The sequence below is a fragment of the Neptuniibacter sp. 2_MG-2023 genome, from assembly GCF_030547495.1.
In the GTDB taxonomy this organism is placed as follows: Bacteria; Pseudomonadota; Gammaproteobacteria; order Pseudomonadales; family Balneatricaceae; genus Neptuniibacter.
On the sequence record NZ_JAUOQC010000004.1, the window covers coordinates 115344 to 173014 of the forward strand.

Genomic DNA, 57671 nt, shown 5'->3' on the forward strand with positions numbered 1-57671 from the left:
TCAAAGCGGCAGGAAAACACCTTTGGTTTATAAGGTATTAATCATATTGAGCATAATGAGTGTTATAGCGGGTTCATTAACAGGGGTTATGACCTATATGAATGTCGGTTACTCCAATACTTTTTTAACTGATTGGCTCAGCTCATTTCTATCTGCTTTCATCCTAATTCCTATAGGCTTACTGCTTATGGGCTTGATTACCAAGTTTGTTGAACAACAGATGCCTAATACAAATGAGCACAAACGTAACCTTATTGTAGGCGGGATTATGGCTTGCGTGATGGAGTCCATAATGGCTTTCAGTACAACCACAACGAATATTGGATATTCAACCTCGACCGAGTTTTTATCTGCTTGGCTAACGAGCACTCTAGCAGCTCTGCCTTTAGGACTAACTTTCATGGTCATTATGTCGATGATAATTAAACCTAAGCTTGAGCTTTTTCTGAAAAGTTAATAACTCCCCTAACATACACGCTAATTGATTGAGATAATGACTATGAAGAAACAGCATTTGTACAAAGTAAACATTGAGCATCTAAAAAATGCTGATGGTTCAGTGCCTGAAGACAGCAGTCTAGCCTTCGAATTTTCCAGCCATGATGAACTTTTTACTATTATAGAAAAGCTCAAAGCTAGGACAGATATAGGCCCAGCAAAAGCAGCCCCCTTAGCGCTAGGGATCAAACTATTCGGTGGCCTACTGTTAGCTAATAAAAATGATGATCTATTTGTAAGCCTGTTTCCGCACTTTTCAGCATTTATGAAAAAAATTAAACAGAAGACTCACTAGACTCTTCGTCATATTTACCCCCCATTTTTCTAGGCGGTTAGCAAGCTATGATCAACCGCTGGGTGTAATCACTACAATTAGCGTTTAAGAGCCATTAAGTAATTTGGCTCTTAAACCCTATAAAAAATAAGTCACCGTGACTGGCTTATTTTATAACGTGCAGTCTGTTTACCTTGCCAAAGAATAAACAGCCCCGAAACAACGATAAAGCTACAGCCAATCAACATTGGAAAACTTATCTCTTCATTAAACAGCAACACGCCTAAACCTATACCAAACAACAACCGCGAGTATCTAAACGGTGTCACTGCAGAGACCTCTCCTGTTCGCATCGCCTTCATCAAACAGGAATAAGCTGTAACACCGGCTAATACCGCACCTACTAGGTAGATTGATGTTTTAAAATCGGGGACTAAAAAAGGTATCGCTTCCCACACCGAGAAGAGCATGCCTGCCACAACAACCGCAAGAAACCCATACAAACCTAAAATGGATGTACTGATCGATGCCGGAGCCGCCCGACTGGCTAAATCACGACAGGCAAAACCGAGCATCCCTAAAATGGCAAAAATTGACAAGAAAGAGAAATTATCCGTTCCTGGACGAATGATAATAATAACGCCAAGTAAACCAACAAAAATGGCTACCCATCGTTTTAACCCTACCTTTTCACGAAAGATAAGTGCCGCCCCTGCCACTACAACAATGGGACTCGCCTGAAGAATCACTGTAGCTGATGATAAGGGGGTTAAAGTAATAGCCAGTACGTAAAACAACCGCCCTATAATCTCGAACAGTACCCGAAACCTCATCGGGCGGGAGATCACATCTAAATGAAACAAACCCTCCCCTCTAACTAGGGTTACACCGGCAAATAGAAAAGCACCACTTAACCCAAAAATCACCAGAATTTGTGCAATCGGTAGAGTCTCTGCAACTATTTTTATAAAAGCATCTTCAGCAGCAAAGATTGCCATCGCAGTTACCATCCAGAAACTACCAATCAAGTTGGTACGGCGGTCAGTTCCGAAGTCTATAGTCACACAAGTTCCTCTACTATTTTTGCTTTAACGATTATAGGTAGTGGCAACATAAGCACGCCTTTATAGCACATATCCATAACCCAAACGGAGCCCTATCATAAAATATCCAGGTGTCAGTTAAGCGAGCTAAAATCAAAAAAAAAGAAATGTCCGGTCAGCGCCTGCAGCGTTTCAAAGCATGACCACTTAAAATATTCAAAACGACACCAAAATATAACGTCTTTAAACTACACTTTATTTACTCTTAATCCCTTATTAAGCTACAAAAACTTACCCTAAGCACCATAACTAATAACAAGGCATAAAAAATGGAATTTCTCAACAGTATCGATATAAATCAACACCTGCCAGCGGCGATCGCTTGGGCAACCAATATCTTATTAGCAATAGTCATTCTGATTATTGGTTTTTGGATAGCAGGCAGTGTAAACAAACTGATTATTAACATAGGTAAAGGCAAACATTTAGATGATACGCTTTTCCGTTTTTTAGGTAGCTTTGCTCGCTACTTAATACTCGCTTTTGTTTTTATTGCTGTTCTAAACCGTTTCGGTGTGCAAACCGCTTCTATCGTTGCCTTATTAGGTGCGGCGGGTTTAGCTGTTGGTTTAGCCTTACAGGGCGCTATGTCAAACTTAGCGGCCGGTGTCATGCTCCTCATCTTTAGACCTTATAAAGTAGGTGATTTTATCGATGCGGCCGGTTGTTTTGGTAATGTAACTGAGATCGATATGTTTACTACGATTCTACAAACATTTGATCAACAGCAGGTCATTATCCCTAATAGCCAGATCTGGGGCGAGAAGATCATTAACCACTCTCACTATGATGTGCGCGGTGTTGATATGCACTTTGGCGTAGCTTATGGCGAAAGCACCGATGCTGCTCGCGCAGTGATTGACAGTGTATTAGCTAATCATCCTCATATTTTGAAAGATCCAGCACCTTTTGTTGAAGTAGAAACATTAAATGACAGTTCTGTCGACTTTCTTGTTCGTCCGTTCTGTAAAGGTGAGCATTACTTTGATGTTCTTTATTCTGTACCTGAACTGATCAAAAAAGCGCTCGATGAGAACGGAATCGAGATTCCATTCCCACACCGTAAAATCATTATGGTTAACGAAAACGCATAACCAATTAACGACAGAGCTTCATCCTCATGGGTGGGGCTCTGCCGTTAAATCCACTCTATCTCAAATAAGCTCTACCACTTTATCTTTGATGCTTTGAAAACGAACCTGTTCACAGCAACCAAATCCATCCAACTGCCTAACTTTATTACGACTAAATAGCGGAATACTGATCCCGGCCAGAAAACGGCAGTACGTTCCAACACTCGGTGATCGTTTCGTCTTTGTTTCAATATGTTGTTTAAATCCATTCAAGACGCTTTGCAAACGTCGATCTTCTGGCAGTTGAGGCTGATGTGAATAAGCTAATTTTGCAACTTGGCCTCGACAAACTGAGCAGTGACCACACTGTTCAGGTGCGTTCTGATCATCAAAATATCGAGCTAAATTAGCGGTAAGGCATCGATCTAATTCAAAAAACCTGACTAAAGCAGCAATCCGCTGTATCTCTTTTTGCTCTTTATCTAAAAAGTAATCACTTAAAACATGCACAAGTTCCGGTTGAGACAGGGCCTCTTCATCAACAGCGAACACTTCAGTGATCTTTTTGCTCTCCAGTACAATATGTCCCTGCTCTTGCAGATAATCCAACGCTGCGACAACACGGCTGCGCTCACAACCATAATGTTGATAGAGACTCTCTATATCTAAGCTACCCCAGATTTTTTTAAACTGAGTATGATCAAAAATAGCCTTTAAAAACTCCAACCTTTCACCATTAAATTGTTTTAACAGCTCCCTTTGGTCGGTCATAAATTTATAACGATATTCAGCAAAATAAGCATACAGCGGCTTAATAACTTTATTGAGCTCTAACTGAACGAGTAAGGTTTTTAAGGGAAGCTGTCTAATATTGGCATCATTAGATAAACTTAGAATTTGCAGTTCCCACTGCCCGTTTGAGACCTCTTTACGGATATTATCCACCACTACCGCAATCCCTTCAGGTTCTGGGGTATCACCATGTACAAAGTTTTCTACAGTATTGATCCCATCCAAATTCGCTAAGGTAATGCAGTTAGACGCGAGCCCATCACGCCCGGCTCGACCGATCTCTTGACTGTAGTTTTCAATGGACTTAGGTAGATCATAATGGATAACAAAACGTACATCCGCTTTGTCTATACCCATACCAAAAGCGATCGTTGCAACTACAACTTGGCATTGACCCGCCATAAAGTCAGATTGAATCTGATGCCGAAGATCGTTATCTAAACCCGCATGATAGGCTGTAGCCGAGATCTGTTGGGTCGCTAAATACTTAGCAACCTGCTCAGCACTCTGCTGCAAAGTAACATACACAATGCCGGGGCCTTTCTGCTGCTTAATTAGATCAACCAATTGCTTATCTTTATCTTGGCTTGCCACCGGCAACACCGTTAAATCAAGATTATTCCGATAAAAACCAGTTTGGACTATATGCTCAGGTGCAATAGCAAAACGTTGCGCCATATCTTTTTTGACTTTTCTCGTTGCCGTTGCTGTCAGCAAAAGTACTAAGGGGATATTTAGCTCCTGTCGATATTGTGGAAGCTTCAAATAATCGGGGCGAAAGTTATGACCCCATTCAGAGATACAGTGCGCCTCATCAACCACCAGCATTGAGATGTCGATAGAAGCGATAAACTCGCGAAAACGCTCATTTTTAAAACGCTCAACAGATACCATCAAAATTTTAATCTTACCTTGACGAATATCGCGCATAACCGTTTGGTTTTCTTGCGGTGTTAAGGTTGAATCAATACTCGCAGCAGCAATTCCTTTCGATTTAAGAAACGCCAATTGGTCTTTCATTAAAGCAAGTAGGGGTGAGACCACCAGTGTCAGATGGGGAAGATGGATCGCACTAAACTGGTAGCACAGGGATTTCCCTGCCCCAGTCGGAAAAATAGAGAGCGTAGAATGACCTGAGAGAAGCTGCTTAATCGTTTGCTCTTGTCCCTCTCGAAAAGAATCAAAGGCAAAATATTGCTGTAAGGCTGGTTGTAAATCCATATCAGTCGTCCTTTACGTTAAATCCGTTTAACGGTTGGTATGAGGTGAAATAATCTGAACAGAAATATAACAGATAATCCTTTCACTAGAGCCCTTTACAATAGATCCTCGAAAAGAGAAAGCTCCCTTAGAAAGAGTCTAGATAAGGTAACAACCACCCCAAACAGAACAAAATTCGTACAATTCATCCCGCCATTTAGGCAATCACCTCCATCAAATCTTAATTGGTGGTTTAATAACGCGGCGCTTATCTGTAAAATTTTGTTCTTTTTATCAGTGTATGGAATATCGCAATGGGTCGTGCTTATCAAAACCGTAAAGAGTCAATGGCGAAAACATCGGATGCCAAGGCTAAGGTTTACAGTAAATTCAGCCGTGAGATTTATGTATGTGCTAAATCTGGCGGTGTCGAGTTAGAAGGTAACTTGGCGTTATTGGGTCTAATTGAACGAGCCAAAAAAGCCCAAGTACCCGCTCATGTAATTGATAAAGCACTTGATAAAGCAAAAGGCGGCGGTGGTGAAGATTTCTCCCCTGCGCGCTACGAAGGATTTGGCCCGGGTGGCTGCATGGTAATCGTAGAATGCTTAACGGATAATCCTAACCGTACTTTTGGCGATGTACGTAACTGCTTTAACAAAACCAAATGTAAAATTGGTAGCCAAGGCAGCGTTAGCCACATGTTCGATCACAGTGCTATTTTTGTGTTTGCCGGTGATGACGAAGATGCAGTACTTGAAGCACTGATGATGGAAGATGTTGATGTAACTGACATTGAATGCGAAGAGGGAAAAATTACTGTCTTTGCACCACATACTGACTACTTCAAAGCAAAAAAATCGCTACAAGATAATATCGAAGGACTTGATCTAGAAGTCGATGAGATTCAGTTTGTGCCACAAAATATGTCACCCGTTTCTGAAGATGATATGCCAATGTTCGAAAAGTTCATTGATATGTTAGAAGATCTGGATGATGTACAGAACATCTACCATAACGCAGAAGTTTAAGTAGAGATCTACGGATAGCCCTAATCTCGTCTATCTAGGGCCCATTATTCGGACCTAAAAAAAGCCCGCACATCACTGATAGTTGATCTGCGGGCTTTTTATAAACCAATACTTTTCAATAAATAAACAACTAAACCAGCTCTGCCCCATCATATTACGTCATATCAAAGGATTTGATTTATGACAGGCAAAAAAAAGCACCACTTTCTAATTAGAGAGTAGTGCTCAAACAGACCTTTCAACCAACAGAACCCAATTTCCACTAACTTAATTGTAAGGTCTACCGTCTTTCAGGAGGAACAATAGACTGCCACTCTGAATATTAGTTCCCTGAAAGAGAGTGATTTTTCTATTTACATCATGCCGTTCATTGCTTTGAACTTAGCCATCAATTCAACAGGCTGTTCACTCTTATTGCTTTTATTTAAAACATAAACGACAGTTTGACCTTGTGGGCCAGCAGCGATTTGCGTAAAGCGGTATGGCGCTTCGCCGACAAGACGAACATCTTCCATATCTTGTAATGTGCTAAACACATACAAACGACCATCTTCACCACGCATTTCGCCATAGAAATCATCTGCAGCTTCAAGCTTGCCATTAAACATATCGATGCTAGCAATGCCTGATGACTTTTTCTTATCTTCGCTAGTTAAGCCATAAACAAGGGTTGCGCCTTTAGGCCCATCACCAATGAACACTTTACGGAAAGAGGTCTCACCTACAGATAAAAACTGTTGATACGTTTTGAAATCATCAAAAACATAATAACGACCTTCATGCATTACTTCATACAAGTCATCATTATTTAGCTGAGTAGCCGCGGCAGACTGAGTTTCTTCCTGTTGAACTTGGTGCGTATGACAACCAGTTAGGGAGAACATTGCAGTTGCAAACACTGCGCTAGCAATCAGTTTTTTCATGGAGAGCCTCATTAATTGATCAATAAAAATTAAGAGGCACTTTACTTAGGAAATATTACAAAATAATGTCATTTTTATTCAGCTAAAAAACTAAATAAAAGGAATCGAACTAATAACATTGAGCCGCCAAGCAGAGGAGGTAAACCGCTCACTAATAATCAGCAACTCTATACAGTACTGAGTCGTGATAACCTGTATTCACCGGAATAACACCTGCCAGTAATTTATTAACCTCAGGATCACCACTATCCACAATTAATGGACGCCCCTCTAAGGCTTTAAGTTTTGTTTTAGTCGCAATTACATTAATATTTTGTTTGCCTAAACGCTTTAACAGCGCAGGACTTAATTGTTGATTGCCGCGGCCAATAATATGTCCTTGGCCACCAATTAACGTAATCACTAATTGACAGGGATGACCTTGAGTCAATTCTAATAACTGATTTGCAGTACAGTCAGCAGCGATAAGTTGATTATCTTTAATAAGATCCACACCTAAAAGCGTATTAGGCAACCCTAACTGCTCCATAACCCCAGCAACAGTAGAACCAGACCCCATCACATAAAAGGTATCCGGCTCCATTCGTTCAATAATATCAGCTGCTATATCATCAAGGACTAACTCTTCAGATTCCTTACCGCCATTTTTGACCTGTTGCAGATAACGATGCTCTTGAGGGACCAACAGATCACCATAATATTTGGCGCGAACACGCCCTTCACGGAACGCCACTTCATCTATATCGCGCACCTCTTGGTCACCTAATGTGACTAACTCACCTTTAACTAACATGGCAATAATTTCGCCCGCTGCTTTCGGCGTTACCGCATAAACCCCTGAATGGATCTTAACGCCAGCGGGAATACCTAACACAGGCACGTCCTCTGCAATCGCTGCACAAATATTACGTGCGGTGCCATCTCCACCGGCAAATAGAACAATATCCACACCCTGATTAACAAGATCTTGTGCGGCCTGGATAGTGTCCTCTGCAGACGTATTACCCGTTTGAATCTCACCGATAACTTGAGGAATAAAGCCCGCCTGACGGGCAACGGTTTCGCCCATTTCAGCGGGATAGGTCACTAGCTCTATATCTAAACCTTTGAGTACCTCAAGGGCTTGCAGTGTTCTTAAACCCGCTTTAGGTTCCGCACCTAAAGCTAAGGCTTCACGCGCGGTTTCTTCACCGTCACTACCTTTTAACGCGACACTACCGCCGACACCGGCCAAAGGGTTAATGATCAGGCCAAGCTTAAACACTTAAGATCTCCAAATTACCCGTTTCAATTAAAAACTGTTGGTATACAAAACCCGCTAAAATTAGATGGGTATCATCATCCAAATCTAAAAACTCTAGTCCATGACTTACTACTGTACTGACACTTCCCTCTTGGGGTTGCACACTACGTATGAGCGCCGTTGTTAAAATAACCTGATCTACACCCGCCACAGAAAAACGGGTTGTCATAAACAGCTTATCGCCCTGCTTACCTAAAGCTACAGGTGCATCAACACAAGCACCACTCAAGCTAATATCAGTGCAATAAGCATTAATAGGCCAGTCATGCCTTAGCCCTTTACCTTGCTCAAATTCATCAATTGAAACCAACAAATTAACAGGAACCCGTGTGTGACTACGGATACGTCTAACTTCTGTCGTTTTTGGATATTCTAAATGCCAATAAGCAAAAGGCGAGGTTTGAATTTTCAGGATCCGAGCACTGAATGCACAGATAAAATTGCCGGTCATCAAGCGAACGGTCACTTGTGCTCCGGCATTAACGACTGAGCTTTTCGGCGCTGAGACCATTAAACTACCGTTTTCACGGTAGCCTAATAACTGAACAGAATAGCGGGCACGCGGCGCACGGGTTTCAATCTGAACTTTCTCGCCTATACGTGGATTAAGTTCAGCTAGCGAGCGCGATGTATCAAGTGATTCTAATGCTTTTGTCATTAAAGTGTTTCTTAGTCTCTCTAATAGATGACGAGGACGTTAAGTAAATAACTTAAGTGAGTTAACCTTTAGCGGCTAACTTGAAACCTATAGCCTCAATTTGATCTGGGTCCTTTGCACCCGCAACATTAAGCGCAGAAAACTCTCGTCTTGCACGGTACTGTTTTCGCAATTGATCAAAGGCCTGTTTTTGCTCCGCTTCGGGTAACGTCAGAGTATGTCGCAGCATATAATCATCAATGCGCGGGTCATACACTTTTTCCATCAACTCCAATATGCTCAGATCCCCCTGCTCGACACAGGCTAACTCAGACTGAGGTAAAAACGCTTCGAGTGATTCTTCGCAAGGCTGATCCAAATACTCACACAAGGCTTGATAAAGCATAAATGTGCCACGAATTTTACCATCAAAGCTATAACCGGCAATATGTGGTGACACAATAGCGCAACGCTCAGCTAACGCGGCATTAACTGCCGGCTCATGTTCCCATACATCAAGGATAAATGTGAGCCCTGGGCGCTTTTTCCCTATATCTAGCAAGGCTCGATTATCAATTACGGGGCCACGCCCTGCATTCAAAACGATAGCATGATCTTGAATCATCCCTAGCTCAAGATCAGAAATCAAATGCTCTGTTGGGTGCTCGCCCTCTTGCGTAAGCGGCGTATGCAAACAGATAACATCCGCTTGTTTTAACAAACTATGCAAAGGAATAAAGCCCTCTTCTGAACTCGCTCTAGGAGGATCATTAACAAGCACTTTATAACCCAGTGCTTGTAAACGTCGCTGTAAACGTCCTCCGACATTTCCTACGCCAACAATGCCATAAGTTCTGTCTTTAGGATCAAAGCCTTGCCATTCAGCAGTAAGAAACAAACAACTCAGCACATATTCCACGACAGCATCAGCATTACAGCCCGGCGCATTACTAAAAGCTATACCTTTACTCTCCAGATACTGCTGATCAATATGATCAGTACCTATAGTTGCCGTGCCGACAAACTTAACCGGACTTGAGGCTAAAAGCGCTTCGTTAACTTGTGTAATTGAACGGACAAGCAGTACATCAATATCATGTAAATCCTTAGGCGATAAATCTCGGCCGGGCTTCAGAATAACCTTACCAAAACGAGAAAAAATGGCCTCAGCTTGAGGCATATTTTCATCCGCTAAAATATTTAGTTTTCTGTTACGCAATTTATCAATCTCCAGACTTTACAAACAGGCTCAGTTCAGGCTCAATTCGCGGTTTTAAATTACATACATGAACAAAAATAGTGGCTCAAGCCACTTATATTGATTGGATCTCACGCACTTGATCATTCGTTGGAAAAAACATCAGGAATATTACATTGTAAGAATGTACCAAGACCTGATCGGCGATTGGGTTGTCAGCCAAAGCTGGGGCAACAACGCCGAGAATACAAGTGCCTGCAACCAGACAGTTAGTACATCATATCAAGATGCACGACTGATCGTCAGGGAAATTCGAAAACAACTCAAGAGCCAAGGATTTCGCCATGTTGCTCGTCAAGAAACCCAATTAGGGTTTGAATTCGATCACTAAGCGAGTATCTCTAAAAAAGTCGATCTAAAACAAGCGCCTGACATTTCCTCTATCTAATACTCCTGATCCAAACAGCCAATACCAAAGTAGAGCATTTACAGATAATGCCTAATGCTATATTCCATATACGTCATTGTTTTATTAGCAATAAATAATATCTATCCACTAAGCTACTAAGGAAAGTACATGAACGGTTCCTTGTTTGGTTTTTACACTAAAAGTTTTTTATCCGCTCTAGTTATTACTGGATTAGCTGCTGGTGCTGCTTTTGCCACAGGAGCGGATAACCGATCGTTAATAGCTTTAACTTGTAGCGCGCTTTTAGCCTCCCTAACGTCCATATTAGTTATACACAAAATTTTATTAGGGCCTATAGCAAATGAAATAACGCACGCAAAAGAGGCTAAATTTGATCAATTAACACTTCTACCTTATTTTTTTGGTGACTTTTTTACAAAGCTAGCAAATACCGAAAATATCAGCGGTAAACTATCCAGCAGCGCAAATGCTAATGCAATTTCGGCCGCGGAGGTATCCTTCTCGGCGGATACTCTTAAAGCTCAGCTCGACAACCAAGTGCAAGAGGTAGCACAAATAGCCAGTAACGCTGAAGAGATGACAGTGACTGTACAGCAATCGGAACAACAAGCTGAACTGGCAGCTCAGATGGCTATCCAAGCGAAAGAGACAGGAGCAGAAGGACAACAAGCATTAACCGCAGCGATGGTAGATATTCGAGAATTAAACGCCCAAGCCACAGAAACCTTAGTATTAATTGAGCAACTCAACGAAAAATCACAAAAAATACAAGATGTGACCCGAGTGATCGAAGAGATTGCCGAACAAACCAACCTGCTTGCCCTTAACGCAGCAATAGAAGCCGCTCGAGCAGGTGATCATGGCCGCGGCTTTGCCGTAGTCGCTGATGAAGTAAGGCAGTTAGCCTCACGTACAGGCAGTGCAACAGGCGAGGTAGAACTGATCGTTGATGAAATACGTTCAGAAACCCAGCAGGTGGTTAATCGTATTCAAACCCTTTCGAGTAATGTCGAAAGCGGCACCATCGCCATGGAAAAAATTAGCGATCAGTTAGGCGGCATTTCAGAACAATCATCAAATGTTGAGCAGCAAATTTCCACCATCGCCGAAGGCGCAAGAAACAACCGGCAGAATCTTGAGGTCATCTTTAACTCACTGCAAAATGTTCGCCATGAGTTAGAAGGAAGCGATACTGAAGTCTCTCAACTAGCAACACAGGCAGCCTCTTTAATGGAAGCGGCTGAAAAATCTAATTCCATTTTAGCCACCGCCTCAGAACAGAATTATCACCAACCCTTTTTCCATATTGCACGAGACACTGCAAACCGAGTTTCGGCGGCCTTTGAGCAAGCTATATCTCAAGACCAAATATCTGAGTCAGCACTATTTGATCACACCTACACCCCTGTGGAAGGTTCAAACCCTCAAAAACACACTACTCCATTTGATCAATTAACCGACAAGATCCTACCTAACATCCAAGAGCCTGCGCTGAACAGCCATGAGAAACTGATCTACGCAATTGCTACGGATATTAATGGCTACATTCCCACCCATAATAATCAGTTTGCTCACCCTTTATCGGGCGATTATGAAACCGATCTGGTAAAAAGCCGTAGCAAACGCATCTTTAATGATAGAACCGGCGCCCGCTGTGGGGCCCATACCGATACGATGCTGCTACAAACTTACAAACGCGACACTGGTGAAATTATGCATGATCTATCCGTGCCAATCTTTGTTAACGGCAAGCATTGGGGCGGAGTACGTATAGGCTATAAACCGGATCAACATTAAATCAAGGCATAGATCAACGAAACCGCTGTTGGCCTTAGGTCACAGCGGTTTTTTAAATTCTCTAGTGGTTTAATTGAGCATTCAGCCCCTTATAATAAAGTTAATATATTAAACACTAATAAAAAATACGCTACGCAGCGGAACAGGATGGAAGATGAGTAAATTTACCTACGCAGAGATGCCCAATAAAGAAGGCTTTTTTGGTGAGTTTGGTGGCCAAGAGATACCACCTGAACTTAAGCAGATTATGGATGAGATTAACGATGCTTATGAAGAGATTCGGCAGATGCCTGAATTTCAAGCAGAACTTGATCTGCTATTCGCTGACTATGTAGGTCGTCCAAGCCCTATCTACCATGCAAAACGCTTAAGCGAAAAGCTAGGTGGCGCACAAATCTATTTAAAACGTGAAGACCTAAATCATACTGGCGCTCATAAAATTAATCACTGCCTAGGTGAAGCCCTACTCGCTAAATTTATGGGTAAAACTAAAGTGATCGCTGAAACCGGTGCAGGTCAACACGGCGTCGCACTCGCAACAGCCTGCGCCCTTGTCGGTATTCCCTGTGAAATACATATGGGCCAAGTGGATATAGAGAAAGAACACCCTAACGTCACCAAAATGAAGATTTTAGGCTGTACATTAATCCCCGTTACCCGTGGCACCGCCACTTTGAAAGATGCCGTCGACAGCGCATTTGAAGAGTACCTAAAAGATCCGGTAAACTTTATCTATGCCATAGGCTCAGTGGTTGGCCCTCATCCTTTCCCTAAAATGGTCAGGGATTTTCAGAGTATTATTGGTACAGAAGCCCGCGAACAGTTCCAAGCAAAAACCAATCACCTACCCGACTATGTCACCGCCTGTGTCGGTGGTGGCTCTAATGCCATCGGTATGTTTAGCGCCTTTCTTAACGATGAAAGCGTCAATCTTGTGGGGATCGAGCCTGCCGGTAAAGGGCTTGATACCCAAGAACACTCAGCCACACTTACACTCGGTAAACCTAGCACCCTACACGGCATGAAATGCTACGTACTAGAAACCGAAGATGGCGAACCTATGCCAGTCCATTCCATCGCATCTGGACTCGACTATCCTGGTGTAGGCCCACAGCACAGCTACTTAAAAGACTTAGGCCGCGTACAGTATGAAACCGCTTCGGACCAAGAATGCTTAGATGCCTTTATGGAACTCTCTCGTATAGAGGGCATCATCCCCGCCTTAGAAAGCTCCCATGCGGTCGCGTGGGCTATGCGTAAAGCACCGACCCTTTCAAAAGATCAAACAATTTTAGTCAACCTATCGGGCCGTGGCGATAAAGATGCTGATTACGTAGCCGAGAAATTAGGGCTGTAAGCTCTGAAATAAAAAGAAAGGATTAGATCCTATGTATCAACCAGTTACTGATTGACGATAGATCTAGTTCTTTCTACCTTCCTGCCAAACCTTTCTACACATTTGCGCGTTGCCTATAAGCATTAACACTTCACCTAATTACGCCTTTAAATTAATTGATAGGTTATTGCTATTGCCCTATTAAAAACAATCAATTTAATCTATTTCATCCAGTCATGCATCATAGATCTCGTTCCCAAGCAGATAGCTTGCCCACATATTTAACGACTGGAGTTACCACAATGATTAATACAACTATCAAGCCTTTCTCAGCAACTGCCTTTAAACAAGGTGAATTCGTCGAGATCACTGAAGCGGATGTTATCGGTAAATGGGCTGTTTTCTTTTTCTACCCAGCAGATTTCACATTTGTATGTCCAACTGAGCTAGAAGATCTTGCTAGCAAATATGAAGAGCTTCAGAAAATGGGTGTTGAAGTGTTTTCTGTCTCTACTGATACACACTTCTGCCACAAAGCATGGCACGACACGTCTGATGCTATCGGCACTATTAACTACTACATGGTAGGCGATCAAACAGCCACTATTACTAGCAACTTCGGTGTACTACGTGAAGGCCAAGGCCTAGCTGACCGTGCAACTTTCTTAATCGATCCAGAAGGTGTAATTCAGGCGATGGAGATTACTGCGGAAGGTATTGGTCGTGATGCAGATGATCTGATGCGCAAAATTAAAGCGGCTCAGTATGTTGCAGCTCACCCTGGTGAAGTATGCCCAGCTAAATGGAAAGAAGGTGAAGCAACATTGGCTCCTTCTCTTGATCTAGTCGGCAAAATCTAATCCGACACCGGTAATGGGCGCCTTTACCTAAGGCCTGCCATAACCAAAGAGAGAGAGACACCCACCATCGACGTGAACAAGCCTGTTGATGGTGGGAACGCCACACTCACATATTTTTAACTCAATTCAATCCGGACGGTGATTTATGTTAGATAGCAACATGAAACAACAACTGGGCACCTACCTTCAGAAGATCGATAATCCGATTGAGTTGACGGTGTCTACCAACGAAACACCAAAATCTAAAGAGCTGGAAACACTCGCACGAGAAATTGCTGAGATTTCAGACAAGATAACCTTGACCATTAAAACCGATGATACAGGCCGTGTGCCGCGTATGGCGGTGGGTCCGCAAGGTGAAACAGCACGCGTAACCTTTGCTGGTGTACCTATGGGTCATGAGTTCACCTCATTGGTCTTAGCTTTACTACAAGCGGGTGGTTACCCAAGTAAGGAAGAGGCTGGGCTACAGGCACAGGCGAAAAGTCTATCTAAGACGTTAAATTTTGAGGTATATATCTCGCTGTCATGCCATAACTGTCCCGATGTGGTTCAGGCGATTAACCTGATGGCGGTTCTCAATCCGAATATCACCGCCACCATGATTGATGGCGGTGTCTTCCCTAAAGAAGTGGAAGAACAAGGCATTATGGCAGTACCGACTCTTCTACTAAACGGCGAACCTTTCGGTAATGGCCGCATGACCTTAGAAGAAATTCTTAATAAGGTTGATGATAGTGCCGAGGAAAAACAAGCCGCAGAACTAAACGCCAAAGCACCTTTTGATGTATTAGTCGTCGGGGGTGGCCCTGCGGGGGCATCAGCCGCTATTTATACTGCGCGTAAAGGTATTCGCACCGGTATTGTTGCTGACCGCTTTGGTGGTCAGGTGATGGATACCATGGCTATCGAAAACTTCATATCGGTTAAAGCCACCGACGGCCCTCGACTCGTAGCCGGATTAGAAGAACACGTTAAAGAATACGATATAGACGTAATGACCAACCAACGGGCGGTGAAGGTTCTCGATATTGCCGGTGAAGATGGCAAACAGATCAAACAAGTGACGCTAGAAAACGGTGCTGTTCTCACCGCTAAATCGGTCATTTTAGCGACCGGCGCACGCTGGCGCGAAATGAATGTACCGGGTGAAGAGCAGTACAAAACTAAAGGGGTCGCTTTCTGCCCTCACTGTGATGGTCCGCTCTTCAAAGGCAAACCTGTCGCTGTGATTGGTGGGGGTAACTCCGGCATCGAAGCAGCTATAGATCTTGCTGGTATTGTTGAGCATGTAACCGTTCTGGAGTTCGCCGATACCTTGCGTGCCGATGCGGTATTAGTTCAAAAAGCGCAATCGTTGCCAAACATTACTATCATTAAAGATGCGATGACCACTGAGGTGCTTGGTGATGGTAACAAAGTAATAGGGCTGAGCTATAAAGACCGCAAAACCGATCAAAGTCATGTAGTTGATGTTGCCGGTATTTTCGTCCAAATTGGTTTAGTACCTAACAGCGACTTTTTGAAGAACACCCTTGAATTAAGTGATCGAGGTGAGATCGTGATTGATAGCCGCGGTCAAACAAGCTTACCCGGTGTTTTTGCTGCAGGCGATGTTACAACAGTGCCGTTTAAGCAGATCATTATCTCCATGGGCGCGGGTGCAACCGCAGCTCTCGGCGCGTTTGATTACCTGATCCGCAACTAATTAACGCCCTTAGCTAAATCCATAAAAAAACCACCGTATCGCTACGGTGGTTTTTATCTGTGTAACGCGACTTAACGTAAATATTTATCACCTAATTTAAGCTTGATTAGTATTTATAATATTACGTAGCACTAAGCGTTTAACCATATTATTAATGAGGAACCAAGCCAGCGCATAGCCCCAAACCGTTAGCGCCATCGACCAACCAATAGGCTCAACGAACCATCCGTAAACAGCAGCGAATGTTCCAACCACTTGAGTCAGCTCTGTTGTGATAAAGAGTTTAAGGCTCGGAAATGGACGATCCCAAAAATGACCATTATTACGGGTCAAGTAAATGGTCAGATGCCCTGCAACCAGTAATTTAAGAAAAATCAATGTTTGAATGGTCGGACGTGGTAACTCCCAAATTGATTCAGCAATCCAGAACAGACCAAAACTAGAGATAACCCCCAATATACCGAGAACACTCGAAAGAACCAGAACTCTATGCATATCCCAGCGCACAGGATGCGGCGCAGGCTTAGCGTTATCATAAGCGATCATCATGATCGGGAAATCATTGAGTAGCGCCAGCAATACAATCATCGCTGCCGTCACTGGATAAAAATCGAAAACAAGAATGGAGAGCGTCATAAACAGCAAAACGCGAACCGTTTCACTGATACGGAAAATAGCGTAGGCGGTCATGCGCTCAAAAATGCGTCTCGCCTCCTCCACTGCACTGCGAATCACGCCTAAACCCGGCTCAGTTAATACTAAGTCAGCTGCGGCCCGTGCTGCATCCGTTGCACCGCTGACCGCAATCCCTACATCCGCTTGACGTAGTGCTGGGGCGTCATTTACACCGTCGCCGGTCATGCCCACTAAGTGATCGCTGGACTGTAAAGTTTGCACTATCTCGAATTTATGTTCAGGAAAAACCTGAGCATAACCATCACGCTCAAGGATCTCGCTTGCCGTCATTTTATGCTCTTTAGAAAATGCCTTGTCAGCGGTGATGAAATTACTACCTATACCTAACTTTCCAGCAATCTGTCGAGCGATAGCAATATGATCACCTGTGACCATTTTAACCGCTACACCTAACCTCCTAAGTGCAGAAATTGTAGTCGCACTATCCTCACGGGGTGGATCATAAAGGGGTAACAAACCTAGCACTTGCGCTGGCTGATCGCCTATACGTTCAGCTACCGCCAGAGCGCGATAACCATCCGCTGCCAATGTGTCAATCTGCTTTTCTACCGCGGCTTGCGCCTCGGCCGAGGCCAGCGCCCAAGCTAAGATAGATTGTGGTGCCCCTTTAGCTATATAACGTTTTTCACCCTCCAGCGTTACCTCTACCTCAGCAATTTTGCTCACGGGATTGAACGGCGTGAAGAGATCAACCTTAGCCTTATCTAAATTTTCGGCATGATCTAGGGCGCTAAGAATAGAGCTATCGATCGGATCATTACTCTCTGGCTCACAGGCTAGCGCGGCGGCGAATAACACCTGCTCCGTCTCTTTTGCTTCGACCAACGCCGGCGTTCCCACCACCAATCGGTTTTGGGTCAAAGTTCCCGTTTTATCTGAGCAGAGCACATCAATCCCCGCCAACTCTTCAATCGCAGCTAAATGGGAGACAATGGAGCCTAAGCGACTTAATGTCATTGCACCAACGGCTAAAGTAACCGACAACACAGCGGGCAGTGCCACGGGAATCGCAGCGATCGTTAAGATAAGCGAAAATTGTAGGGTTTCAAGCAGTGGATCACCCCGGAACCAACCGTAGGTAAGAATCACGGCAACCAATACCAATGTCGCTACGATTAAGGCGTTACCAATTTTTAACACCGCCTGCTGAAAGTGTGACGGTGCGCCTGCCTGCTCGACCAATGCAGCCGTTTTACCAAAATAGGTTCGCATTCCTGTCGCTGTTACGACAGCGGTCATCTCACCAAGGCGTACGATGGAACCAGAATAAGCCACATCCTTAGCATTTTTTTCGACGGGTAATGATTCACCCGTCAAAGCGGACTGATCAATGGAAAGGCCTGCGCCTTTTAATAACTCAACATCAGCGGGCACCACATCACCCAGCTTTAGGTGGATAAGATCACCCGGAACAAGCTCACGCGCAGGAAGATCATGCCAACTGCCATCACGCAGTACCCGCGCTGAAGTAGCGAGTTTTTTCTTTAAGAGTTCAACTGCATTATCCGCTTTACGCTCCTGCCAAAAGGCGACCCCGGCGTTCACAGCTAACATAGTTAGAATAATCAAAAAGTCAGGCCAGTCCTGAGCCAGTGCAGAGAGTACGGCCGCCGCTTCAATCATCCAAGGGATAGGCCCCCAGAAATAAGAGAGGATTTTCCGTAACGCGCTCTCTTTCTGTTCGATAATTTCGTTAGCACCCTGCTCAGTTAACCGCAGCTCGGCTTCCTTAGATGTGAGCCCACTATTAACTTGATCGGATTCAGAAGCAGTATGCAGATCATTAAGCATGATTCATCCCCTTAGTCTTGCAAAACATAAGTACCCGGTGCATCACAAATCGGCTTTATTTCCGCATTAAAGGAGGGCTCAATTAAATCACCAGAGCGTTCCTTCAACCAATCGGCTAATTCAGGCCACCAAGATCCATCTTGTGTTTCATGCTCAGCAAACCATGTATCAGGATCTTGATAACGATCGGCATGTTTACGTGTCGCTATGCGATAACGGCGACGGGGGTGACCCGGCTCAGAAACAATACCGGCATTGTGCCCTCCACTGGTCAATAGGAAAGTCACATCGGTATCAGCAAGAAGGTGAAGTTTATAAACCGAACGCCAAGGAGCCACATGATCTCGTTCAGTGCCGACTGCAAAAATAGGGACTCTAATATCAGAAACTGCAATTGGCCGGCTATCGACAATATATCGGCCTTCAGCCAGTGCATTATTTAAGAAAAGTTGACGAAGATACTGGGAATGCATCTGGTAAGGCATACGAGTAGCATCACTGTTCCACGCCATTAGGTCATTCATCTTAGCCCGTTTACCCATCAGGTAATCATGCACCATACGTGACCAGATCAGATCGTTGGAACGCAGTAGTTGGAAAGCTCCAGCCATCTGCTTAGTATCTAAGTAGCCTTGCTCCCACATCATATCTTCTAAAAAGGTAACTTGGCTCTCATTGATAAACAGCATCAATTCACCCGCTTCGGTAAAATCCGTTTGGGCAGCAAATAAAGAAAGACTTTTAAACCGTTCATCACCATCACGTGCCATCGCTGCAGCGGCAATAGAAAGTAATGTTCCCCCGAGACAGTAACCTACCCCATGAACAGGTTGGCCTCCTGTAATCTTATCTATATGCGCTAATGCATTCATAATACCGAGGGTACGATAATCATCCATACCGAGATCACGATCATCATGGTCTGGATTTTTCCAAGACACCATAAATACAGTGAAGCCCTGTTCTGTCAGATACTTAACGAGGGAATTCCCTGGTGAAAGATCAAGAATGTAATACTTCATGATCCATGCTGGGACGATAAGAATAGGCTCAGGATGAACTTTTTCAGTCACTGCATCATACTGAATCAATTCTATTAAGCGATTACGATAAACCACCTTGCCCGGCGTAATCCCGAGATTTTTGCCGACTTGAAACCCTTCTGTGCCCGCTGGTTTTTGATCATTAAGCATGCGCTGTAGGTCATCTAGGAAGTTTTGCATTCCCCGCTGTAAGTTCTGCCCGCCCTCTTTTTGTGTTTGTTCCAGCAATTCAGGATTGGTCAACAGATAGTTGGAGGGAGAGAAAAGATCTAAGATTTGTCGCGTTGCGAACTCAACCACATTTTCATGCTGCGGAGTAACCCCCCGTACACCCGTTGTTGCGTTGTACCACCATTGCTGGTTTAACAAAAAAGATTGGTAAAAGAGATTGTAGGGCCATTTCTGCCACGCCTCTCCACTAAACCTTTTGTCTTGAGGTAATGGATCGATACAGGGACAAGGAGATGCCGCTTCAGGATTAACGCCCGGCGCACAAAAACCTGCATAATTTGCCAGACGTATGGCTTTTTTAAGCGCTTTTTCAAACAGTTGAATCTGCTTGCCCGGTGCTGTAACAAGATGAGCCGCCCAGTCAGTATAAGCCGCGGATAAGCCGCTCGGAGAAAGCCCCCCCGTAAAACGCGCTATAGATGCGTTAACACTCTTATCTAGCGTCTCTTGAAAAGAAAGTGGATAGTATGAATCTTTACCCAACAGTTGAGTAAAATAATCTGTAGGGCCTTTATGAGCAAAGCTAGCATGACAAGCAGTACTTGCCTCCCCTTGCTCTTTTGCCTTAACTTCACCTGCCTGATCGGTCTGATTACTACCAGACTGCTCTAACCCGTGCGATTCCATCTTAAATCCCTCTTATATCTTATGGAACATTCTGCTCTCTATATGCTAAGAGTATAGTCAAAATGCTGCAGCGCGACATTGAGCGAGATTAATTTTATAGCTGTTTCTTATCCAATTTTAGAGAAGTTTATTGTGCATCGCATCATTCAATCTATTGCAGATTAACGACTAACAGCGATGGAACGTCTAAATAACCCAAGACTAGCACTAAAAAAGATACTACCTAGACCTATCATAATCAGCAGTTGGGGCCAAATAATTGTGATATCAGCGCCACGGAAGATCACTGCCTGAGCAAATGACATATAGTGACGGGAAGGTAAGAACCAAGTCACCGGCTGGATAATTTCAGGCTGACTCTCAATTGGCGTTAGACCACCGGAAAGCATAGTTATAGGTATGATCACCATAATCATCAACAACGCAAACTGCGCCATAGTACGCGCTATAGTGCCTAAGAAAATGCCTATAGCGGCAGCAGCAAATAGATAAATAGTTGTCCCTCCCACCAGCAGAAAACGGGATCCACTAATCGGTACATCCAGAATGGTTTCTACAACGATGAGCATAGACAGAGAAAAGGCAACAAGAATAATGAGTCCATTAGCTAAAACCTTAGACATCACGATCTGAAACGAGCTTAGCGGCATTACCAATAGGTGCTCGATAGTGCCATGTTCACGCTCACGCAACAGTGCGGCCCCAGTGAGTATAATGGTAATCATAGATATCTGATTAATCAGTGCATTAATCGCGCCAAACCACATACCTGTACCATTGGGATTAAAAGCGCGGCGCTGGACTAACGTCACGGGATAAGCTGTTGTTTCATCAGAACGGTTGATAAAGTGATTAACCTCATCAACAACAATGTTTTGAATATAACTGTTACCTAAACTGGCTTGAGTCACCGCCGTGGCATCAATATCGATCTGAACACTAGGCTGGCGGCCTCGGCGTACATCTTCCTCAAATTGTGGAGGGATTTGGACAACAAACATAAACCGATCCAGATCCATAGACGCATCAATCTCAGCAGGCGAGATAAGTTCGGGCGTTTTAAAATAAGGCGGATAAAGGGCGTTTGCAATAGCACGCGAAAGTGTCGAATGATCTTCATCAACGATCGCAATAGAGGCATTATTAACTGATTCACTGGTCGCTGTAGCTTGCGAATAGATTGCTAAACTAAACGAATAGATGATCAGTATGACCATCACTAGATCACTAAAAACGCTACGCAGCTCTTTAATACCAAGCCAGAAGATATTGATCCAAGTTTTCATCTTCAGGCCTCCTGCTTTTTCAAAAATGTAGCCGCAATAATGACTAAAATCGGCCCAAACACAGCAAGTAGAAGAATATCCCCCATCAATTCAGAGAAACTTAACCCTTTAGTAAACGCGGCTACACTCAGGTGCATGTAATAGGTTGCGGGCCACAATAGACCGATTAGATGTCCGCCCCCCTCCATAGTAGAGGTCGGTTGAACTAAACCAGAGAAATTAATTGTCGGCATAATGGAGAGAATAGCCGTAGCAAAAACCGCCGCCACTTGAGATTTTGTAACAGTTGAGATCAATAAACCAAAGCTAGTCGCAGCAAAAATATAGAACAATGCTCCTAATGATAAACCTAATAGGCTCCCCTTCAGAGGCACATCCAGCAGAAACACCACCAGCAAGGTCAAAATAATAAAGTTGACCATACCAATAGCAATATAGGGCAATTGCTTACCGAGCAAGAATTCAAATCGGCTTGTTGGTGTGACATAAAAGTTGGTGATAGTACCGATCTCCTTCTCCCTTGCCATACTTACCGCCATCAAAATCGCTGGGAACAGTAATAACAACATAGCTGGAGTCTTCGGCCCCATAGAGTAGATGGTCTCGAAAGAAGGGTTATAACGATAGCGTGGCTCAAGCGTGACTTTTGAGACCGCACTTGCATCAACACCTGCATTCGTCGCTAATTGCGTCAGATAATGAATATGTGCACCGCTGACATAACCGGCAATAGTGCCTGCTCGAGTGGTATTAGCGCCATCGATCCACGCTGAAACACTCGGTGCTTCTCCTTTTTTAAGGTCGCGACCGAAGCCCGGTGGGATCTCTATAGCTAAGGTAATATCATTGGACTTCAACCGCCGTTCAAGCTCATCTTTACTGGTTAACGCCGGTTGTTCACTAAAATAACGCGAGCCTTCAAAGTTACTCAGATATTCACGACTTTCCGGGGTTTTATCATTATCGAGTGCAGCATAAGTTAAATCTTCAACATCCAATGAGATGCCATACGCGATAACAATCAACAACAGAGAGCTACCAAGAAAGGCAAACGCCATACGCACTGGATCTCGCATCACCTCCATAATTTCGCGATAGCTATATGCAAGCAGCCTGTTTAGACTAAACCCTTGTTTTTTTGTCTCTGACGACTGAGGGAGCTGAACATCGCTCAACCCTACAGCGGTTTCAGCTAGTGAGGTGGCTGGAATAGCACTATCATTATTCGCTTCATCACTCTTATCACCGATCGCGTCTTCAAGGTAACCAATAAAAGCCTCCTCTAACGAAGCAGCTCCTTTTGCCTCAACCAAGTGCTTGGGCTCATCATAAACCAGTACCCGCCCTGCATGCATAAGTGATATACGATCACAGCGCAGCGCTTCGTTCATAAAATGGGTGGAGATAAAGATTGTTACTTTGTCTTTCCGTGAGAGCTCAACCAACAACTCCCAAAACCCATCTCGCGCAATAGGATCTACACCCGATGTAGGCTCATCGAGAATCAGCATCTCCGGCTCATGGATAACTGCAACCGCTAAAGAAAGGCGCTGACGAATACCTAAAGGTAAGGATGATGCCAATACACCCAGATGTTCACGCAAACTAAAACGTTCAACAAGGGTATTAATACGCTCAGCGGTTTTCTCCGGCGTTAAATGGAATAAGCGGGCATGTAATTTTAGGTTTTGCTCGACACTCAATTCACCGTAAAGGGAGAATGCCTGAGTCATAAAACCAACACGTTTGCGGGTTTCCAGATCATCCGCATTAACAGAATGACCAAACAGATAGGCCTCGCCTTCTGAAACTGGCAACAATCCTGTTAACATTTTCATCGTCGTTGTTTTACCGCAACCGTTTGAGCCAAGAAAGCCAAAAATCTCACCCGCTTGTATCTCAAAGCTAACATTATCAACCGCAGTAAAATTCCCAAAACGGCGGGTCAAATTTTTAGCGACAATCGCGGGCTCCCCACCCTTTTCTTCTAAAGGTGGAATAACCAATTCACTCATGTCACCACGTTTACTTTCAGGCAACAACCGCACAAACGCCGCTTCCAAATCCTCAGCGCCGGTTTTCTCTTTTAAACTCTCTGGCGTACCTGTATCAAGTACTTGACCGGCATCCATAGCCACCAGCCAATCAAAACCCTCTGCCTCATCCATATAGGCGGTGGAAACCAGTACACTCATTTTAGGACGTTCTTTACGAATGGTTGCGATCAATGCCCAAAACTGACGCCGAGATAGGGGGTCTACGCCCGTGGTAGGCTCATCTAATATTAGCAGATCAGGATCATGAATCAGCGAGCAGCAAAGACCCAATTTCTGTTTCATCCCCCCTGACAGCTTACCTGCAGGTCGGGAAAGGAAGGGATGTAGCCCCGTTGCTTTAGTTAATCGCTCAATGCGTGTTTTACGCTCACTTGTGCTTTGGCCAAAAAGCTTACCGAAGAAGTCGAGATTCTCTTCAACACTTAATTCTGCATACAGGTTTTTACCTAGCCCTTGGGGCATATAGGCAATCCCAGGGCCAACAGTTTTTCGATGATCGACCGAAGTCATATCACCGCCCAGCACCTCAAGATGCCCCTTTTGCAATTTACGCGCGCCAGAGATCAGCCCCATCAAAGTCGACTTACCAACACCGTCGGGACCCAATAAACCGACCATTAAACCAGAAGGAATATCCAGCGTTATATTATCAACGGCATGAACCTTTTTGTAGCTATGTGTAACACCCTGAATACGAGCGATCGGACGATCCTGTTCAGCCATAGTTGGCACCCGCTAGTGGTTACTAATGTTATCTGGATTAATTTTTGCTGGAAGCTTCTGGAGGAATGCTGGCCACTCAGGTAGCGCTTCGCCCGGTAGTGGAGCAAGCTGAATATAAGCTACACCTCGCACCCCTGTTTTTACACGGTCTATATACGCCTGTACTAGAGTTTCAGGCACGCGCACTTTGACACGAAACATGAGCTTTTCTCGCTCACTCGCTGTCTCCACCTCTTTTGGTGTAAATTGGGATTCGGGGGAAACAAAGCTAACCCTTGCTGGAATCGCTACATCAAGAATATCTAGCTTCACCCGCGCCTCAGCACCGATAGAAACACGATGAGCCTGAGATGAGGGCAGAAAGGTCTCCATATAAACATCAGCAAGATTCACTAGTGTTAACACTTTACCACCACTGCCTAATACTTCACCGGGTTCCGCAAGGCGATACAATACTCGTCCTAAACTTGGCGCGACTAAGACGGCATCATCAATCTGTGTCTGGATTCCCTGTGCATCTGCCCGTGCCGCATCAACATTACGTTCCTGCGATACCAATGTGGCATTAGCTGCATTCAGATTTGCCTTAGCAACAGCGACCTCACTTACACGGGTGTCATAAGACTCTTTACTGGTATGACCTTTTTTCACCAGTTCCCGCGCGCGACTCAGTTCCTGTTCGGCAAGAATAAGCTTAGCCTTAGCTTGTGCAATAGATGCCTCTGCCGCTGCTACTTGGCTTTCGGCACTCGCAATGACCGCCTCTGCACGTAACAATTGAGCATGCAGTTGAGCAGTATCAATCGTTGCAACGACTTGCCCTTTCTCAACAAGGTCGCCCTCTTTCGCAGAGATCGTTTCTACACGCCCAGCGATTTTTGTTGATATATCAATCTGTACCGCTTCAATACGTCCATTCCCCGAAGCGAGACCTTCCGGCAGTTCAGGTGCTTGAAGGTTCTGCCATAGGAGCCAGCCGCCTACAGTGGCAAGTATTAAAACCACAACAATTATTACTCGCTTCACGTCTTTCTCCATTATCCAAAATTCGTCAACAAATCATTATTAAATCGTTGTACCTAGTTATTACAAACAGCACTAGTCCTGTTATTAACAACACTATGTTCCATCTCGGCATATTTGATCATCAGGGAGAGGCACGTAGATCAGCCAACAATCAGACCTATACGTACGGTGACTTCACATGTCGTTTAAACAAAAAGTTAACTTAATCCTAAAGTAGTATCGAACAAACCGGCTGAAATTTCCTTGATGTCAATCACCTAGGTATAGAACAGGAACGACATCACTAAAATTCAGAGGGGGCTATTCGGGCAAGTAACGCAACGAGGTCGCATAAATCTAGTCACATAAACCTATGTAATTACCCCACCGATCCAAAGCGGATAGTTAACATTAAATTAGCATACTGAAATATAAGACTCAAACCTTCATAAGGTATAAACACAGCATTGGTAACAGTGATATGCAGATAATTTTCTATTGCGGGGGACTCAAAATAAATCATTATGTTATATTATAATTATTTATTTCATTAGGACAGGTGATCGCAGTGGGTGCCACAGAGTCAGTAGACAGTAATACTTATTTAGAGCATTACCAGCATGAAAATAACTATGTAACAGGAGACTCTCCTGCAGCGATGACATCAATCTACGAAGAACAGGTCAATCTAGTTATTGTACAACGCTCACTACCTGATGAGATCGCGCTCTATTGCCAAGAACTAGTTCATAACAAACCACATTTTAATCTCCGCTCTGTGATCAACCATAAAACGGCGCTAGCGTCGCTAAAATCCTCACTACCTGATTTGGCAGGACAATCCGTATTTTTAGACGATCTCGTTTTGTTAGTAGAGATGTATAGCTGCTTGTTCGAGCTTGATGAGATAGGCCTACGATTACAAGTGTTAGATCGCGCTATGTGCCCCCGCTTCCATATAGATAAGTTAGGTTGTCGACTGGTGAGCACTTATCAAGGGCTAGGAACCGAATGGCTCAGCAATGACGATGTAGATCGTAGTAAACTTGGGGCTGGTAATATGGGCTTAAGCGATGATGTCTCGGGCCTATACTCCCAAGCAGCTGACATTCAGCAAGTAAACAAAGGTGATATTGTTCTACTAAAAGGCGAAGGCTGGTATAGCAATGAGGGTTTAGGAGCCGTTCATCGATCTCCTGCTGTAGCACCCGGTGAAAAACGCGTAGTGCTGACACTGGATTTTGCCTGAATAAAACGGCCTATCTGTTTCTAGATGACAGCAGTGGCATGATTCTGGGCGGAAAAGATAACCGCCCATTCGCTTTAAAAATATTTAACATCAAACCCTTACAAAAAATTCAGTGGGATTTTCAAATACTGTAAACCATTACTTTCCGCTTTTGGAAACTCCCCTGCTCGGATATTTACTTGTACAGAGGGGAACAAAAGCTGGGGCGAGTCTAAAGTTTTATCACGGCTATTACGTGCGCTGATAAATGCGGTTTCATCCACCTTATCGTTTATATGAATATTATGCTTACGCTGCTCTGCAACGGTTGTTACCGATTGATGTGTACGTGTAGCAGGCGGGTAGTCATGGCACATCATCAATTGGGTATCCTCAGGATAAGCAAGAATTCTACGAATTGAAGCATATAAGGTTTCTGCAGACCCTCCTGGGAAATCACATCGAGCAGTACCAACATCTGGCATAAATAAGGTATCACCCACAAAAATCATCTTTTCAGCTACGACATACGCAATATCAGCCGGTGTATGGCCGGGGGAATAAAGCGCCTTGCACTGAATAGATCCAATAGTAAATTCCTCATCCTGATCAAACAGGTAATCGAAATTAGCGACTAATTCATCATCAGATTCAGACACATTAAACAGTTTTGAGAAGCTATGGATCACTTGAGTGACCTGCTGACTAACCGCTATCCGTCCACCGACTTTACTTCTTATATAAGTTGCAGCAGAGAGGTGATCCGCATGGATATGGGTTTCAAGAATCCAGTCAACGTTAAGCTTCATCTGCTCAATAAATACGAGAATCTTATCCACAACGTCAGTATTCGTTTTACCTGAGTTAGCTTTGTACCCAAGTACTGAATCAATAACCGCACACTGACTACCTATACCTGAATGAATCACATAACTGAAGGTTGATGTAGTGCTATCAAAAAAGGGTTCTACTACAGGTGCCATTAATTAGCTCCAGAGGCTTGGTAAGAGATATGTATGAGGAAATTTTGCAAGTAGAATAAAGCGTTGTGTTATTAACTGGCCGGCAAGGAAAAAAGCCGGTACCCAACAAGTGGGTACCGACTATAAAACGCTAGTAGGTTTTGTACGGAAGGAATTTACCTGAAAGAACGACATTTACACGATCGCCTTTAGGATCTTCTTCGCGCTCAATATCCATAGAGAAGTCGATCGCGCTCATAATACCGTCACCAAACTCTTCATGGATCAACTCTTTAATCGTACTGCCGTACACGCTCACAATCTCATACCAGCGGTATAACAATGGGTCCGTTGGTACAGCGGTAGGTAACGAGCCTTTGTAGGGTGTAACTTGCAACCAAGCGATCGCTTCATCTGATAATTCAAATAGTTCACCTACTTTTTCAGCCTGCTCTTTGTCGAAGGTCATCTGGCCTAAACATGCAGCAGTAGTCCACTCTTTTGAAAGACCAATAGCTTCAGCCACAGAACTCCACTTAATACCTTTGCGCACTTTAGCGGACAAAATCAGTTGTGTTACTTCTTCGCGATTACTAATCATGTTGTCTTCCTTCAATAAAGATCGATGTCATTGTTTGCACAGCTGTATGTCATTACAACCCTGCTATAAAAGTTATGCAGCTTGAGTCTGTGAACCTGACCCCACTTTTAAATGGGCCACTAGCTGGTTCTCTATTGTTTGTTCCATAATCAAGGTTTCTGCATCTTCATAAATCAACGTCCAAGCTACATCAGCTACTGGTAGTCCATTTATCACCACTGGCAATGAGCGGGTTTTCAACCGCACTACCGGTGTACTGTGCTCATAGCCACGGCTATCGTGCTCAAGAATGGCATGGGCAATTGATTTAGCTTGGTGCTTGATCGGTTCAATAAAGCGACAGGGCGTACCTTGGATACTGATGCAGTCACCCAACGCATAGATATCGGGTTCACTCGTTTGCAACGTGTTCGTATCCACCTTAATACCTCGCTCAAAATCCAACCCCGCATGACGGGCAATACGGTTATCGGTCATAAGACCTGTTGCCGCTAAGACTTGATCAACGTCAAGTGTGCTACCTCGCTTAAAATGGATCTGCTTCTGTCCATTAGGTAACTCAGTAATCTCTGTAATTTCATCATTCCCCCTATAATCCACGCCTAAACGGGAAAGGCTTTCTGCCAAACGCTTAGAGGCTAAGGTGGGCAGTAAACCGGCTAACGGGAGGTCATTGCGATCCAATAATGCAACCTGATGTCCAGCGCGAATAAAATCTTCCGCGATTTCACAACCAATCATTCCTGCACCGACAATAGCGATCTTCTGGGGACCTTTTGCCAATGCTTGTTGCATACCAGACCAACTATTCAAATCATTCACTCGCCAACACAGACTAGGGGGTAGCTGCTTAGGCAGAGCCGGTTTAGCGCCCTGAGCTAATATTAATTTTGTATAGGTTAATGAGCCCCGAGTAGTACGTAACTGATTTAATTCAGGCGTAATACCCACAACAAAGGTGGATGATATGAGCTGCACACCTAAACGACGTGCGGCATCAATACCGGTTTCTTTGATCAGTGCTGCTTTATCTAAACCCCGACTAATAGCAACCGATAACTCAGGCTTGTGATAAATATCACCCTGACAAGCACTAACGAGCGTGATCGGCACCTGTTGATCAAGTTGACGAATCGCGTCAACAGCGGCCCAACCTGCCAGCCCTGCACCCACAACGACAATGCCTAGTTCACTGCTGAAATTTTCAGCTTGCTCGATAACTGCGGCTACTGGTTTTTCAAATAATTCAAAATCTGTTTTGGTAACACCGCAAAGAGGGCACTCCCAATCATCGGGTATATCTTCGAAACGGGTACCCGGTGCTAAACCACTATCTGGATCGCCCTTCTCTTCATCATAAATAAGGCCGCAGGCACGACAGAGATACTGTCTCCATTCTGGAAATTGGTTACTCATGCTGGTACCTCCTCTCGCATTTGCTTAGCCATTTCCCAGCGAAGGTGTTTAATGGCTGGTGTGACTATAGCGACGAAATGCGCTTCACGAATACGGCGTTGGGGAGCCGCGCTCATTAAATAACCTTTGGCACCTTGATGTAGCAGTGACGACTGGGAGGCTTTAAGGCATAACTCGGCCCCTTGAGAACGCACATCTAACACATCAAGGAAAAATTCTTTACTACCCTCATAAGGGGTTTTCGCTAATACCATCGTGCGGGCAACCAGGTCATCAAACTCAGCTTGCAGTTCATCTGGACGGTTGTGGAGGTATTGATTTACATGACCTAAGGTAGGTTCGACTGCCCTCATAGAGTCAATAGATCCCTGAATAATACCGGCTGCGATGCCTACCTGTAGTAGAACAAAAGCACCGCGAATACGTTGTATAAAAGGTCGTGCAGGATCAGCAATCATCTGATCTTCACTGACAAAATAATCGACGAGCGTAATAGCCCATGTACTTGTACCTTCCATGCCGGAAAACTCCGGACAGGCACGTAAACTTACCCGCTCATCTAAATCCAGTAGGAACATAATCTCGTGGGAACGACTGCCGTCACTATGGTCGACCGCAGCAACCGCGCCACAATATTGGCCTTTAGCTATATGACTCACCCAAGGCAAGGTGCCACTGACACTGTAACCACCGGGTACTTTTTTAGCTTTAAAGGCCATATTTTCAATACCGGCGAGGGCTTTCATCGGATTAGATAACCCTGTACCACCAAACGTTAGCCCCGCAGTATGATCACCAAGCCGTGCGAGCAAAGCGGGGTTACCTGATTGCTCCATATATAAGCCACATACATCATGGGCCCAGGTCAAGAAACCTGTAGCACCACAATGACGACTAATTTCACTCATCGCTGAAATCGATAAATCAAACCGGCAACCATGCTGATCTAAATGACCAGCATAAGCACCGGCCTGACCGAGGCTTGCCATGATATCGAGCGGGTAGTACCCCTCATCAATACGCTTAGCTGCTGGCGCAAGTTGTTGCTGCGCAGCCAAACCGACATCGGCAAGCACCTTGGCATCATCGGCCCAACGAGCTGTAGTAGCTGTAGGAGCTGTAATTGAAGAAACTGCAACGCTATTCATGGCATACCTCTCAAAGTCAGTTAGTGATCCAATTAATCCATCAAGCTAATGCTGAACGGGATTGGATTACGCATGGTGTTGGCAACTGGAGAGAAATAGTTAGCGCGGGTTACAATCTCATCCAACTCTTCACGTGACGCATCGCCTTCAATTAGAACCTTCACACGAATCTCCTGAAAACCCATCTGTTCAGGCTCCATCTCAGCACCACCGGCACCCCATGCAGCAGGATTACCTATATCACCCTCTAGAAAAACTTCTAGTTTGCTCAGTTTTACTTGTTTCCAAGTCGCTACAGCAGTAATACCTACACACAAACAACCACCTAGGCCTGACAATACGATTTCACCCGGCGCTGGCGCTGTGTCTTCACCAAACAGGTGCAATGGCTCATCAACGACCACTTCATGCTGATTGATATGACTCACCGTACGGTACTGACCATCAGTGATGGTATGAACTTTGTTTGTGCCACGATTACCTGGGTTGTTAAGTCCCTTTTCTGCAAATGCCATCAAACCATCACGATCAATCGAACGTAGGTGGCTAGAAACAGTTTTTGGTGTCATTGCTGTATTCATGTTTTTCTCCAAAAGATTTAGCAGAACTGTATATTTTGTTATAAACATTTCAGATGTTTCTTGGATAATTGCACTAACAATGCCAACATTAATTAATTATTTAAAATCAATAACTTAAATTATTTTTTTGCATTTCCCTGTCTGTTTTATTTAGCATTGTCATAAATTGTAATATGGACATTGTTAAGCATTGTCACTTATCTAGCAGACATCTCCTTTTACCTAAACGACATCAACAACCTTAGAACTACAGACCGGACATAAAAAAACCCCAAACAGACGTTCAGGGTTTTTAATCAGCAACACATATTCTTTAACAAGCGTAAGGTAGACCCGTTTCTATAGGCAGGGCCTCATCCTCTGCCCACTCATTCCATGATCCGAAGTAGAGTTTTACATTATCAATACCTGCCGCTTTCAATGCCACCAACGTATTTGATGCTCTAGCTCCCTTAAAACAATAGATATAGACGTTACTGTCTTTATTAATACCGACACTTGCGCAATCCGCCAACACCTCTTCTGAGGATTTAAACACCGGCACAGCACCCGGCTTCATTAAGCGATACCATTCAAGCCAACGCGCACCAGGCAGGCGTCCCTTTCGTGAGGAGAAATCTTTTCCATAAGGGGAGGAGCTAGTGCCGACCCATTCATCAACATCACGCACATCAAGCAACACAATATCGTCATTGTCGATCGCTTTTAACACATCATGTTTATCTACCATCAAATCGTCTGCGCCATGATCCAACGGAAACTCTGCGGCAGTAGGTGTCATAACTTCCGTTGTCTCTTCTAAGCCTGCAGCTTGCCAAGCCTGAAAACCACCATGCAAAATAGATACTTTTGGATAGCCTAAATAAGACAACAAAAAGTACCCACGGCAAGATTGACCAAAGCCTGAGTTCATTGAGTCTTCATAAACAACCGCGGTCTCTTCACCAGAAAGCCCCGCATCACCAAACACACGGGCAAACTTACCTTTCAACTCCGCAATACCTTCAGGCGTCGAGGCCGCAAGAAAGGTAAAAATATCATGAATATTCACAGCACCTGGGATATGGCCTGCGGCAAACTGCTCTGGATTACGGGTATCAATAAGTACCACTTTCTCGCTATCAATCTTGTCCTGTAATTCTTGAGGCTCCAATAGAACTGTTGTCATTTTAAAACTCCAGAAAAGTATAATTTATAGGTATAAGTCCAAAATTGTTTGTCTTCCTGTAAATACCTATCAACAACTGTTCCAGCAACAATAATTCATATATAAAACAAATAGATAGAAATCATTCAAATGTTTTACAAGTCTATCAACCGCACCAACGTCCACCATTGTCAGTCAATGCCATTTGCGAATTATCATCCTCAACAAGAAAGCTGCGAGCACTAAGGCCTCCTTACTGAAAGCAATCCTTATAAAAAGAGGTTGGAATATACATTTGAAAAGAAAGAAGAAAGGCCCTGTTATATAAGCTATAAAGCTAGACAGCTATAGCTGTAATGAAGGGGTTGCAGCGCGGCGCTGGCACTCTAGATAGAAGCTGACAAGTACTATAAAGGGGGAATAACATCCCTATATTCCCCCTCTCCCTCACACATAATAAATTTATACTTTATTCGCGGCTAAGATTAAGCGGTAACCCAAGCTTTTCTATACGATACCTAAATTGTCGCGGCGACATCCCCAAAATAGCAGCCGCACGGGTTTTATTCCCTCCCGTATGCTTAAGTGCCTCTTCTATTGCGCCTGCTTCATCTTTACGCACCCAACTATAGGGCCTATTTTGGGTAGAAGCGTAAACCGATGACTGCGGCGATGAAGGCAAAGGTTGCGCCGGCAAAGCAGCTTCTGTCCGGTCAGTGGAGAAAGAAGCCCCTGCTGGAACCCTATCCGACGGCTGACCTGCCTCCAGATGTTCATTAATGGCGGACTCCTGCCGTAGAATCATCTCTATATCATTGATCGTAATCGTTCCCTCAAGACTAATTAATACCGAGCGCTTAATGACATTTTCAAGCTGACGAATATTACCGGGCCAATTATAGGTTTCTAAACGATCCATCACCCCTTTATCAAACACGGTATGGCGGCTATATTCGGTGTTTGCGCTAAGTAGAAAGTGACTTGCCAGTATTCTCACATCCCCAGCCCGATCTCTTAACGGCGGTAGATGGATAGGAAAAACATTAAGACGGTAAAAAAGGTCAAGGCGGAACGTTCCTTTATTAACCGCCTCTTGTAAGTTCTTATGGGTTGCCGTAATGATCCGTACATCAACAGGGATATCCTTAACCCCACCCACTCGCTGAATAACCTGATTTTCCAGAATACGCAGCAGCTTGGATTGTAGCTCCATATTCAGATCACCAATCTCATCAAGAAAGAGAGTGCCCCCGCTGGCGAGTTCAATCTTACCTTTTTTACTCGCAGACGCGCCGGTAAACGCACCCCGCTCATGACCGAACAGCTCCGATTCTAATAACTGCTCGGGTATAGCTGCACAATTGATCGCTACAAAGGGCTGATCCCTACGCGAGCTATTCAGATGCAATACCTGAGAAAAGCGCTCTTTACCTGTACCCGACTCCCCAGTTAGCAGCACAGTAACCACTGTATCTGCTACTCGGCTGATCTGCTTCAAAGCATCACGAACCGCTTGGCTTTCCCCTAAAATACCGTGGTTATTTTCGCCACTCTGATTTTGTAGCGCATCTTTTAGCTCCCTATTCTCCTCCTGTAGATAGCTAGTGCGCTCCTTAATCAAATTATTGATACTAATAATCTGTGCAATAAAAGTGGATAGAATACGTAAAATCATAAGATCACTATCGATCGCACGGGGTCGCATTCTTAAACGATGAGCAGCAAGCACCCCAATAGTGGAATTTCCATCCATAATCGGCACCGCCATATAGGCAACAACACCATCAGGCAAGGTCTCTCGATCAACCGCTCGGAATAGATAGTTTTGTTCTTCATCTATATTCTGAATGACCGCAGGCTGGCCACTTTTCATTACACTACCAGTAATCCCCTCGCCAATCTTGTAAACACCTAAGCGACGCTCCTCATCACGTAAACCATAGCTGTAACGAATCTGTAGATTTTCATTGGTCGCTGAAGGGAGTAATACGCGTCCTCGGTTTAACCCCAGCATCTGCGACATTAATCGTAACGTGCCTGAAATAGCGATTTCAGGCGTAGCAGACTGACCAATAAGTTTCGCCGATTCATGCAATACAGTCAGATCTGATGCCCCAGCATCACTCTCTGCATTTTTATTCACATCTGTTGAGTAATCCATAAGCCCTAACCTCTGCAACCCGAAAAACCGACTACAGTTAATCGGTATATTGCGATGACTATGCGAAAAGCCGTTATAAAAACGGCTCTGTCGTTTGGGTTATCCAGCAACCAACACTGGATAACCTGTACGCTGCCATTACTCCACATGCCAGTTAAAACGTTTTATTAAAACGCTACAGATCGTATCTAAACAATAACCGATCACCCCAATTACAAGCACTACTGCCGCTAGATAGTCATAAGCTAATGTGTCCCTAGCATCGTTAATTGCGTAGCCTAAACCACTAGTAACCCCTAGGTATTCAGCAGGTACAAGGACAACCCAAGCAACCCCAACAGCTAAACGAATACCTGCCATGACATCCGTCATAATTGCAGGAAGTATGATCCGGTGTAACATTTGAAAGCCTGAAGCGCCGAGGTTACGCGCCACCTTGAACCAGTTAGGGTCAATGCGACGTACACCATGCGCCGTTGAGAAAATAATCGGCCATACGGTTGCCATCACGATCAGGAAGATAATAGCCGAATCCCAGCTATCAAACCCCAGCACCGCAATGGGCATCCATGCCAAAGGACTAATCATGCGCAAAAACTGAAAAGGGACATTAGTGACTTTTAGAGCAGTGGCAAAATAACCCACCACAACACCCACAGGCACACCAATAACAATACCCCAAACCAATCCAGCCAAAATGCGATACAGGCTTGAACCTATAGGCTCCCAGACTTCGCCACTGCGCACTAAATCTATCAAGGCACTAAAGGTCGGTGCCGGAGCAAACGCTGAAAATGCACTTAGATCTGGGTCGGTCTCTATCATATAACCACCAACCCACCAAAGCGCGAGCAAGCAGGCAATACCCAGTGCGGGATATTGCAATGATTTAAGCCAGCCAAATAACTGAGGCATATTAGGTAGCACATTCGTTATAGCGATTGATTGAGTGTTGCTAGTGCTCATATCTTAACCACCTCTTCACGCTCAAATGGATTTTCTGCATCAAAGCCAGGCGCATTTTCCCAACCTGGGTGTTTTTCCATTGCGGCTTTAACAAAGCGGTAATCAACCAAGTCTTTAGCTACAAAATCTGCATCCAACTCTTTCAGGAAGGTGGTGTCGCCACTCACTAAGGTATGTTTAAGTTCATTGACTATAAGCTTCGTCGCCGATGGGAATGGCCATGGCTGGAAATCGATACGACCGCTGCCCCATTCAGGATTCTGAATCGCATCAGGAGTGGCATAATCCTCTTCGCCATACAATGTCATCGCACGCTCAACCACATTCGCTTTCATGGGGAGATAACGCTTGCCATCCCTAGACATCATATGGGCGACTTCTTTCTTGTTTTGCTGAGCATAGATCTGAGCTTTAACAATGGCGTTCATCACTTTTTGCGTCCATTCAGGATTAGCGTTCACCTGAACTTCATTCATACACACAACACAGCAAGGATGGTTACGCCACATATCACCCGTAAAGCGCAACATTTTACCGCCCGCTAACAACTCACCCGCAGCATTAAAAGGTTCAGCAACGATGAAAGCATCGATTTTTTTAGCGGCCAATGCTGGCGGCATATCAGGTGGTGGCATTATCTGAAGATTGACTTCATCTGCGGCAACGGTCTCCCCCTGCCCCTTAATAACAGGCTTAAGGCCTACATGACGTAACGCCATTTGCAACACAATATTATGCATTGAATACCAATAAGGTACGGCAACCTGCTTTCCACCTAGATCAGCAAAACCATCCGCTTTAACATGTTTCCCCACTACCACACCGGACCCATTCAAATGTGCCCAAGACATGATTTTGACGGGAAACCCATTGTTGTATCGCATCCAAATAGGAATAGGTTTAAGGAAGTGCACAAGGTTAAATTTACCTGCGGCAAAGCCTTCAACTAGAGGAGACCAACCGCGAATAAGGGTAGGCTTCTCTGATTTAAGCCCCTCTTCAGCAAAAAAACCTTTCTCATGGGCTACTAATAGCACCGTTGCATCGGTAATCGGTAGATAACCAATACGCACCACTTCGTCAGCAGGCGGTTGAATATCAGCCCAAGCAGGCATACTCGCTGAAAGCCCAAACATTGTGGCTAGTCCACCCATAGCAAGACTATCCATCATAAAGTCACGACGGCTCATCTCATATTTCTGTAGATAATCCTGATCTATGTCGGAAATTTCATTCTGTATAGATTTATGCTTTTTCATTGTGAAATCCTCTTAAAATTGGGTCGCTATCACGCGGCAGATTCGGCAACATCAGATTCATCTGAATCGACAGCTTTACGCCCTGCCAACCCGGTATCTGTGCCTTTAAACTGCTGCATTAATTCATCACGCATAGTTTGAAAGCCTGTATCCATGTGACGTCGCGGCCAAGGCAGATCAACCTTCTGCTCACCGACAATACGACCAGGATTTTGAGACATAATTAATACGCGATCAGCCATCGCAACCGCTTCATCAATATCATGGGTCACAATCACCATAGTTATCCCCCGTTCACGGCAGATATTAGGCACCTCTTCCTGAAGCTGAGTCCGGGTAAACGCATCAAGCGCAGAAAAAGGCTCATCCAAAAGCAGAACTTCCGGCTCGGTCGCTAGTGAACGCGCTAATGCAACCCTCTGCTGCTGGCCACCTGATAGGCTTTGCACATTGGCATTTTTCTTATCACTCAGGCCAACCATATCCAGTAAAGTGTCGACCCGTTCCTCCGCCTCAGCTTTTGGGACACCATCAAAAAGCAATCCCAATGCAGCATTCTCTTTCACACTCATCCAAGGATAGAGAGATGCTTTCTGAAACATCATGTTCCACTTTGCACTAGGCTTAGCCACCTGATGACTGTTGATACGTACACAGCCTTCGGAGGGTATTAATAAACCCGCCATCATGTGTAACAGCGTGGATTTACCACAACCACTTCGCCCAATCAGGGCAACCAGTTCGCTTGGTTCAATTCGATTTTCAATATCTTTCAGCGTAGGTTCCGCTGAAGAACTGAACCTATGTGTGATGAAATCAAGTGAGATAGATGCACCCATACTACGGCTCCGGTAAATTCATATTGATTTAGATCAAAGCATTTTTCGGGCCAAAAAAATTAAACCAATAAAAACAAGGGGTTAGTTATTTTCACAACCTAATAGCTATATATGACAAAGATAGACAATGTTGCGCAATGACTGCCTTTGTTGGTATGAGACAACTTTTTGGTGCGCTTTCTTATGCCAATCAAAAGCAATAATTGACACAAATAACGAAGAAATAGAATGAGGGGTAATGAAGTTTTTTAACCAAGAACGGGGTTATGCATACAGGGCGAGTAAGAGAGAACTCAGCCTTCTCGAATCAACTTATTTATCAGTAAAATTTAAGATTTAAAAAGACCCATTTTCTCATCATCACATCAGCTTACCGCTGATCAGATAATTTTATCGAGCTATTGAAAGCCCTATAAGAAAAACCCTAATCAACAAATTCCACTTTTAGATTTTATAGCCTATATTGGAGGGTAACCGTTTATTTAGGAACAAAATAATAATGAAAAAAAACATATTCCATAGTATCAGGTTCAAGTTATCAGCAGCGATGGTGATGCTGACTTTAGCTATATTATTAATCTCATTTTCTGCCAAATTACTAACCGATGAACTCAAAGATGGAGTTAATCGATTTGGCACAAATTACTTACCCGCCATTTCAGCTGTACTTAATGCAGACAGGGATCTGTATCAGGCCAAAGAAGCTGAATTAAATTACCTACTAGGTAAAAGAGACAGCTCAGTAAAAAAAGACTTCAATGAAAACGCTGACCAAGCCTTTGAACGCATGAATCAATACAGAGCGCTGATGAAGGAATATCCTGACATTATGCAGCAACTGGATACCTTTGACTCAGCCTTCAATAACTGGAAGACAAAAGCAGAACGAACTTTTACCTTAGTTGATAATGGACGTATAGATGAAGCTGAAACTTGGAGCGACCAGCAGGCGGGTCCGGCTTTTGCTAGTCTAAGAGGACTGTATGATTTAGCAGGTGAAGCTCTTGACACAAAATCGCGTAATAAACGTGAGCACCTCGCCCAAAGAATCGAAGAGGTCAGTCTCAGCTTAGGTATTTTTATACTTATTGTACTCACTATTGCTGGGGCACTCACCTATTTCACTCCTAAGCTATTAGTAAACAGCATTACACAATTAACCCACAGCATTAAAGAAATCAGCCAAGGCAATGGAGACTTAACGCTTAGAATAAACTCACAGAGAAAAGATGAGTTAGGCGAATTAGCTAGCGTATTTGATGATTTTGTCGCCAATTTAGAAACATTAATAACGGATATTCGCCAACGGGCATCATTAATGAATGCCGATGCTCAAACACTGCACGATTCCGCTAATAACAGCATGGCGATTGTTAATAAACAAAGCCAAGGTGTGGAGATGATTGCCTCAGCCGTATTTGAGTTTAATACAGCTATACGTGAAGTGGCTGAACATGCACAACAAACCTCATCCGAATCAGCTAAAACAGTAGATATCAGTAGTAATGGGCTCAACATTATTAATGACTCTGTAGTTCAAATTCAAAACCTTTCACACTCTGTATCAAACGCAGAACAAGTGATCTCTAAACTTGCCTTGGAATCAGAAAGCATTGCCTCAGTACTTGATGTTATCAGGGGTATCGCTGATCAAACTAATCTTCTTGCATTAAACGCCGCAATTGAAGCAGCCCGCGCAGGCGATCACGGACGTGGATTTGCCGTTGTATCAGATGAAGTCAGATCTCTAGCCAGCAAAACCCAAGCATCAACTGAAGAGATTCAATCAATGATTGAGAAGCTTCAATCGGGAGTAAGCAAAGCGGTTTCATCGATCAGAGACGGCTCATCGCAAGTATCGGCATCCGTTGAATTGGTAGAGAGCACACAAGAAATCTTAAATGCCATTGGCACATCCGCTAATCAGGTCAATGATATGGCGATCCAGATTGCCACAGCAACGGAGCAGCAAAGCCAAGTAACGGATGAGATAAACCAAAACTTAACGCACTTAAATGATCAAAATATGACAGCGAAAGAGCTCTCACAAAGCTCTTTAGGAATAGCCACCAGCTTTAAAAATATGGCTGAAGACCTATTTAACAAAATGAAACGGTTTAACGTAAGTTAAAGACAATGATGTAAAACGCTGGGGGAGCCAAACTCCCCCGACCTTATCCCTATTAGCTTTTCCCTCCAATCTAGTAGTCACCCTCCCCCTAACGCTGAAGTCATCCCTCCACAGCACTCGGCAAGTAAATACACTCTCCATAGAAAGGGAATTCATTTATCCCTTTGCAGAAGGAGACTAGTTTTTTAAATTTGAAGCTTAAACTTTTTGAATAAAAAAAACCGGAGCCCTTAGGGATCCGGTTAAGCAATTTGCTTTAATGACAAGAGCCTGTGCTTGGAGTATCCAAATCGATTTCTCCGATCCCTATAGGCGCTGAGGCCTGAACTCAGCACCTATAGGACTACACACACGAAATGCGATATTTCTAAAGCATGACGGCACAACTTGTGAGGGGAGCCTGCCGTCTGACGTGTTGATATAGATAATATACGAATGAGAATGATTTGCAACACTATTTACATAAATTCTGATAATAATTTAATCTTTTTTGTAAGCAGGCATAAATATAAAAAAAGCCGGACCAAAAGGTCCGGCTTATCTGGTTTAAACTGAATAGGTGAGCATTCAGCTTAAGACATTGATAATCGAGGGGGAGTATCAATGTTCGCTGAATCAACATGTGAGCATATGTTAATTCAGCAAGTTTCGGCAGTGTTGTGAGGTGAGGTCGTCCACTGCCTATCACTTATGAGCGAGTACGATATTATTGTAATTGAGAATGATTTGCAACACTATTTACAAAATAAAGTTCTCGTCTTTAACTGTGTAATTAGGAATAATCCTGCATAATCTGCATACCTACTATGCACAACACTAAGCAAACTATTTTAAGTATTTAAAGACTCATATAACCTTGGGCTTTAATAGAGCGCCACTAGATTAATGCAAACAAAAAAAATACAAGCCGATTTGCTTTTACTACTTGTCGCCATAATTTGGGGATTAGCGTTTGTTGCACAACGCTTAGGCCTTGAACTACTCGGCCCCTTTAGCTTCAATGCGCTACGCTTTCTACTAGGAGCCCTCTCCCTCCTTCCTTTATTGATGTTTTTCAAAGCACCATCCGATCACAGTAATAGACGATTATTAATAAGCGGTCTAGCAGCGGGCGGCGTACTTTTTCTCGGTGCGTCGTTTCAACAAGCGGGCCTAGCCTATACCACCGCAGGCAATGCTGGCTTTATAACCGGCTTATATATTATTTTTGTGCCTTTATTGGGATTGTGGATTGGACAAAGCACAACCATTAACACATGGCTAGGCGGCGGCATTGCCGTAATTGGACTTTACCTCTTAAGCTTTCACCAATTAACAGCGATAAATAGGGGTGATATTTTAGAAATATGTGGCGCAGTTTGCTGGGCAATCCATGTCCTATTAATTGCCAAGCTGGCACCTAAAGTGGACAATTTACGCCTCGCCATTCTACAGTTTTTAGTCTGTGCAGCCCTAAGCGGATTCACCGCACTGATATTAGAAAGTGAGCAATTTACCCTTAACAATGCAATTAACTCTTGGCTGCCTATCGCTTATGCAGGCTTTATATCCGTTGGCATCGCCTATACCTTACAGATCGTGGCGCAGAAAAACGCACCGCCTGCCCATGCCGCTGTCATTATGAGTTTAGAAGCTGTCGTTGCTGCATTGGGTGGATGGTTTCTCCTCGACGAAAGCTTCTCTCTCCTCGGTATCCTTGGCTGCAGCTTAATGCTCATCGGTATGCTGTTTTCACAACTGCCCTTAATATATAAAAGAGACAAATCTTATGCCTAAGTTAGAAAATATACCTACGAACATAATTACGGGCTTCCTTGGGGTAGGAAAAACCACCGCCATCAATGCACTTTTATCGCAAAAGCCTGAGAATGAAACGTGGGCAATATTAGTTAATGAGTTTGGGCAGATCGGTATTGATCAAGCGGTAATGGAAAAACCATCTGATGGTGTCGCAATTAAAGAACTTGCCGGTGGGTGTATCTGCTGTGCATTAGGGCCTGCATTAACCTCAACACTCGCTATACTGCTTCGTCGCTCTAAGCCGGACCGCTTGATCATCGAACCTACAGGTATAGGTCATCCTGCGGGAATTATAGATACCCTACAAAATGAAAATTTTCGCGATATTTTGGATCTTCGTTCAGTCATTTGTTTATTAGATCCACGTAGCTTAGATAATCCAGAGACGGTGAGTAATCCTACGTTCCAAGATCAAATTAATTTAGCTGATGTTATTGTCTTAAAAAAAACTGATTTAGCCACTGAGGCACAAACCTCCTTTGCTGAGCAGCAATCCAGCATGCTCTTCCCACCAAAACAAGCAGTGATAAAAAGCGTTAATGGTGAGGTGTCTCTTAATCTGCTTGATCTTATCGGTAAAGGAGGACGTCAGGCTCTCTTCCCTGATGCTCATTCGGACGCTGAAAGATCAACTTCCAATTTAGCTACACCGAATACGTCCAGTAAAGTCTCTTTACCTGCAGTTCAGCTGCAGCTGATACCTAAACCCGCTATGCCCTTCGTTAAAGAGGGACAAAGTAATGGGCTCTATAGTTGTGGATGGGTTTTTAATAGCGAGGATATTTTTAAGCTAGATTCCCTTAAAAGCGTCTTCAAGAGTTTACTGAAAATACAGCGTATAAAGGGTGTTTTCCATACTGACGAAGGCTGGGTGCTTTATAATCAGGTGATCGATGAGGCAACATTTTCACCTATTGCTTACCGTCGAGACTCCCGACTTGAGATAATCACTACCCAAGCATTAGCAAAGGAGGCTATCCAAAAATATCTGTTAGATTGTCTCTATACTTCTTAGCAGTATGTTTGAACCCTTTATGCGACAATTTGTCACTTCTCTTACCCACTATTTAACCAGTAAAATACAACAGCACTCGGGATAGCTATAGAATGAAGCAAACCAAAGGTAAAAGCCCCCATCTCCTTCAAGTGATGATCATCGTTGCAGCCATCTTTGGTTTAGGTTCTGTTATATATCTACCACAGCTGATGCATAATACCCCCCCACAAACGCGTATTTTGCAATCAACTCCCGGGTGCGAACTAACCCAATCATTCTGTAAAGCCAGTGATAGTACTGGGGCAATTAGCCTAAAAATTAACACCCCGACCATTAGCTCAGCTAAACCTCTGGAGTTTGAAGTAAAGCTTCAAGATATTGCCGCCGATCAAGTGATGCTAGATTTAAAAGGTCGAGATATGTTTATGGGCCTCAACCAAGTTATGCTCAACAAAGTCACTGGAGAACAAGACCTTTGGCGCGGAGAAGTCACTCTTGGGGTTTGTACTACAGGCACAATGACATGGGTGACCTCTGTTGTTACAGAGCATAAGGGAGAGCTAACCCAGGCCGATTTTTTCTTCGATGCTAAATAACACACAAGCCCAAATAATATTCAGTACAGGTAATTTATTGTGAAAACACTGCGTAATCTTCTTCTTTTAACCGCCGTTATGTTAGCGGGTGTTGCCATTGCTTTCTATTTTCGTCCCCAGCCGATCGAAAATAGAATCGCGCTGGGTGAACAACTAGGGGGAGACTTCACCCTTGAAAGCGTGCAAGGCCCACTTAAACTTGAAGACTATCGCGGCAAAGTCGTACTGTTTTTTATAGGCTACGCCTCTTGTCCTGACATCTGTCCAACCGCTCTCGCAGTTGCATCCCAGGGATTACATAATCTATCTGAAGAGGAACAAAAAGAGGTCGTAGGCATATTTATGAGTGTGGACCCTGAACGGGACAGCGTTGAAAAACTAGCGAAATACACTGCTTTTTTTCATCCTAATTTTATCGGTGCGACTGCAGATAGAGCCACCATTGATCAAGTGGTTAAGCAATATGGTGCATTCTATCGCATGGTAGATCTGGAAGAGTCTGCGATGGGATACGCTGTAGACCATTCATCCAAACTCTACCTAATTAATCGTGAAGGAGAGCTTGCTAAAGCACTTCCACATGCACTACCACCTAAAGAACTTGCTACCGAAATTCGTAATTTATTGTAAAAGGAATCGGAAATGATTAAGACATTGATAAGTCGTGCATGCATCATCGGCACTTTAGGGTTAACGGCAATCCATGCATCTGCCGACGTAACTATTGAAAACCCTTATGCCCGTGCCGTCCCTCCAGGGCAAATGAATAGCGCGTCGTTTATGGTAATACACAATACCGACTCGAAAGCTGTTTCTTTGCTTTCTGCAAGCTCCAGTGTTGCTGAAACAGTTGAACTACATAACCATATCAACGAGGACGGCATAATGAAAATGCGCCAAGTTGATCAAATAAAGTTACCTGCTGAAGGTAAAGTCAGCCTACAACCGGGTGGCTATCATGTCATGCTAATTGGTCTTAAGCAGGATTTAGTTGAAGGAACAGAGATTGATATGACGCTAACGTTTTCTGACGGTAGTAATCAACAGCTAATGCTTCCTGTGCAAAAAATCATGGCCGGTATGACAGAACATAAACACCACCATTAAATCGATAGTACCAATAAAAAACCGCCATTAGTGATAACCGGCAGTTAATAAAAAAAGTCCTGAATCTTCAGGACTTTTTTTATTGGTACTCTATATAAATTGGGCCCTAGTTGACGTTAAAGCCTTAAAATTTTTTTGATCCCATTAACAATCTCTTCACACTTATTGACCTCTAACGCATCCAGATGAGGAGTAGAAAAATGCCCTAGATCATTATCGAAATACCCACCCGATTTGCTTTCAAACTCATCATCAAGAGCTAAACGCATCAAAATATGTGCGCCTTTAGCAACATCTCCACCCTCAACGCCAAAGTTATCTTTTACCATTTTACTACCCAGCATTGAACCTGGATTAACAGCGATAACTATTGGGCTATCTGCCTTCTGAGCTAATGCCTTAGACCACATTGTAAGCGCCAATTTACTTTGTGCGTACGCAGAAAAATCATCTTCGACAACAACATTCCCAATTAAAGCATTAATATTAACGGTGGCTTGAGCTGCTGATGAGAGGTTAATAACACGCCCCTTTTCACCAAGTAAGGGCAGTAAGCTATGCGTCAACAAATAGGGCGCTATTGTATTAACAGCAAAACGAATATCTAGCCCCTCAAGGGTTGTATTATTTTCTGCTCGGAAAACCCCTGCATTGTTAATCAACACATCGATCTTCCCATGAGCCGCCTTCACAGCTTCAGCTAAAGCGATCACTTGTGACATCTGAGAAAGGTCAGCAATATAAGTGTCTATACTATCTGCGACTTCACCCTCACCTTTTAGGGTTGATGGATTAGCAATAAGCGCCTGTTTAGTTTTAGCAAGCTTCTCTGCATTTCGACCATGCAGTAAAACATGGTGCCCTTGAGCTACTAACATCTGAGCGGTTTTTAGGCCGATACCATCAGTCGCCCCCGTGATTAGGATAGTTTTCTGCATTATTGTTCCTTTATGCCTTAGCTGGATATTAAAACGGAATGCCGTGGCAACACTTTAGCATTCCGCTTAACATTTCATCTCTATTTAGAAACCTTCAAGAACAATCTTGCCGATGGAACGACCATCTTCTAAAGAAGCATGTGCCGCTTTTAAGTTTGCAGCATTAATCCTGCCTAAATTTCTACCTAAGGTTGTTTTGATATAGCCTTGATCCACCAAATCAGCTACGGCACTAAGTAAACGGCTCTGCTCAATCATATCATCGGCTTGGAACATAGAACGGGCGTACATAAACTCTATATGTAAGGATAAGCTCTTAGGCTTCATTTTCATCACATCCAGAGGCGTTACAGGATCATCAATCATTGCGATCCGGCCAAAAGGTTTCAGCAGCTCCACATAAGTTTCAAAATAGGTGTCAGTACTATTTAAACTCGCAATATGGGAAACTTGGCCTATACCTAAGGCTTCAATTTGCGGTGGTAATGGTTGGGTATGATCCACAACATAATCAGCTCCGAGTTCTTTCACCCATGCTTGTGAACTCTCCCGTGAGGCCGTACCAATCACTGTTGCACCGGTTAGAGTCTTAGCTAATTGAACTAAAATGGAACCAACCCCACCGGCCGCTCCGATAACCAAAATCACTTCTTTAGATTTTGTATTAGCGCCAATAGATTGTTTCTTCAACTCAAGATGTTCAAACAGTATTTCCCAGGCAGTAATTGTCGTCAAGGGAAGTGCTGCAGCCTCGGCATCGGACAGGCTCTTAGGTTTATATCCAACCAAACGCTCATCCACTAACTGATATTCAGCATTACTACCCTGTCGATTCAGATCACCTGCGTAATATACTACATCACCCGCTTTGAACTGGGTTACCGCCTCGCCTGTTGCAACAACTTCACCAACCGCATCCCAACCAATCACTTTATACTTCTCATCTTCGGAAGGAACATTTTGACGAATTTTATAATCCACCGGATTAACCGCGATCGCTTTAACTTTAACTAGAAGGTCTTGGCCTGTTGCAACGGGCTGATCTAACTCAATATCAAGTAAAGATCTGTCATCAGCAATAGGTAGGTTTTTAATATATCCAACAGCTTTCATAATATGTATCTCCAATTCATCTGCCCCAACCATGGGATTTTATTCTGTTCAGCCGACCGATTAACAAACGCGGTACAACTAAGAACTGACTGAAAAGAAGTTTAAAGCTTGATTAGAACCTATTAAACAGGATAATAATGGAATCATTATCAAATATAATTTGAGAATATGTTATTAGAAGATCTTCAGGTTGTGCTTAAAGTCGCTGAGTTTAAAAGTATTACGGCTGCTGCAACTAATCTAGATATGCGTACAGCTACCGCTAGCGCTGCCTTAAAACGGGTAGAAACATCACTCGGCGTTGAGCTGTTTGTACGTACCACTCGTCACCTTCGTATTTCCAGTGCGGGCGAAAAATATCTCCCTTTATGCGAACAAGCGATGCTCATGCTTGATCAAGCACGACAAAACGTAAAAGGCGATTTAGATATTATTGACGGTGAGTTGAGAATCGCTATTCCATCAGATCTAGGGCGAAATCTACTCAATCCCTTGTTAGATCAGTTTATGGAAACTCATTCTGACTTAAGTATTCGCATTAACATCAGTGATAGTAATATAGATTTTTATCGCGACTCAGTAGATATGGCATTTCGTTATGGTTCACCAGAAGACAGTAACCTTTATGGATTTAAGATCTGTAATGTTCCCGGCTTACTCTGTGCGACAGAGGAGTATTTAGAAAACAATGGCACACCTCAACATCCCCATGATCTTGTGTCTCACAATGGGTTGTTTTACCAACTACATGATGTGATTCATAATGTTTGGACCTTCAGGGACGATCAGAATAATTACAAGATAAAAATGAGTGGCAATCGTGCATCAAATGACGGTGATCTGGTACGACGCTGGTGTGTCGCGGGGAAAGGACTTGCTGTTAAATCTTGTCTTGATATGTCAAACGACTTACTTAATGATCGGGTCGTCAATGTCATGCCCAACTTCAAACCTCGCTCCAGCGAACTCTGGTTAGTCTGCCCCACTCGGCAATCAATTACACCAGCAGTAAGATTACTGCGCGACCATGTAAAACTAGAATGCACAAAAGTCTTACAGCTGCTCATTGATAAAGGTGTGCTAGATAAAAGTGTATTAAACTGATCAATTAATAAAACAGTGTGACTTAAAGCTTAAATTCGTTTTTTGATAAAGGTTCGCGATTATTGTGGATTCGCAAAGCCTCAACCAGCATACCCACTCGCTCAGGCAAGCCATGATCCAGTAATCCATGAACCATTTTGAGTACATTTTCTTGGAAGTGATCACTTGCGCCTATCTCCGATGATAAGTTATCGGCGCTAAAGTGAAAGCGATGACCTGCAGCAACTGAAAGAATCCATTCATAGGCCTGAGGGCGAACCTCAACCTTTTCAAATTCTCTTTGTTCTTCAGCTGTACGACCATCTGGCTTATACCAATAACCAAAATCCACCAGCTCTCGACGTTTAGCTCCGGCCACACACCAATGGGAAATCTCGTGTAGTGCACTGGCGAAAAAGCCATGAGCAAAAACGATTCGGTTATGCGGTGAACTATTATCCGCGGGAAGGTAGATAGGCTCATCCTCCCCTTTAATTAACACCGTATTATAGCGATCGAAAAAAAGTTGATTAAACAGACTAATCAACTCATCTACATTAGGTTTGTTTGTAAACGTTTTTTGCACTAACCACTAACCTTAGTAATTAACATAAGATTGCCACATATTCTCTCTTAACCACCAGGTTTCACCGGTAATACGATCAATCCTAGCAGCAACATAACCTTTGCCATCACCATCTGCACGCAGTAAAACCACTTCATATTCCGCCGTGCCTGTCGCACCACTTTCCTCAAGAAGGTTCCATGCCCCTTGGTCGGCTAACCAAGCCTCTCCCGTAAAACGATGATAGCGTATTAAAATCCACTGATCCTTTGCGGTATAAGCAGAGACTATACGATAGGAACCATCTTGCACTTGACTACTTAATTCGTTAGCCATCATCGTTATCTGGTCTAATACGCCATTAAAAGCATCAGGTGTGGGTGCTGCCTGCGTAGAATCAGGGGAATCGGATTGAGCCAATGAGCCTTGCAGATCTGTTTTCAAGCTTTGAATCTGTAAAGAAAGTGCTTGGTTCTGTTGCTGTAATTGGGCAGCCTGAGATTTGATTTGTAGCAAATGATCCTGCACGGCCGTCAAACGATTACCGACAACATCTAGTTTTTCACTAGCATTAGCTCCGGGTAAATCTGAGGCGGATTCGCTTTTACTTTTAGGCGACGCATTAGCCTCTGTTGATTGGCTATTTTCGGCAGCGGCCTCAGTCGATGGGTCGGTTTTTACGCCTGCCGCATTACAAGCAGTTAACCCGATTAAGACTAGAGATAATACAGATGTTCTAAGCATGCTTTTTAATGGTTTCACAATTTCTCCCCTGAAGCAGATCTGGATTATTTCGCTTGGCGGGTATTTAAACAAAAAAGGAGGGATTCTGCTATTTTTCCATATGCTACTCCCAATAAAAAAGCCCCTTCTTAATCGCTAAAAAGGGGCTTCCACTCTGTTTGACCACCTAAACGTTATGACACCATTTTAGCGTAATCGGCTATTCCTGGATTATTACCCACATTTTTCAAAATAGGTGTATTCAATTTATCAATACGTGCGACCTCTTTATCACGTAAGTGATCAGCCACTACATCCCAAATAATCGGCCCCTCAGATTGGGAACCTACCGTCGCCCAGCCTGATACTGTATAGGTTTTATTCGCATCAATACGCTCACCATTATCGAGCGTCATTTCACTAATACGTTTACCTATAGGTTGCATAGGGTCGCAGATATAATCAAAACCACCAACACGAACCATATCGCCACCAGACTGCAGATATGGCTCTGGATTAAAGATATTATCTGCCACATCTTCCAGAATTAACTTAAGCTCTGAACCTTTCATCGGTCTCACATAAGTTTCAGGATAGGTCAGACAGGTTTGATCTAAAACATGCTCCATAGTAATCATCTGTCCTTCAAGGACTGAGGTTCCCCAACGGAAACCTGGGGACAATGATATCTGAGCACTATTAACATCCATTAACGCATTACAGATTAGCTGGTCAAATGTCCCATTAAAGTTGCCTCGACGAAACATCACTTCATCAGCAAGCGCCAGCTCTTCAGTTAACCATCCCAGATGAGGCGCTCGAATATCATTGATAAGCTTAGCCATGTTTGGCTCAGGTGGTAGCATCTCAGAAAACACCGGCATCAATCGGTAGTTGTAACTATGCACTTTCCCCTTGCGTAGATCGAGGTCCATAACACCTAGGAATTTACCATTTGAACCTACATTACATACAAGTGTTTGGCCGGTAGCATTTTTAACTGTAGTGGGTTGCGGCATGCCATCATGTGTATGCCCACCTAGAATAACATCGATACCCGACACTCGGCTGGCCATCGCCAAATCTACATCCATACCGTTGTGTGACAGAACAATAACAGCATCAACGCCTTCTTCAGTACGCACTTTATCAACTAAAGCCTGCATCTCGTTATCATAAATATCGAAGGTCCAATCAGGGATAAAACGCGCTGGGTTGGCTATCTTAGTGCGAGGGAAAGCTTGCCCAATAATGGCAATACGTGCTCCACCTATCTCTTTAATCGAATAAGGCTTAAAGACATGACCACTATCTTCATCAAAAATATACTCATCAGCCCCATCAAAAAGCGCATCTTCTGTTACAAAAACATTGTTGGCGAGGAACTCACCGTTGAAGGCTTTTATATTATTAAGGATCTCCTCTTGGTGGTAAGTAAACTCCCAATGACCGGTCATAACATCAACACCGAGCTCATTAGTAGCTTTAACCATATCCATACCGCGCGTTTTAAATGCGGTGCCTGAACCTTGCCAAGTATCCCCACCATCTAATAGAAGTGTACTTTCCGATCCATAATCTTGGCGTAAGCGATCCACTAAGGTTTTAAGATGGGAAAAGCCGCCGACTTTTCCGTAACGGCTAGCAGCATCACCAAAATTCAAATAGGTAAATGCGTGTGCTTCAAGTGACCCTGAACTAATTCCAAAATGATTAAGCAGCTTATCACCCACAAGGTGAGGTGCTTGACCATAGGCTTTACCAATTCCCAAATTAACATTTGGCTCACGAAAATAAACAGGGAGTAACTGGGCATGACAATCGGTCATGTGTAGAAGACGAACATTACCACTTTTAGGGATTTCATATAGATCTGAAGGCTGTTTCTTTGCGGCAAAACCTGTTGCAGGAAGAACCCCCGCAGCGCCCGCCATACCTAACAAACGAGCAAATTCACGGCGTGTCATCGACATAAATAATCACCTCTTTTGAGGAAAAAAAACCTGCTGCGTAGAACCTCAGCAGGTATTTTTAAAAGTACATTATGAGAGAGCAAACCGATTATGTTTGCTCTCTGGACGATATTAGCGCTTCCCTATTGAGGAACGGCAAGATGCCAATTCGCCTGCGCATAATGATACTGCTGAATACCCATTCGTGCGTGATATTTAGCTTGTGCCGCTAAATTAAGAGCTTTTTGATAATCACCCTCATCAATCGCCGTTTGAGCTTCTTTTAGAAGACCTCGAGTCAGTTTCCATTCGTAACCTAGCTCAGCCACTTCAGCATTTTTCGCCTTAGCTTTGTCCAATAATGCCTCAGCATTCGCCTTAGTCGCTTTAACAGCGGCCTCAGCCTCCTCTTCATGCTGAGTTGTATACTGCTTTCCCTGCCAGGTAAAAACATGATCTTTACCATACATAGCACGGTTCATCTCAAACGCATCTTGAAAGCTTTCAGCTGCGGCAAATGTTGGCGCAAGCGCCAGAACAGCAGCAATAATTAAACCTTTATTCATGTTGCTACCCTCCTATTACTTACGTGCACCAGGGCCATTAGCCACAAGACCGTTAGACATATAACTCTGGAAATACTCCAAGTTACGGAACTCCTCAGCTTGAGGTTTCAATGGGTGTGAACGAGAATCTCTATGACAACCACTGTAACGACGGTGCAAAGTACCTAACTCTCCCCATTTAGAGCGGAAAACAGGAAAATGAGTCACATGTCCTAATTGAGGACCCGGTAGGTCTGCACGAATACGAATATTCGAGCCTTGAAGGTGACAATTTGCACAAGATAGGTTCAACTGACCACGCTTAGAATAAAAGAACTTCTTACCCTCTAAATAGGCAGCTTTGGCTCTAGGATCGTCCTCAGGAATCTGTATATCAAAAACCTTATCCCGTGAAGTCCATGCCATATAAGCTGATATTTGAGCTATCGGGCCTTTAGACCATTTAAGCGCTTCCTCACCATTCTTCACTCGGCACTCATTGATCTCTTGCTCAAGTGTTTTAACCGTACCTTCTTCCTTATTCCAGTACGGATATTTATGGCGAATGCCTATGCCTCCGTTTTCAAAGCAATCCGCATAACCTTTCCCGTTTGCAAAGGCTGTGTTGAAAAGCTCTTCTCCTTGCTCTACATCAAATTCATAAGGAGGGAACTCTTCAAGTTCTACCCACTGTTCCCTTGAATCCGCATCAACTGAATAGATACCATTTACATAATCTGCTAATTCCGTATTAGGGAAGCGAGATTTGTAATATTTTTGTAACGCAATCCTATCCGCCTCTGGATCGACCGTTTGCATGTCGAATCCAGTATCCGCTGCGTAAGTCATTTGTGTTGCAGCAGCAACCGTCAAACCCAGCGCTAATTTTCTTATTATTTTCATCATTCACCCCAAAGCATTACCCAGTACTGGATATTTGCTAATTATTTTACTTTGGCAGTTTCTGTAGCCGTCTCACCTGTGTTTTCAATCCAAGTCATGGTCAGGTCATCACCTGCCGCACCACCTGCAAAGTTAAACGCAAAATAAGGGTTTTTAGATACTGCGGTTCCAAGGTTAGCGACAAAAACCTCTTTACCTGCATGCATGATTTTCAGCTCCTGCAAGAACTTAGCAGGGATCAATTCACCGGTTTTCTTATCTTTGCGCTGGCCGCTTTCCATGATGTGCTTAGCCATCAATTTAACTTTGGTTTTATCACCAGAAACCTTCGCTTTAACTTTTAAAATGCCCTTAGCCATGATTCATACCTCTGTATTAGCTTAACTGGATTAACCGCCACAACCGCCGATAGTAACTTTTACTTCTTTTGAAGCGCTATAAAGCTTTCCATCAGCTTTAACAACGGCGGTTACCTTAGAGGTTTTGCCCATACGTAAACGTGTAGATACATCAGCATCTGTGCCTGCTGGAATAATGAATTCAACAACAAGTGGGTTTGGGTTGTGCTCAACAAAAATACTCATTGACTCAACATTCGCTAAACTAGAGCGAACAGTGACAGGGACAACGGCACCATTTTCTGCGATATCAGGTGCTTTTAATGTCACCTCTGCACTTTCTTCTGCTGTACCACCAAGCAACTCTTGCATAGCAGTCTCTTGATCTTCTGCTTTAAACGCACTCTGTGTCCATGCTGCCATTGCAATACGTGGTACCAATACACTAGCACCCACCAAAGCTCCACTTGCAGCAATCGCTTTTATGACTGAACGACGATTTATGCTCATTCTAAATTTCCTCTTTCTTCACCCATTTTGGGAGATCAGAACTGGTAGATATACTCTACGACAGCATCAATTTCTTCTTCTGACAAAATCCAATGCTTCCCTACTGGAGGCATAATTGTCAGAGGATTGTTTTTACTTGCATCCCAAATTTGGGCACGTAATTTACGTTTATCTGGAAAACGGGTTTTCATCGAAAGTGTCGGTGGCCCTTGATGCCCTGCCAAATTCGCATCTGGATCAGCGATGGTATGACAAGAGATACAGTTACCCCGAGACTTATCCATATAAACGGCTTTCCCCAATGCAATCTGATCATCATGATTATCAGCTGCAGCGGAACCCGCTGTAACCATAGTCAATAAACCAGCCGCACAGAGAGAGGTGCTCAGCTTACGCATTATTTCTCCTCCGGAGTTCTGTCTAACGACAGTATTTTTATTGTTATAAAATGCCCATGTGGGCGATAAAATCTAGTTAATTACTAGATTTTATATATTAATGAGGCTTACTGGCTAGATTCAACCATGTAAGCCACTGCTTGTTCAACCTGCTTATCACTAAGATCGACTCTCCCACCTTTAGGTGGCATCACACCGGTATCACCCGAAAAGCCATTAATGGCATGATCAAGCAGCACTGGCATCCCTTTTTTAATACGAGCAGACCAAGCGTCTGAATCACCAAATTTGGGGGAACCTGTTAAACCTGATCCATGACAAACCTTACAAGCCCCTTCGTAAGTTGTTTTCCCTGCCAACGCTAATTCGGATAGTGAGGCCGCTTCAACAGTGTGTTGCTCCGCAATCGCTTCGCCTGTAATACTAGCTTTACGCTGTTTCTCTTCCTCTTGCTCTTTCTCCATCTGTGCATCATGAGATGCAGCGGGTGCGTCAGCACCTTGAACAAAGTGACCAACAGGCGTTATCCCCTTAAGAGTTCCTGTAATCATAAGCTTTTTAGGATCTGCACAGTTCTCCATACAACGCTTATTTTGCACATCAGGGCGCGGATCTACAAAGAAGTTGTCTTGGTTAGGCATCTCAATGCTCGCTAAAGAGTCTTTTGTTAATACAAACTCGTCCTCAACGATCTCATTTAAATAAAGCACATAAGCCGTAACATCATAAACTTGCTGATCTGACAACGAGCGGGGCGCAGTAAATGGCATTGCACGTCGAATATAGTCGTATAGTGTAGACGCATATGGCCAATAAGAACCAACCGTTTTCGTGGGACGTTCATCTTTAAGGGTTCCCTGCCCTCCAGCAAGAACGGGCCAGCGCCCCTCACCTTCACCAAACAAACCATGACAAGTAGCACAACGCTCCTCGTATAAGACCTCACCCGCTTCGACCGTGCCACGCCCTTCCGGTAAACCTTTCCCGTCAGGACGGATATCAATATCCCAACCCTCGATCTGCTCAGCCGTTGCTGTCTCACCAATGTCAAATTGGCCAGCATATGTAAATCCGCCACTTAGGCTCAGCGTTACACCTAAAGTAAGTGCAATTAGGGGCGTTTTAATATCAAGTGATTTGAACATTTGTAATCTCCCCTGTTGGTGCAACCTTCCATGTGTGAATAGAGTTTTTGTGGTAGATCGAATTACCACCACGAACTTCACGTAACTGACCTAAGGTCGGTTGAACATAGCCTGTTTCATCAACAGAGCGAGACTGAAGAAGCCAAGGCTGGCCGTTCCACTTAGTCACCAAACTAAAGCGAGTTAATGATTTATCCAACACAAGCCCTTTCAAATTTGCTGGCACCCAAGTGACACCGCCATCAAAAGAGATATCTACGTGTTTTACCTTTCCCCTCCCCGACCAAGCTAACCCTTCTATCTCGACAAACCCAGGTTTAACTAATGGGTTTTCTGGACATGGTGTTGTAATAACGGAATTTGCCTCTTGAACAAAGGTAAACTTACGTGCGCGACCATCCGGCATTAGATCTGTATATTTAGATGTTTCTTCGCGGTGGTACCAGGGTTGGTCACCTACCTCTAAGCGACGAAGCCATTTGATTGAGGTATTTCCTTCCCAACCGGGGTTCAATAATCGTAAAGGGTAACCTTGCTCAGGGCGTAACATTTCACCATTTTGCGCATAGACAACAAGCGTATCATCCAAGGCTTTTTCTAATGGTATTGAGCGGCTCATATGCGCACCATCGGCACCTTCCGCTAAGATCCACTTCCCTTCTGGTTTAACACCGGCCTCCTCTAGCAATACACGTAAAGGTACGCCCGTCCATTCACAACAACTCAACATACCATGAGTGAACTGCAAGGCTTCCATTTGAGCCCCTTTCCACTCCATTCCACCATTAGCCGGACATTCGATAAACTTAATTTCAGAAACCGATGGAAAGCGCATAAGGTCTTCCATGGTAAAAATAAGTGGTCGCTCAACTAAACCATGAATAATTAAACGATGTTCATCAGGATTAACCTGAGGTACGCCCCCATGATAACGTTCAAAAACAAGTCCATTAGGCGTGATGATGCCTTTTAAGTCTTGTAGAGGGGTCATTGAGATAGATGCGATAGAATCTGCCGTTAACCATGGAACGGTACGACGTACGACATGTTTTTCAAACTGGGACGGTGATCCATAAGGCTGCTCTACGACACCGTGGCCTAACTGTTTGCCCCAAGCGGGTTCATTAGGGGGAAGGTTTGCTTTATTAATTTCTGCAGCAATGGAACGACCTGCAAATGTTGTTGCAGCTATTCCTGCCGCTGCGGCTACCCCTTTTCGCAGAAAGTCTCGACGATCACTAATAGATAGATGTTCAGATTCTTGAACCATCTGCTCCATTAGTTCACGCGTACTTGGCCCTTTGATAATCTTCGACATTGATGCCTCCAAGTGGCGTACTCAAAGCACTTATTATTTTTATATTATCTTTGGGTATAACTATATGCCATTGCCGAATATACAAGAATGCGACCATCGTATAAAACTAATATATGAATTGCTTATATAAAAACTGTATAAAAATACAACTATGCTCCTTAACACACAGCCATATAATATGGCTTAAAGCCCCTGCAGCTTTCGATAGAGCGTTCTCTCGCTAATACCTAACTGGCTCGCTAACTCATTATTTTTTAAAGATGTGCTTTTCTTAATCTGAGTTAAATAAAGAGCTTCAAGGTCAGCTAAAGGGATCAGTTTGTGGCCATTCCCACTATTCTCTGGGAGCGTTTTTATTATTGTCTGATCTAAGGAGGCATTATTTTGGAGGTGAGGTTTTATATGTTCCGGTAGGTGTTCAGGGGTGATCACTTGATAATCGGATAAAAGCATAGCCCGTTCGAGAATATTTCTTAGCTCTCGTATATTACCTGGGTAGCTATAAGCCTGCAAAAGATCCATCGCTTCATTACTAATAGCTAGCGCTTTGGCCTCAGTGCCAATATCTTCACTATCAACAAGCCGTTTTAGTAAAATTTCAACCAGCAGAGGAATGTCTTCAACGCGCTCCCTTAATGAGGGAAGATCAATGGGAAATGAACTGATACGATAGTATAGATCCTGTCGGAAAAGCCCCGCCTCCACCTTATCAGCTAAATTCTGGTGGGTTGCACAGACTAATCTAAAATCCGCATGTTTTAACTCAACACCACCAACTGCACGATAAGTACCCGTTTCGATCAAACGCAGTAATTTAACTTGTAAAGAGAGAGGGATATCACCGACTTCATCAAGAAATAAAGTACCTCCTCGGGCCGCACTTACAAGACCCTCTTTTTTATTAACCGCCCCCGTAAATGCTCCTTTTTCATGACCAAACATTTCACTTTCAAAAAGATTCTCACTTAATCCAGAGCACTCAACCGTCACAAAGGGCTTTTGTGAACGTTTACTAGCAACATGAAGCGCTTTAGCGACTAGCTCTTTTCCGGTACCCGATTCCCCTAATAATAAAACAGAGATCATACTCGGTGCGGCCCGCTGAATAAGAGAGATCATCTGGTTAAACGCTCTAGAGCTACCCACCAACCCTTCACCTTCTGGTTTTGCATTGGCTACTTTGACCAAATGCATAACCTCAAGAAAATAATGGGGGTCCTTTTCCCCTACAGGGATTGGTAATAGTTCTACATCTACATGTTCCTGACCATGGTTTGTATTATGTAAATGTAAATCTCTTTGACGTAACCCCGTTTGCTTACAGCGCTGTAAAGGACAAGACTCGCCTTCCTGATCACAAGGCCGCTGATAACCATGTGAAACTTGGTAACAATGTAGGCCTGCAACTTGACCAAATTGCGCATAGTGGTCTCGGTAAGCTTGATTCGCAGCAATGATCATATAATCACCCGACAAAACAGCAGCGGGTTCTGAAAATGCATCCAATAATGCAGCTAATTCTGTATCTGACAGTGTGGAGTTATTCATATGGATAAGTAGCCAAGTTGAATGATCAGGT

At 43.8% G+C, this 57671-nt stretch carries 51 protein-coding genes (1 of these 51 only partly in view); 17 read left to right on the forward strand and 34 right to left on the reverse strand.

Annotated elements, in window-relative coordinates; genetic code table 11:
- Both Q4486_RS05610 and Q4486_RS05615 read left to right on the forward strand, forming a co-directional pair.
- Positions 1-457: the 3' portion of a DUF2798 domain-containing protein gene (locus Q4486_RS05610; RefSeq protein ID WP_303518671.1), read on the forward strand. It extends 32 nt beyond the left edge of the window; only the last 457 of its 489 coding nucleotides appear in the window; its start codon lies beyond the left edge, outside the window; the stop codon is at positions 455-457.
- A gap of 42 nt (positions 458-499) precedes the next feature.
- On the forward strand, positions 500-793 hold the full coding sequence (locus tag Q4486_RS05615; protein WP_303518673.1) for a DUF3861 domain-containing protein: 294 nt from the start codon (positions 500-502) through the stop codon (positions 791-793).
- Between the two features lie 131 nt (positions 794-924).
- On the opposite strand, the gene Q4486_RS05620 is transcribed toward Q4486_RS05615, so the two are convergent.
- Positions 925-1836 carry a DMT family transporter gene (locus tag Q4486_RS05620; RefSeq protein WP_303518674.1) on the reverse strand — a complete coding sequence of 304 codons (912 nt, stop codon included), beginning with the start codon at positions 1834-1836 and terminating at the stop codon, positions 925-927.
- 308 nt (positions 1837-2144) lie between these two features.
- Between Q4486_RS05620 and Q4486_RS05625 the strand changes: the two genes are divergently transcribed.
- Complete coding sequence (locus tag Q4486_RS05625; RefSeq protein ID WP_303518675.1) at positions 2145-2969, forward strand: mechanosensitive ion channel family protein; 825 nt, start codon at positions 2145-2147, stop codon at positions 2967-2969.
- 60 nt (positions 2970-3029) lie between these two features.
- Here Q4486_RS05625 and Q4486_RS05630 read toward each other — a convergent pair whose 3' ends face one another.
- The gene (locus Q4486_RS05630; protein WP_303518676.1) at positions 3030-4961 is read right to left on the reverse strand and encodes an ATP-dependent DNA helicase RecQ; all 1932 of its coding nucleotides are present in this window, start codon (positions 4959-4961) and stop codon (positions 3030-3032) included.
- 293 nt (positions 4962-5254) lie between these two features.
- Here Q4486_RS05630 and Q4486_RS05635 point away from each other — a divergent pair, with 293 nt between their 5' ends.
- A complete protein-coding gene (locus tag Q4486_RS05635) occupies positions 5255-5971 on the forward strand; it encodes a YebC/PmpR family DNA-binding transcriptional regulator (protein ID WP_303518677.1) in 717 nt (238 codons plus the stop codon).
- A gap of 353 nt (positions 5972-6324) precedes the next feature.
- Here the strand turns inward: Q4486_RS05635 and Q4486_RS05640 are convergent, their stop codons facing one another.
- From Q4486_RS05640 to pdxB, 4 genes are all read right to left on the reverse strand, one after another.
- The gene (locus Q4486_RS05640) at positions 6325-6894 is read right to left on the reverse strand and encodes a hypothetical protein (RefSeq protein ID WP_303518679.1); all 570 of its coding nucleotides are present in this window, start codon (positions 6892-6894) and stop codon (positions 6325-6327) included.
- 151 nt (positions 6895-7045) lie between these two features.
- A complete protein-coding gene (locus tag Q4486_RS05645) occupies positions 7046-8158 on the reverse strand; it encodes an ATP-NAD kinase family protein (RefSeq protein ID WP_303518680.1) in 1113 nt (370 codons plus the stop codon).
- Positions 8151-8855 carry a flagellar brake protein gene (locus tag Q4486_RS05650; protein ID WP_303416695.1) on the reverse strand — a complete coding sequence of 235 codons (705 nt, stop codon included), beginning with the start codon at positions 8853-8855 and terminating at the stop codon, positions 8151-8153. The genes Q4486_RS05645 and Q4486_RS05650 overlap by 8 nt, the downstream gene beginning before the upstream one ends.
- Positions 8856-8916: 61 nt before the next feature.
- A complete protein-coding gene (gene pdxB, locus Q4486_RS05655; protein WP_303416696.1) occupies positions 8917-10053 on the reverse strand; it encodes a 4-phosphoerythronate dehydrogenase PdxB in 1137 nt (378 codons plus the stop codon).
- A gap of 118 nt (positions 10054-10171) precedes the next feature.
- Between pdxB and Q4486_RS05660 the strand changes: the two genes are divergently transcribed.
- From Q4486_RS05660 to ahpF, 5 genes are all read left to right on the forward strand, one after another.
- Entirely contained in the window at positions 10172-10423 is a 252-nt protein-coding gene (locus Q4486_RS05660) for a hypothetical protein (RefSeq protein ID WP_231867945.1), read from the forward strand.
- A gap of 186 nt (positions 10424-10609) precedes the next feature.
- Positions 10610-12259 (forward strand): methyl-accepting chemotaxis protein, encoded by a 1650-nt coding sequence (locus Q4486_RS05665; protein WP_303518681.1) that lies wholly within the window; start codon positions 10610-10612, stop codon positions 12257-12259.
- A 154-nt stretch (positions 12260-12413) separates the two neighbouring features.
- On the forward strand, positions 12414-13616 hold the full coding sequence (trpB, locus tag Q4486_RS05670) for a tryptophan synthase subunit beta (RefSeq protein ID WP_303518683.1): 1203 nt from the start codon (positions 12414-12416) through the stop codon (positions 13614-13616).
- A 281-nt stretch (positions 13617-13897) separates the two neighbouring features.
- Positions 13898-14455 (forward strand): alkyl hydroperoxide reductase subunit C, encoded by a 558-nt coding sequence (gene ahpC / locus Q4486_RS05675; RefSeq protein ID WP_067864428.1) that lies wholly within the window; start codon positions 13898-13900, stop codon positions 14453-14455.
- A gap of 145 nt (positions 14456-14600) precedes the next feature.
- Positions 14601-16163, forward strand: a complete 1563-nt coding sequence (gene ahpF, locus Q4486_RS05680; RefSeq protein ID WP_303518684.1) for an alkyl hydroperoxide reductase subunit F — start codon at positions 14601-14603, stop codon at positions 16161-16163.
- Between the two features lie 96 nt (positions 16164-16259).
- Here ahpF and Q4486_RS05685 read toward each other — a convergent pair whose 3' ends face one another.
- The 5 genes from Q4486_RS05685 to Q4486_RS05705 all read right to left on the reverse strand — a co-directional run bounded on the left by Q4486_RS05685 (position 16260) and on the right by Q4486_RS05705 (position 25643).
- Complete coding sequence (locus Q4486_RS05685; protein WP_303518686.1) at positions 16260-18650, reverse strand: plasma-membrane proton-efflux P-type ATPase; 2391 nt, start codon at positions 18648-18650, stop codon at positions 16260-16262.
- An 11-nt stretch (positions 18651-18661) separates the two neighbouring features.
- Complete coding sequence (locus Q4486_RS05690; protein WP_303518688.1) at positions 18662-20551, reverse strand: alpha/beta hydrolase; 1890 nt, start codon at positions 20549-20551, stop codon at positions 18662-18664.
- A gap of 161 nt (positions 20552-20712) precedes the next feature.
- On the reverse strand, positions 20713-21837 hold the full coding sequence (locus tag Q4486_RS05695) for an ABC transporter permease (RefSeq protein WP_303416735.1): 1125 nt from the start codon (positions 21835-21837) through the stop codon (positions 20713-20715).
- A 2-nt stretch (positions 21838-21839) separates the two neighbouring features.
- Positions 21840-24617 (reverse strand): ribosome-associated ATPase/putative transporter RbbA, encoded by a 2778-nt coding sequence (rbbA, locus tag Q4486_RS05700; RefSeq protein ID WP_303518689.1) that lies wholly within the window; start codon positions 24615-24617, stop codon positions 21840-21842.
- A 12-nt stretch (positions 24618-24629) separates the two neighbouring features.
- Positions 24630-25643 carry an HlyD family secretion protein gene (locus Q4486_RS05705; RefSeq protein ID WP_303416738.1) on the reverse strand — a complete coding sequence of 338 codons (1014 nt, stop codon included), beginning with the start codon at positions 25641-25643 and terminating at the stop codon, positions 24630-24632.
- A gap of 547 nt (positions 25644-26190) precedes the next feature.
- On the opposite strand from Q4486_RS05705, the gene Q4486_RS05710 reads away from it, so the two are divergent.
- Positions 26191-26871, forward strand: coding sequence for a DUF1826 domain-containing protein (locus tag Q4486_RS05710; protein WP_303518691.1), 681 nt, complete (start codon positions 26191-26193; stop codon positions 26869-26871).
- A 98-nt stretch (positions 26872-26969) separates the two neighbouring features.
- Here Q4486_RS05710 and Q4486_RS05715 read toward each other — a convergent pair whose 3' ends face one another.
- From Q4486_RS05715 to Q4486_RS05765, 10 genes are all read right to left on the reverse strand, one after another.
- Positions 26970-27833, reverse strand: a complete 864-nt coding sequence (locus Q4486_RS05715; RefSeq protein ID WP_303518693.1) for an MBL fold metallo-hydrolase — start codon at positions 27831-27833, stop codon at positions 26970-26972.
- A gap of 130 nt (positions 27834-27963) precedes the next feature.
- Positions 27964-28413: a cyanase gene (gene cynS, locus Q4486_RS05720; RefSeq protein ID WP_303518695.1), complete on the reverse strand. Its 450-nt coding sequence runs from the start codon at positions 28411-28413 to the stop codon at positions 27964-27966.
- Positions 28414-28485: 72 nt separating this feature from the next.
- Positions 28486-29829 (reverse strand): FAD-dependent oxidoreductase, encoded by a 1344-nt coding sequence (locus Q4486_RS05725; protein ID WP_368500060.1) that lies wholly within the window; start codon positions 29827-29829, stop codon positions 28486-28488.
- Positions 29826-30977 carry an acyl-CoA dehydrogenase family protein gene (locus tag Q4486_RS05735; protein WP_303518697.1) on the reverse strand — a complete coding sequence of 384 codons (1152 nt, stop codon included), beginning with the start codon at positions 30975-30977 and terminating at the stop codon, positions 29826-29828. Before Q4486_RS05735 ends, Q4486_RS05725 begins: the two co-directional genes overlap by 4 nt.
- A 32-nt stretch (positions 30978-31009) precedes the next feature.
- Positions 31010-31558 carry an OsmC family protein gene (locus tag Q4486_RS05740; RefSeq protein ID WP_126158097.1) on the reverse strand — a complete coding sequence of 183 codons (549 nt, stop codon included), beginning with the start codon at positions 31556-31558 and terminating at the stop codon, positions 31010-31012.
- 313 nt (positions 31559-31871) lie between these two features.
- Positions 31872-32726 (reverse strand): sulfurtransferase, encoded by an 855-nt coding sequence (locus tag Q4486_RS05745; protein ID WP_303518699.1) that lies wholly within the window; start codon positions 32724-32726, stop codon positions 31872-31874.
- A 448-nt stretch (positions 32727-33174) separates the two neighbouring features.
- A complete protein-coding gene (locus Q4486_RS05750; protein ID WP_303518701.1) occupies positions 33175-34866 on the reverse strand; it encodes a sigma 54-interacting transcriptional regulator in 1692 nt (563 codons plus the stop codon).
- Between the two features lie 138 nt (positions 34867-35004).
- Positions 35005-35832 (reverse strand): ABC transporter permease, encoded by an 828-nt coding sequence (locus tag Q4486_RS05755; protein ID WP_303518702.1) that lies wholly within the window; start codon positions 35830-35832, stop codon positions 35005-35007.
- A complete protein-coding gene (locus Q4486_RS05760) occupies positions 35829-37091 on the reverse strand; it encodes an ABC transporter substrate-binding protein (RefSeq protein WP_303416755.1) in 1263 nt (420 codons plus the stop codon). Before Q4486_RS05760 ends, Q4486_RS05755 begins: the two co-directional genes overlap by 4 nt.
- 29 nt (positions 37092-37120) lie before the next feature.
- Positions 37121-37930, reverse strand: coding sequence for an ABC transporter ATP-binding protein (locus tag Q4486_RS05765; RefSeq protein ID WP_303416757.1), 810 nt, complete (start codon positions 37928-37930; stop codon positions 37121-37123).
- Between the two features lie 499 nt (positions 37931-38429).
- Here Q4486_RS05765 and Q4486_RS05770 point away from each other — a divergent pair, with 499 nt between their 5' ends.
- From Q4486_RS05770 to Q4486_RS05795, 6 genes are all read left to right on the forward strand, one after another.
- Complete coding sequence (locus Q4486_RS05770) at positions 38430-40061, forward strand: methyl-accepting chemotaxis protein (RefSeq protein ID WP_303518704.1); 1632 nt, start codon at positions 38430-38432, stop codon at positions 40059-40061.
- An 885-nt stretch (positions 40062-40946) separates the two neighbouring features.
- Positions 40947-41837, forward strand: a complete 891-nt coding sequence (locus Q4486_RS05775; protein ID WP_303416760.1) for a DMT family transporter — start codon at positions 40947-40949, stop codon at positions 41835-41837.
- Complete coding sequence (locus Q4486_RS05780; protein WP_303518706.1) at positions 41830-42876, forward strand: GTP-binding protein; 1047 nt, start codon at positions 41830-41832, stop codon at positions 42874-42876. The genes Q4486_RS05775 and Q4486_RS05780 overlap by 8 nt, the downstream gene beginning before the upstream one ends.
- 92 nt (positions 42877-42968) lie before the next feature.
- Entirely contained in the window at positions 42969-43454 is a 486-nt protein-coding gene (locus Q4486_RS05785; RefSeq protein ID WP_303416762.1) for a hypothetical protein, read from the forward strand.
- Positions 43455-43493: 39 nt separating this feature from the next.
- Positions 43494-44084 (forward strand): SCO family protein, encoded by a 591-nt coding sequence (locus Q4486_RS05790; RefSeq protein ID WP_303518708.1) that lies wholly within the window; start codon positions 43494-43496, stop codon positions 44082-44084.
- A 12-nt stretch (positions 44085-44096) separates the two neighbouring features.
- The gene (locus tag Q4486_RS05795; RefSeq protein ID WP_303416765.1) at positions 44097-44561 is read left to right on the forward strand and encodes a copper chaperone PCu(A)C; all 465 of its coding nucleotides are present in this window, start codon (positions 44097-44099) and stop codon (positions 44559-44561) included.
- 116 nt (positions 44562-44677) lie between these two features.
- Here the strand turns inward: Q4486_RS05795 and Q4486_RS05800 are convergent, their stop codons facing one another.
- Positions 44678-45499, reverse strand: a complete 822-nt coding sequence (locus Q4486_RS05800; protein ID WP_303518710.1) for an SDR family NAD(P)-dependent oxidoreductase — start codon at positions 45497-45499, stop codon at positions 44678-44680.
- Positions 45500-45583: 84 nt separating this feature from the next.
- Complete coding sequence (locus Q4486_RS05805; RefSeq protein ID WP_303518712.1) at positions 45584-46612, reverse strand: zinc-binding alcohol dehydrogenase family protein; 1029 nt, start codon at positions 46610-46612, stop codon at positions 45584-45586.
- A gap of 168 nt (positions 46613-46780) precedes the next feature.
- Between Q4486_RS05805 and Q4486_RS05810 the strand changes: the two genes are divergently transcribed.
- On the forward strand, positions 46781-47716 hold the full coding sequence (locus Q4486_RS05810) for a LysR family transcriptional regulator (RefSeq protein ID WP_303416770.1): 936 nt from the start codon (positions 46781-46783) through the stop codon (positions 47714-47716).
- A 22-nt stretch (positions 47717-47738) separates the two neighbouring features.
- On the opposite strand, the gene Q4486_RS05815 is transcribed toward Q4486_RS05810, so the two are convergent.
- The 11 genes from Q4486_RS05815 to Q4486_RS05865 form a co-directional block, all read right to left on the reverse strand.
- Complete coding sequence (locus tag Q4486_RS05815) at positions 47739-48281, reverse strand: elongation factor P hydroxylase (RefSeq protein ID WP_303416772.1); 543 nt, start codon at positions 48279-48281, stop codon at positions 47739-47741.
- Positions 48282-48293: 12 nt separating this feature from the next.
- Positions 48294-49022 carry a hypothetical protein gene (locus tag Q4486_RS05820; RefSeq protein ID WP_303518714.1) on the reverse strand — a complete coding sequence of 243 codons (729 nt, stop codon included), beginning with the start codon at positions 49020-49022 and terminating at the stop codon, positions 48294-48296.
- Between the two features lie 155 nt (positions 49023-49177).
- Entirely contained in the window at positions 49178-50956 is a 1779-nt protein-coding gene (soxB, locus tag Q4486_RS05825; RefSeq protein WP_303518716.1) for a thiosulfohydrolase SoxB, read from the reverse strand.
- Positions 50957-51078: 122 nt separating this feature from the next.
- Positions 51079-51501: a hypothetical protein gene (locus Q4486_RS05830; protein ID WP_303416778.1), complete on the reverse strand. Its 423-nt coding sequence runs from the start codon at positions 51499-51501 to the stop codon at positions 51079-51081.
- A 15-nt stretch (positions 51502-51516) separates the two neighbouring features.
- Positions 51517-52383, reverse strand: a complete 867-nt coding sequence (soxA, locus tag Q4486_RS05835) for a sulfur oxidation c-type cytochrome SoxA (protein WP_303416780.1) — start codon at positions 52381-52383, stop codon at positions 51517-51519.
- 41 nt (positions 52384-52424) lie between these two features.
- Positions 52425-52742 carry a thiosulfate oxidation carrier complex protein SoxZ gene (gene soxZ, locus Q4486_RS05840; protein WP_303416782.1) on the reverse strand — a complete coding sequence of 106 codons (318 nt, stop codon included), beginning with the start codon at positions 52740-52742 and terminating at the stop codon, positions 52425-52427.
- Positions 52743-52772: 30 nt separating this feature from the next.
- Positions 52773-53231, reverse strand: a complete 459-nt coding sequence (gene soxY, locus Q4486_RS05845; protein WP_303416783.1) for a thiosulfate oxidation carrier protein SoxY — start codon at positions 53229-53231, stop codon at positions 52773-52775.
- A 35-nt stretch (positions 53232-53266) separates the two neighbouring features.
- Positions 53267-53629 carry a sulfur oxidation c-type cytochrome SoxX gene (gene soxX / locus Q4486_RS05850; protein ID WP_303416785.1) on the reverse strand — a complete coding sequence of 121 codons (363 nt, stop codon included), beginning with the start codon at positions 53627-53629 and terminating at the stop codon, positions 53267-53269.
- A 107-nt stretch (positions 53630-53736) separates the two neighbouring features.
- On the reverse strand, positions 53737-54774 hold the full coding sequence (locus tag Q4486_RS05855) for a c-type cytochrome (protein ID WP_303518718.1): 1038 nt from the start codon (positions 54772-54774) through the stop codon (positions 53737-53739).
- Positions 54758-56092: a sulfite dehydrogenase gene (gene soxC / locus Q4486_RS05860; RefSeq protein ID WP_303518719.1), complete on the reverse strand. Its 1335-nt coding sequence runs from the start codon at positions 56090-56092 to the stop codon at positions 54758-54760. The genes Q4486_RS05855 and soxC overlap by 17 nt, the downstream gene beginning before the upstream one ends.
- A gap of 183 nt (positions 56093-56275) precedes the next feature.
- The gene (locus Q4486_RS05865) at positions 56276-57640 is read right to left on the reverse strand and encodes a sigma-54-dependent Fis family transcriptional regulator (RefSeq protein WP_303518720.1); all 1365 of its coding nucleotides are present in this window, start codon (positions 57638-57640) and stop codon (positions 56276-56278) included.
- Positions 57641-57671: the final 31 nt, after the last annotated feature.

Excerpts from the sequence above, each read along its gene's own strand:
- Q4486_RS05615 (WP_303518673.1), top strand. The coding sequence starts at position 500 with ATGAAGAAACAGCATTTGTACAAAGTAAACATTGAGCATCTAAAAAAT.
- Q4486_RS05625 (WP_303518675.1), top strand. The coding sequence starts at position 2,145 with ATGGAATTTCTCAACAGTATCGATATAAATCAACACCTGCCAGCGGCG.
- Q4486_RS05630 (WP_303518676.1), bottom strand. The coding sequence starts at position 4,961 with ATGGATTTACAACCAGCCTTACAGCAATATTTTGCCTTTGATTCTTTT.
- Q4486_RS05635 (WP_303518677.1), top strand. The coding sequence starts at position 5,255 with ATGGGTCGTGCTTATCAAAACCGTAAAGAGTCAATGGCGAAAACATCG.
- Q4486_RS05640 (WP_303518679.1), bottom strand. The coding sequence starts at position 6,894 with ATGAAAAAACTGATTGCTAGCGCAGTGTTTGCAACTGCAATGTTCTCC.
- Q4486_RS05650 (WP_303416695.1), bottom strand. The coding sequence starts at position 8,855 with ATGACAAAAGCATTAGAATCACTTGATACATCGCGCTCGCTAGCTGAA.
- Q4486_RS05665 (WP_303518681.1), top strand. The coding sequence starts at position 10,610 with ATGAACGGTTCCTTGTTTGGTTTTTACACTAAAAGTTTTTTATCCGCT.
- trpB (WP_303518683.1), top strand. The coding sequence starts at position 12,414 with ATGAGTAAATTTACCTACGCAGAGATGCCCAATAAAGAAGGCTTTTTT.
- ahpC (WP_067864428.1), top strand. The coding sequence starts at position 13,898 with ATGATTAATACAACTATCAAGCCTTTCTCAGCAACTGCCTTTAAACAA.
- ahpF (WP_303518684.1), top strand. The coding sequence starts at position 14,601 with ATGTTAGATAGCAACATGAAACAACAACTGGGCACCTACCTTCAGAAG.
- Q4486_RS05685 (WP_303518686.1), bottom strand. The coding sequence starts at position 18,650 with ATGCTTAATGATCTGCATACTGCTTCTGAATCCGATCAAGTTAATAGT.
- Q4486_RS05690 (WP_303518688.1), bottom strand. The coding sequence starts at position 20,551 with ATGGAATCGCACGGGTTAGAGCAGTCTGGTAGTAATCAGACCGATCAG.
- Q4486_RS05695 (WP_303416735.1), bottom strand. The coding sequence starts at position 21,837 with ATGAAAACTTGGATCAATATCTTCTGGCTTGGTATTAAAGAGCTGCGT.
- rbbA (WP_303518689.1), bottom strand. The coding sequence starts at position 24,617 with ATGGCTGAACAGGATCGTCCGATCGCTCGTATTCAGGGTGTTACACAT.
- Q4486_RS05715 (WP_303518693.1), bottom strand. The coding sequence starts at position 27,833 with ATGGCACCTGTAGTAGAACCCTTTTTTGATAGCACTACATCAACCTTC.
- cynS (WP_303518695.1), bottom strand. The coding sequence starts at position 28,413 with ATGATTAGTAATCGCGAAGAAGTAACACAACTGATTTTGTCCGCTAAA.
- Q4486_RS05725 (WP_368500060.1), bottom strand. The coding sequence starts at position 29,829 with ATGAGTAACCAATTTCCAGAATGGAGACAGTATCTCTGTCGTGCCTGC.
- Q4486_RS05735 (WP_303518697.1), bottom strand. The coding sequence starts at position 30,977 with ATGAATAGCGTTGCAGTTTCTTCAATTACAGCTCCTACAGCTACTACA.
- Q4486_RS05740 (WP_126158097.1), bottom strand. The coding sequence starts at position 31,558 with ATGAATACAGCAATGACACCAAAAACTGTTTCTAGCCACCTACGTTCG.
- Q4486_RS05745 (WP_303518699.1), bottom strand. The coding sequence starts at position 32,726 with ATGACAACAGTTCTATTGGAGCCTCAAGAATTACAGGACAAGATTGAT.
- Q4486_RS05750 (WP_303518701.1), bottom strand. The coding sequence starts at position 34,866 with ATGGATTACTCAACAGATGTGAATAAAAATGCAGAGAGTGATGCTGGG.
- Q4486_RS05755 (WP_303518702.1), bottom strand. The coding sequence starts at position 35,832 with ATGAGCACTAGCAACACTCAATCAATCGCTATAACGAATGTGCTACCT.
- Q4486_RS05760 (WP_303416755.1), bottom strand. The coding sequence starts at position 37,091 with ATGAAAAAGCATAAATCTATACAGAATGAAATTTCCGACATAGATCAG.
- Q4486_RS05765 (WP_303416757.1), bottom strand. The coding sequence starts at position 37,930 with ATGGGTGCATCTATCTCACTTGATTTCATCACACATAGGTTCAGTTCT.
- Q4486_RS05770 (WP_303518704.1), top strand. The coding sequence starts at position 38,430 with ATGAAAAAAAACATATTCCATAGTATCAGGTTCAAGTTATCAGCAGCG.
- Q4486_RS05775 (WP_303416760.1), top strand. The coding sequence starts at position 40,947 with ATGCAAACAAAAAAAATACAAGCCGATTTGCTTTTACTACTTGTCGCC.
- Q4486_RS05780 (WP_303518706.1), top strand. The coding sequence starts at position 41,830 with ATGCCTAAGTTAGAAAATATACCTACGAACATAATTACGGGCTTCCTT.
- Q4486_RS05785 (WP_303416762.1), top strand. The coding sequence starts at position 42,969 with ATGAAGCAAACCAAAGGTAAAAGCCCCCATCTCCTTCAAGTGATGATC.
- Q4486_RS05795 (WP_303416765.1), top strand. The coding sequence starts at position 44,097 with ATGATTAAGACATTGATAAGTCGTGCATGCATCATCGGCACTTTAGGG.
- Q4486_RS05800 (WP_303518710.1), bottom strand. The coding sequence starts at position 45,499 with ATGCAGAAAACTATCCTAATCACGGGGGCGACTGATGGTATCGGCCTA.
- Q4486_RS05805 (WP_303518712.1), bottom strand. The coding sequence starts at position 46,612 with ATGAAAGCTGTTGGATATATTAAAAACCTACCTATTGCTGATGACAGA.
- Q4486_RS05810 (WP_303416770.1), top strand. The coding sequence starts at position 46,781 with ATGTTATTAGAAGATCTTCAGGTTGTGCTTAAAGTCGCTGAGTTTAAA.
- soxB (WP_303518716.1), bottom strand. The coding sequence starts at position 50,956 with ATGTCGATGACACGCCGTGAATTTGCTCGTTTGTTAGGTATGGCGGGC.
- Q4486_RS05830 (WP_303416778.1), bottom strand. The coding sequence starts at position 51,501 with ATGAATAAAGGTTTAATTATTGCTGCTGTTCTGGCGCTTGCGCCAACA.
- soxA (WP_303416780.1), bottom strand. The coding sequence starts at position 52,383 with ATGAAAATAATAAGAAAATTAGCGCTGGGTTTGACGGTTGCTGCTGCA.
- soxZ (WP_303416782.1), bottom strand. The coding sequence starts at position 52,742 with ATGGCTAAGGGCATTTTAAAAGTTAAAGCGAAGGTTTCTGGTGATAAA.
- soxY (WP_303416783.1), bottom strand. The coding sequence starts at position 53,231 with ATGAGCATAAATCGTCGTTCAGTCATAAAAGCGATTGCTGCAAGTGGA.
- soxX (WP_303416785.1), bottom strand. The coding sequence starts at position 53,629 with ATGCGTAAGCTGAGCACCTCTCTCTGTGCGGCTGGTTTATTGACTATG.
- Q4486_RS05855 (WP_303518718.1), bottom strand. The coding sequence starts at position 54,774 with ATGTTCAAATCACTTGATATTAAAACGCCCCTAATTGCACTTACTTTA.
- soxC (WP_303518719.1), bottom strand. The coding sequence starts at position 56,092 with ATGTCGAAGATTATCAAAGGGCCAAGTACGCGTGAACTAATGGAGCAG.
- Q4486_RS05865 (WP_303518720.1), bottom strand. The coding sequence starts at position 57,640 with ATGAATAACTCCACACTGTCAGATACAGAATTAGCTGCATTATTGGAT.